This window comes from Peptococcaceae bacterium, assembly GCA_024655825.1.
Classification (GTDB): Bacteria; Bacillota; Peptococcia; order DRI-13; family PHAD01; genus JANLFJ01.
The window spans coordinates 57672-115342 of sequence record JANLFJ010000001.1 but is presented as its reverse complement, the minus strand read 5'-3'; the positions used below and the strand labels follow the sequence as shown (position 1 = coordinate 115342).

Sequence of the window (57671 nt, the reverse complement as noted above, 5' to 3'; positions counted from 1 at the left end):
TCTCACAACCAACCTGGCCCCCGCCGATAACAACAACTTTAGGGCCAATTTTATCAACCTGATGATAGGCATCCGTCGCGGTTATGACTGATTTTTTCGTTATGCCGGGAATGTTGGGAATAATCGGCTCGGCCCCCAGGGCGGCAATAACGACATCCGCCTTTTCGGCGCGGAGGAGTTCAGCAGTGGCCGGAGTATTCAGGAGCAACCGTACGTCCGATTTCTCGACCTGACGTATCAAATAATTCTTGAACTTCTTTAAATCATACTTAAAACTGACATGGTTGGAAAAGTTAAGCTGCCCCCCCAGCACTGCATTTTTCTCATAAAGCGTGACATCATGACCGCGCCCGGCTGCAATCAGTGCCGCCTCCATACCGGCAGGTCCGCCGCCGCAGATCAACACCTTCTTTCTGCCGGCCACAGGGCTATGCAGATATGGGAAATGATGTTCCCGTCCGATGGTTGGGTTGACGGTGCAGGAAAAAAAGTGGTGGTCTTTGTGGTCATCTAAGCAATTGAAACACTTGATGCACGGGACAATATCATCGTCTTTGCCTTGCAGGGCCTTGTTGGGCATTTGCGGGTCGGCGATAATACCACGAACGGTAGCGACAACATCGGCGCCACCAGTGGCCAAAATCTCTTCAGCTACATTGGGGTCATAGATAGCTCCTACTGTTACTACCGGAATTTTAACGCCGGATTTTTTGACTTCTCGGGCCAAGTATGCGTTGGGCGCAGGCGGCATGAACCCCGAGGGATGCATGATTGCGCGGGTGCGCTCCGTGCCGGCGTCACCTGCTGAAACGTGGATTAGATCGATCTTATCTTCAATCATTTTGACAAACTGGATGCATTCTGCGATTTCAAGTCCACCCGGCGTGCGCTCATCTCCGCTGATGCGATACTCGATGAGTAGGCTGCGTCCCACCTTTTCACGAATCCGGTCCAGAACCATGATGGGGAATCGGGCGCGATTTTCCAGGCTGCCGCCATACTTGTCGGTTCTTTTATTATAAAGTGGGGAGATAAATTGCCCCAACTGCATCCCATGTCCGCCGTGGATGAGGATCATATCAAAACCGCAAAGCTTTGCGTTAGCTGCCAACTGAGCAAAGGCATCCGCCAGGCGGTTCATCTCCTCTTCGGGCATCTCCTCTACAACCAGACCGTTGGGATAGGTCTGTGCACTGGGGCCGTAAATTTTTCTCCATTTCATATCGGCCAGGTTAAACCCGCCGTTGGGCATCTGGATCAGCTCAATGGAAGCCTTGGCCCCGAACATGTGGATGGCATCGGTCTGCTGGGTAAAATAGCGCCAGCCGAACGGGTCGAACAAATCATACTTGTTCCAGACCGGACTCACCGAGCATCTGGGGTCGCGCAACTGCGGGTCAACGCGGACGGATCCGGCAGTAACCACTGCCGCACCGCCTTTGGCTTTATTGGCATAGTAGACAATGGCGGCCTCCGTGGGATAGCTTTCACGTCCCTGCAGACAATGATTGGACGGCGCGACGAAAATTCTGTTTTTAAAAACCACATTGCCTATCCGAAGGGGGCTAAACAGATGCGGGTATTTCAGTTGCATGGCGTCATCTCCTTCATAATAATAAAATTCTCTATACTGAATAGTACTGCGGCGAACTCTTATGCTGGTTTCTTAACAACCCCATAACGGCATCCCCACCCTGACATGGTCGTAACATGTGATTCAGTTGCTACGTCCCTGGAAAACACATGTTCGACCACCCGCCGTCTGGTATCCGGTTCTGCTTCAGGGTAATCGAACAATGCTGGTTTAGTCGTGTTGTCTCTCCCGTTCTCTTTTAAGCTGTCTTTCAATTTGTTATCTTGAGAAGATAATAGTATCGATTGTGCTGAAATGTGTCAATTTACGAACAATATGCAAAAAAATATGAGTTATGATCATCATAGTAGATTCATCCTGTTGCCTTATGGTCAATTCTGTATTTGGATTCATGCATATAAACTACCCTACCCTGAAAATAAATTTTCATCCTTCCGATGGGGTCGTAGGCGGCATGATGGTCTAGCAGCCATTACCCTGACATATACTAAAAGGAGCCTGCCGGCTCCCTTTTTATCGTATTATCGTTTCTTTTCTTCTCTCCAGGTATTTCCTGATCTCTTGGGCCTCAAGGCAGTTGAAGACGTCTTTCTTCTCCAGCCAGCCCTTGCGGGCTACGCGCACCCCGTAATAAACGTCGTTCAGTTCCTCGAGGCGGTGGGCGTCCGGGTTGATGGCGACCAGGACGCCCAGTTCCCTGGCCTTCCTGAGATGCCGCCAGTCCAGGTCAAGCCGGGCCGGGCTGGCATTGAGTTCGATGATGACCCCGTTTTCCCTGGCCGTTTCCAGGATGGTCTCCATATTCACTCTGTACCCTTCACGGGCCAGGAGCAGGCGGCCGGTCGGATGGCCGAGCATGGTCACCGCGGGGTGCCGCATGGCCCGGACCAGGCGCCTGGTCATCTCTTCTTCCGGCATCTTGAAATGGGAATGAACGGAGGCCACAACGAAGTCAAAGCTGTCCAGCACCTCGTCGGGGTAGTCCAGGCTGCCGTCCGCCCTGATGTCCGATTCTATCCCCGAGAATACGGCAATCTGCGGATACTTTTCCCGGAGGGCGGCTATCTCCTCCTGCTGTTTCCTGAGCCTGTCCTCTTTCAGGCCCAGGGCGTAATAGGCCGACTGGCTGTGGTCGCTTATCCCGATATATTGAAAGCCGAGTCTTGCCGCTTCGGCCACCATTTCCTCAAGACTATTGACCCCGTCGCTGTAGCTGGTATGGATATGAAAAACACCCTTTATGTCCCCGTCCTCTACCAGCTGCGGCAGTCGCCCCCGGTTTGCGGCTTCGATTTCGCCGTTATCTTCACGCAGTTCGGGCGGGATAAAAGAAAGCCCCAGGACCTGGAAGATTTCGTCCTCGCAGCGGCAGTCAATCTTCTTTTCCCCGGCGAACAGCCCGCGCTCGCTGATGGTATAGCCCTTTCCCCCGGCCAGCCGGCGCAGGGCGGCATTGTGCTCTTTGCTCCCGGTAAAATAGCAAAGCGCGTAAGGGTACTCTTCGCGTCCCACCACGCGCAGTTTTGCTCGGATGCCTGTTTCCAGCCGCACCAAGGAACAGGTCCCGCCGCTTTCCAAAACCTCGCGGACCTGGGGAAGCCCGGCAAAAAACCGGTTAAGCTTTTCCGTATCCTCCCCTGCGGCCACCAAGTCAATGTCTTTGACCACTTCCCTGGCCCGGCGGATACTGCCTGCCAGGCTGGCTTCTTTCGTCCCGGGATGTTTTTTTATCTCTTCCAGCAGGGCCAGTCCCTGGCCCAGGGCTTCCGCGTAATAGTACTGGTCCTGGAACTTCTTCAGGTAGTCGATTGCTGCCATAACCTCGCTTTGTGTCTTCCCTCCAAAACCCCGCAGTTCGACAAGCCGGTTTTCCTTGCAGGCGTATTCCAGTTCGCGCAGGCTGGAAATATCCAGCTCCTCATAGAGCGCCTTTACCTTCTTTGGTCCCAACCCCGGAATCTTCAGCAGTTCCAGCACGCCCTCCGGCAGGCTGGCCTTGAGCCGGCGATAGTACGCCAGGTCCCCCGTTAAAACCAGCTCGCTGATTTTTTCTGACAGCGCCTTGCCGATGCCTTTTATGCCTTCCAGTTTCTTTTCGCTGACCAGCGCCTGGAGGTCTTCCTGCAGAAGCTCTACAGCCCGGGCCCCGTTGTAGTATGCCCTTGATTTGAATGGGTTGTCCTCTTTCAGTTCAAGAAGAAGGCCGATTTCGCGCAAAACTCTGGCCACTTCGTGCTTGTTCATGAAACCACATCGACCACCCAGCTGGCCACCCACGCTTCCTGCCCCGTGCTTAATCTTATTTTGTACCAGTCGCTGTTCGTTTCAACAATGGTCGCCAGCTGGCCCGGCAGCAGTTTGCCGGCAAGCTGGTAGGAAGTGGAGGGGCCGGTCCTCAGGTTCACATAGCTATGTTCGCTCTTAATCCGCACTTTGAAGCCGACCGGATAAGGCTGCGCTGCAGCATCCCCGGCAGAAGTCGAACCCGAATCCCCCCTGGTTATCGTGATGAGCTGGTTTGCCCCGTCCCAGGACACCTTTGCTCCCAGGTTTTCGCTGACAAAACGGACCGGAACAAGCAGCCTGTTGTTGACAATTTTAGCCTCGCAGTTCATGCTGACGAACGTGCCGTTCACTCTGGCCATGCTCGAGCCCGTCCAGAGATTGATTTCCTTGTTTCCTTGTTTTACCGTGACTGAAGCGGTGGCGGAATCGTATTCGGTGACCGCTCCCAGCACTTCGGCCACAAAACGCAGGGGCACCATGGTGTAGTTGTTGATGATCGATGCCGGGGCATCCAGGACGGTAAGGGTCCCGTCCACGTTGGCCAGGCTGCTGCCGATCCGGAGCAGGATCGTGTTCCGGCCGCCCGCACCCGGGGTTGCCGTCGAGGAACCGCTGCCTCCGGAACCTGCTGAGGCTTCTTTGATCGTGAGCCAGTCGGAAAGGATGGTGCGGCTTTGCTTCATTACCCCGATTTCCAGCTTGTGATCGCCGGCACACGGGTTTGTGATTCCAGCCGCCTGCTCAATCACCACCGTGATCTGCTCCTGGCTGGAGACGCTTTGCGCCAGCAGAATGACCAGTTCATTCGTCTTTTTATTGACCAGGGTGCCGGCGGCGGCTACGCCATTCACTTTGATCCTGCCGGCCGGGATGCTGTCGGGAAGCGACTCATCCCCCGGAAAAGTCAGCACCAGGTCGCTGATCAAGCTGCCAAAACCGCTAAGCAGGCCCGGCTTGATGACAATGGTGTATGCGGCTGCCTGGCCGGCCGTGTCCGGGCTGGCCGTCACGCTCAGCCCGGTGAGACTGGAGGCGGGCTGCGCAGAACCTGACGTCACTTCGTAGGAAAACGAGGTGATTTCCCGCGGCTCAGCGGAAGTTGAAACCTTGATCGTGTTGTAACTCGAAGAGGTCGGGTTTTTTATCCCGGCTTCCGGGGCAATGACTATTTCCACGGCACCCCCGCCCGCTATGACAAGGTCCGGCAGGGTGAGGGTCAGTTTTTGCCCGTTTATCTGGGGCTGTTGAGCAGGCGGCCAGCCGTTGATTTTGATCATGGCGCCGTCGATTGAATACGGCATGTCGGTCCCCGGCGGGAAGGTCAGGCTGATGGTGTCTCCACCGGACAGCCTCCCGTTTACCGAGGTCTTGAATTTAATCCTGTACTCCGGAGCTGCCCCTTCCTCACCGGTGCTCAGGCTGACCGTCGGCTTGCTGACCCCGTCTGAGTATTCGTAATCGGTGATCTGGAAAGGGGCGGAACTGGCTTCCACGCTTTGCTGCGAGGTCTTCACCACGACCTGGTAGCTTCCCGCTTCCCTAGGGTTGTTAATTACCATACTGGCGATTCCTACCTCCACCAGTTCGCCCGGCATGATGTTGATTGACTCCGGCACCAGCAGTTCCAGCGTGTTGTCCGCAAAATTCAGCCCCGCTGCGGAACGGCTGTTTATGGAGACGTTTTCTTTCCTGATATCGGAGGAAACGGGAACGGTTTCCGGGAATTTAACCGTAATCACGTCCGTACCCCCGCTCAGCCTCTGCCCTGTTTTAAAACGGATGATATAGGTTACCGGCCTGGCAACCACATTGTCCCGGATATAGACCTCCACATCGGTAACGGCGCTGCTGCCTTCCGCCCTGCCGGTGAAGAGAAGGCAGGAAAGAAAAAGAAAAGCAAAGGCCAGATGGAATATTCTACGCATGACAACCTCCAAAAAAATATGCAAATCCTTCCTCTATTTTATCTGATTGCCGCTGAAGAAGGAAGAACTATGGAGCAAAAAACGCTTGGTCAGCGATTCGTAAATTTCGTAACCGCGGCCGACGTCATCCACGGCATGGGAATCGGAGCCGTAAACCAGGGGGATGCCCATTTTTCCGGCTAGTTCGATAATCCAGGGAGAGGGGTAGATTTCCCTGCAGTGTACCTTGTAGAGGCCCGATACGTTTACGTCCAGGCTGTAGCCGTGAAGGCGCATGTATTCCAGTATATCAAGCACGGCTTTTTTCACTTTTTCGCCAGTGCTTCCTTCCGGGTTGAAAAGCAGCTGGAACTTGTTGCAAAGGGTAAGGTGGCTGATCCTTTTCGGTTTGTAAGGACCAAGATCGCATAACAGCGCTTCTTTAACCGTCCGGTAATACTCCAGCTGGACCTCCTCATAGGTTGAATAACAACTGATAAGCCCGTCCTCAAAATCGGCCGGGCTCTCGTCCACCGCGCGCCAAACGCCGTCTCCTCTTATGAAATGAACGGAAAGCAGGGAGTCTTCCAGATACGGGCCGTACTCTTTCAGCATTTGCCTGGTATAGCCCTGGTTGTCGGGCAGAAAATCTATTTCCGAACCGACCAACAGCCGGATGCTGTCCCTGTATTTTTTCTTAAGCCGCTCAATTTCCCTGATATAACAGCCAAAGTCGCTGCCCCGAAGCTTTAGGGAATCCTTCATTTCCTGGGAGTAGGGAATCGACTCCAAAAAATCATCGGGATAAGGCAGGTGTTCAGTAGTGGAATATATCTCAAACCCTTTTTCGATTGCCTTCAGGATGAAGTCCTCCGTCTCCTCGCCCGACCCGTGCAGGCAAAAACGGGTGTGGGTGTGCCCGTCTCTTTTCATTATCCTGTGTGCTCCTTTAGGTTTTTATTTCAGTTCTTCTACCAGATTGGGCGGCTGCTCTCCCGACAGTCCCTTAACCAGGTTTTCCACGGCCAGCATGCTCATAGCCAGGCGCGCCTTTTCCGTGGCGGCGCCAATGTGCGGAAGCGTGATCGCGTTTTTGGTTTTCAGGAGTGGATTTTCCGGAACAACCGGCTCTTTCCCGTACACGTCAAGCCCTGCCGCGTAGATCCTGCCTTCCTCAAGAACCCGCGCCAGGGCCGCTTCGTCCACCGTACCCCCGCGCGAGGCATTGATAAACACGGCCGACCGTTTCATTAAACAGAGCTCCCGGTAGCCGATAAATCCCCGGGTTTGGGGAGTGAGCGGGGTCATTACCACCACGAAATCAGCTTCTTTTAGAAGGTCGTCCAGTGAAAGGTAAACGGCCCCGAGTTTTTCTTCGAGTTCGGGTCTCCTTTGGCGGTTGTGGTACAGCAGCTTCATGCCGAAACCGTAAACGGCGCGCCTGGCGATGGCTTCGCCGATCCTGCCCAGCCCGATAATGCCCAGCGTGCTGTGATGCACTTCCACCCCGAACAGTTCGCTGCCCATGCCCTTCTTCCAGCCGCCTTCTTTCACCAGCCTGTCCAGTTCCGGAATCCTCCGGGCGGCGGCCAGGATCAAACCGAAAACGAGGTCCGCTACGGTTTCGTTCATTACCCCCGGCGTGTTGGTGCCCATCACGCCCCGGGCTTTCATAGCGGCAAGATCGAAGTTGTTGTAACCCGCCCCGATATTGCTGACAATTTTCAGCCGGGGAGCCCTGTCAAGCAGTTCCTGGTTAATCCAATGACCCATGACCAGCAAGCCTTCCATTCCCGACACTTCCTGCAAGAGACGGTCGCGGGGTATCGCGCCTTCTCCTTCCCACTTTTTGTACGGGCAGTGCCGGGCCAGGTAATCTTCGGCCTCCCGGGGAAGCGGGACGGCGATAAAAGCCCTTGGTTTCATGTCCTAATCTCCTTCCGCCTTATATTTCCCGGCCAGTTATATTCATTATATCCTGTTTGTTAAATTAACTGAAGAAAATCGCTTTATACTTATATACAGAGCATAAGAAAAATATTAAAATTTAAGCTAGCATAAATATCATAAGAGCGAGGTGCTGCCTGTGCATATTAAAGATATTTTTTCCTCAAAGAAACCCGTTATTTCTTTCGAGATTTTCCCCCCGAAAACAGACAGCCCCATTGAGACGATTTACAGCACGCTGGAGGGATTAAAGGGTCTTAAGCCTGACTATATCAGCGTCACTTACGGAGCGGGTGGAAGCACAACCACCAGGACCGTAGAAATAGCCACGCTGATCAAAAAGAAATACGGGGTTGAATCCCTGGCCCACCTGACCTGCATCACCGCTACCAGGCAGCAGATAAATGAAATTCTCCAGCAGCTGAAGGAAAAAGGCATTGACAATATCCTGGCCCTGCGCGGCGACCTGCCGCAGGACCCAAATTTTGTGTTTCCCACACCGCTTCACTACCGCTATGCAAGGGACTTGATCCTTGAACTCAAAGAGAACTGGGATTTCAGCGTCGGCGGGGCCTGCTATCCCGAAGGGCACCCCGACTGCGACAGCATGGAGAAAGACCTCCTGCACTTAAAGGAAAAGGTGGAAGCCGGTCTAGACTTCCTGATCACCCAGCTGTTTTTCGATAACGAAAAGTTTTACAACTTTAAAGACCTAACGGTAAAATACGGAATCGACCGGATTCCCATTGATGCCGGGATCATGCCCGTGCTCAACAAAAAGCAGATCGAACGCATCACTTCCCTCTGCCGGGCGACCATGCCCAAAAAGTTCATCCGCATCATGGACAGGTACGAGCATAACCCCGAGGCTTTAAAGGAAGCGGGAATCGCTTACGCGACGGAACAGATCATCGACCTGCTTTCCTGGGGCGTCGACGGCATCCATATTTATACTATGAACCGGCCGGAAGTGGCCAGAAAAATAGTAGAGAACATTTCCAGCATCCGCGAATACATTACCGGTTAGGTTAATCGGCCAGTAATTCCAGGGCTTTGGCCAGCTGCTGGTCCGATTGAAGAATCAGTCTGTCTAGTTCGCCATTTAACGCCCTTTGAGTGGCAAAATCCAGGACCCCGTAAGAATAAAAACCTTTATCGGCCTGGTATTTTTTTATCGCCTGGAAGGTTTTATTATCCAGCAAGAGATCAGGCGTTTCTATTTCGTACCCCAGCAGTTTTAGAATTTTCTCGGCATTGGCCACATCTATGCTTTCCGTCTCCAGACCCGGTTTTTCCTTTTGACGCAGCCTGCCAATCTCATAAACATCGATCCCTTTTACCGGCGCGTAATCCTGCACGACTACGTCCGGTACAAGCCCTTGCCGGTCAATTCTCCTCCCTTTGGGCGTGTAATACTCGCCGGTGGTCATCTTGACCCACCCGATGATTTCATTTTCCTGAAGGCCAATGTTATATCTTTCGGTAAGCAAAAAGGCATCGGGGGAATCAATACCGTACGTTTTACTGTACTTTTCGTATGCCTGCGGGGTCAGCAGGGGAATGACATTCTGCACCTTTGACTTCCCGTAGGTCCTTGTGCCCAGGAGAATGCCCGCCCTTGTATCCTGGATGGCTCCTGCCAGTATTTCGCTGGCGCTGGCAGTGTTCCCGTTAACCAATACAACCAGTTTATACCTGGGTTCTTCGAGTTCCGAATAGTAGTACACATCTTCTTTATCCTTTTCTTTAAAATCCAGTTTGGTGATAAGTCCTTTGGGAACAAAGTTTTTCGCGACCGCCGCCGCCGCGGAAGCTTCTCCTCCGGGGTTGTCTCTCAAATCGAGGATAATCTTGTTAATGCTTTGTTTATCCATGTCCATAAGTGCTTTTTGCATGTACTCTTCTACGTTTTCGTTAAAATACAGGATTTTAATAAGCCCCGTGTTTTCAATAACCCTGGTTTCAACCGGGTTTATTTTGATTTCAGCCCGCTTTGCTTCAATCTTTATCATCCCCTGGCGCCCCGGTCTGGCTATCTCCAAGACCACCCTTGCGCCTTCCTCACCCTTAATCATCTCTCCGGTCTGGTCCACCGACATTCCTGTGACCCCGATCCCGTCTACAGCGATAATTTTGTCCCCCGGAATCAGGCCAGCCTTGTCCGCCGGCGATTCAGGGAAAACGCTGTACACTACGATTGTGTCCCCGAACTTTTTTAAAACCGCGCCGATGCCCACGTACCGGCCTTTTACCGTGGCCAGAAAATCGTCAGCCTCCGGAGGAGTATAGAAAGCGGTATATTCGTCCAGGCCGTCAAAAATCCCTTCCAGGGCCGACTGGACCAAAGAATCAGTGCTCGTTTCATCCAGGTATTTCTGCTGGATCAGGTTGAGTATTCCTTTCAGGTATTGTTCCGGCAATTCCGTTCCCACGGCAATCGCGCCTGGTACAGGCAGTATAAGCAGTATGAACAGCAAAACAAAAACAGTTAAAAACCGGCTTAGTCTTTCTCTTTTCATTTTGAGCCTTCTCCTAACACGGCCACCTGGCGGAGACCTAAATTTATCAGAATTTATTGTTCAGCTTTTTGCCGGCGGAACCCGCAAGCGGGGAAAATAAAGCCTGCGCAGGCGCTGCTTTAAATACCTTGCGTCGGGCGCAACATGATCCGCTCCCCTGCCGTACTTGAACTCGACGTAATACCCGGTGATTTCCCTGAGTTCCTCCTGGTACCCGGGGAAACGTTTTTTAAGACGGTTTAAATATTCAAAGGGGGTTTCACAGGTTCTCCGGGGACATCTTTTGTGAATTCCCCACCGCAACAAAACCCGGTAAGCCGTGGGCACATCGATTTTCCCGGGAAACCACGGCACGATCATGGCGCGTAATCTTTCCCTTAACGCCAGCATAAGTCGTCGTAAACCACCGCGGAGGGTGGGGTTTCTGGCTGCGGACTCCTCCACGGCCTGGCGTCCAAGAAGCCAGACCACCAAACGGCCCAAAAGGTAAAGGGTCAAAGAGACGGCCGTTGCGGCCAGCACGAAAACAGCCAGCCAGAAAAAGGCCTTGGCCAGAATATCAAACCACGGCGAAACAGCCGTTGTTCCCGGAGAACCTCCCAAGGGAGCGGTGAGTACAAGTTGGGATACGCTGTCTTCCCTCAGTGACCTGGGCCCATACAAAAGCCGCACGAAAAATACAAAGATGCGACCCAGCAAGGAAACAACCGGCCTGCCCAGGTCATAAAAAAACCGGGCAGGTGCGTACAAATAAGGAGAAAGACTGTCTAACAGCAGGGAAAAGGGGATAAGGACAAGGGACACTAAAATAATGCCTGGCCAAGCGGGACGACTTCCCGCTTCTTTTTCGTCTTGTATCAAGGACAGCGCCGCCGCATTAAACAGGAAAGAGGCTAAAAACCAGGCCAGGCTGTCTGGTAAGAGTGCCTGGGCCATCCCACCGAAAACAATGATCAGGAAAATAATGCCTACGCTGAGATCAAAATGTAGATAAACATCAATGTTTTTGCGACGCGTCAAGAAAAACGCGCGAAAACCGAGCCAGAAGAAGAAGGCAAAACCACATAAAGCCGCCGGTTCATTGAAAACGAACAGGGATTTCAGCCCTCCGCCCAAAAGGTCCGCCAGCAGGGTAAAAAGGAGGATATTGCCCACCGCGATGGTGAGATAACGATGCCGGCCCTTGGCCAGGAACAAATTAGCTAGGACCATAACTGCAGCAAGGATAAAAAAAGACCAGGGCGCTATGCCGAGCCCCGACACAAGGCAGCGGTAAAGCGGATACAGGTAACATACTTCGGAAAATACAAGAGCCAGAACGAGTTTTGTTTTCCTTTGGGTCACCGTTAATCCCCCTGATTACATATTATCATAAAGCATTATAGTATACTACGTTGCGCACGTTAGGCGAAACCTGCAACGGGGTTCCGTCCCCGATAACAACAAGTGTTGTCCCCCAAGGGAAATGACGGCCTTCCGTCCTGACCAGGTCGGTTAGAGTTCCCAAGGGCTCAAGTTCGAGCCTGGCTAACGACTCTAACGCCGTCGCAGCCTGGCTGGCGGAACTGCTTATGGGAACAACCACCTGGCAGGGCAGCTCTTTTTGCGCACCATTGGCCAGTAAGCCGTACTGCACTTTGTTGCAGTCCGCCCAGTAAACAAGTGAAGCCGCCAAGGATAATGCCTCCTCAAAACGCTCCGGCTGAGGAAGCGGGCCATAAAACGCCCCAACGTCAACGGCAATGCAAATCCGCACATCCGCCGACGGCTCCAGAACTTTTGCCAGGAGCTCATTTTTATAAGCGCTGGCTTTCCAGTGGATTAAACGGGCCGGCATATCGGGCGAATAGTCACGCAGACCCGCAATCCTGACCGGGTCAGGAAGAAAGGGACGATCATCTTTTTTTTCTCCGATAAAAAAGGCGGGGGTTAACGACAGGTCCTCGAGGCGAAAAACGCGGGGGTAAACAATAAGTACCCTCTTGTCGTTATAATACTTCTCTTTCTTAAAAAGCGACAGTCCGTCCCCTGCCGAAACCGTAAGCGGCGGAAGCCTGAAATAGCCCCGCTTGACACCTTTAAGCACATACCTAACCTGGAATTCAGCATGCCAGCCCAAAAATACTTTTCCCGATAGAGGAGAGTGCATTACCCCGGGCGCGGAAGAGATAACTTCGAATTCCCGGGAAATGGGCTGTTCCCAAAAAACACTGACCGGAATTAATTTCTTATTCTTTATTTCCAGGGTAAGCACGGTTTCTTCGCCCCTAAAAAGCCTTTGTGGCCCTATTTCCCGCCCAACTTCCAGCTTCCGTACACTGATAACACACCAGAACCTTGCACATTCCAGCGTTATGATCAAAAAAAGCAAAAATGCGGCAGGCGGCAGGTTCCTGTTTACTATCAGCAGGACAACCCCCACGTACAGGGCGTATCTAATAAACGGTATGGTAAACACCGAGGTCGCTGCCCGGCCGGGACTGGTGGTTTCCATATTTATTTCCCGCTCTCCTCTACCGGAACCGCCAGCGTTGAGACGACTTCCTCAATCACTTTCCCGGCGTCAATGCCCCGCAGGCGTTCTTCCCGCCGGAGAATCAACCGGTGTCCCAGCACAAACCGGGCCAGGTACTTGACATCATCAGGGATGACATAATCGCGGCCGCGCAGCAAGGCCAGGGCTCGCGCTGCCCGGTGTAAGGCAAGGCTGGCCCTGGGGCTGGCCCCAAGCGCAACGGACGAGTGTTCCCGGGTAGCCCGGACCAGGGCTACAATGTAATGACCGACGGAGTCATGGACAAAAACCTGGCGGCTCTGCTCCTGCCACCGCAGGACATCGTCCCTGGAGGCGGCCATCGGCAGCGAGAAAAGCGGGTTTTCCTTGCCGTGCACCGAGATTATCTCCTGCTCCTCTTTCAGGGAAGGGTAGCCCAGTGATATTTTGAGGAGAAACCGGTCCAGCTGTGCTTCGGGCAGGGGAAACGTTCCTTCCAGTTCCACCGGGTTCTGGGTAGCCAGAAGGAAAAAGGGGCGGGGCAGTTGAAACGTCTGGCTGTCCACGGTAACCTGTTTTTCCTCCATCGATTCAAGAAGGCTGGATTGCGTTCTGGGGACCGCCCGGTTAACCTCATCCACAAGAAGGATATTTGTCAGGACGGGACCCGGCCTGAACTTAAAATCGTTGCTGCGGCGGTCGAAGATGAAGAACCCGGTCACATCCGTCGGGGTAAGGTCCGGGGTGCATTGAAGCCGGCGGAAATCGCAGTCCAGGGAAACGGCAAGAGCTTTAGCCATCAAGGTCTTACCGACACCGGGAACGTCCTCGATCAGGATGTGTCCCTCCGACAGCAGACCTACCAGTATTAAATCGATCGCTTCCTCTTTGCCAATAACCACCTGCTTGAGATTTTTCTTTAAGATTTCCAGAGATTCTATCAATTTTATTTCCCCTCTTTTTGAATGTTCATAATATGTATTACCCTTTAATAAATTTCTGACATAACCGTATCCATGTTCGATATGGCAGATATTAGCAGTATTACTCTCTATACACAGGAGTATATCTGACACTATTCAATTAAGCAAGATGCAACATGAAAAAAGTACAGGCGCCCAAGAAAAAGGCGGCAGGTATCCGTCTTTATACCTGCCGCCCCGGCTGTTGGGCGGCGTTATGATTTGACGGCCTGCGAAACTGCGACCGCAACAGCGACGGTTGCCCCGACCATCGGGTTGTTTCCCATGCCGATAAAGCCCATCATTTCAACGTGGGCGGGAACCGAAGAAGAGCCGGCAAACTGCGCATCGCAATGCATACGGCCCAGAGTGTCTGTCAGGCCGTAAGAGGCCGGCCCGGCGCCGTTATCGTCGGGGTGTACGGTGCGCCCCGTACCGCCGCCGGAAGCCACGGAAAAGTATGTCTTCCCGTGTTCAACGCACCACTTCTTGTAGGTGCCTGCAACGGGATGCTGGTAGCGGGTCATGTTCGTTGAGTTGCCAGTAATAGAAACGTCTACTCCTTCATGTTTCATAATGGCCACTCCTTCATCCACATCATCGGCGCCGTAACAACGCACCGCCGAACGCGGCCCTTGCGAGAAAGCCCGCTTTTCCACGATCGACAGTTCGGCGGTTTGGTAGTTATACTGCGTACGAACGTAAGTAAAACCATTTATACGCGAAATAATATAGGCGGCGTCTTTGCCAAGACCGTTCAGTATAACCTGCAGCGGCTGTTTTCTAACCTTATTGGCCGACTGGACAATGCCGATAGCCCCGTCAGCAGCGGCAAAGGACTCATGTCCGGCCAGAAGGGCAAAGCACCGGGTTTCTTCTTTGAGCAGCATCTTCGCCAGTTTCCCATGCCCCAGGCCCACCTTGCGGTGGTCGGCCACCGACCCCGGAATGCAAAACGCCTGCAGCCCTTCGCCGATTGCTTCGGCTATATCCGCCGCTTCCGTCAAACCTCTTTTCAAGGCGATTGCTCCTCCCAGGATGTAAGCCCAGCAGGCGTCTTCAAAACAAATCGGCTGGATTTTTCTTACAATCCCGTATGCGTCAACCCCGCGGTTTTGCAGAAGATCGCGCGCTTCTTCCAGCGACTGCAGCCCGTTTTCTCGCAAACAAGTCGCTATCCTTTCGCGGCGGCGTTCAATTCCTTCAAAGGTCACCATCGTCTTCCCCTCCTTTTATTCCCGGCGCGGATCGATCAGTTTTACCGCTTCAGCAAACCGGCCATATGTTTCCCTGGCTTTTTTCAAGGCTTCGTCGGCGCTCATGCCGTTGGCGATATAATCCATCATTTTACCGATATGAACGTATTCATAACCAATGACCTCGTTGTTTTCATCAAGCCCCATTCGAGTCACATAACCGCCGGTCACTTCAAGGTAGCGCGGCCCTTTGGCCAGAGTGCCGTATGAAGTGCCTACCTGGCTGCGCAAGCCGGCACCCAGGTCCTCCCAGGCAGCCCCAACCGGCAGGCCGCCGTCCGAAAACGAAGTCTGCGTGCGCCCATAAACAATTTGCAGAAACAACTGCTTCATCGCGCTGTTAACAGCATCGCACACCAGGTCAGTATTCAATGCTTCCAGAATTGTTTTGCCGGGAAGTATTTCCGCCGCCATCGCCGCAGATTGAGTCATACCGGAACAGCCGATGTTTTCAACCAACGCTTCTTCGATGATTCCCGCCTTAACGTTCAGCGTCAATTTGCATGTCCCCATCTGCGGCGCGCAAGTGCCGCAGCCATGGGCAAAACCGGAAACATCTTTGATTTCCCTGACCTGCACCCATCTTCCTTCTTCCGGGATGGGCGCCGCTCCGTGATTGGGCCCTTTAGCCACAACGCACATTTTTTCCAGTTCCCTGGTAAGCATGCTTTCTACGCCCCCTTTGTTGTACCGAGACAAGCGTTTCTTGGCCAAAGCAAGAAACGCCGGCTGTCAGCTATTTTCATTTTACTCCTTACCCAATAATTTGTCTATTAATATATATATTCATAAATAATCAAGCGAACATTTGCTCTATTTCTGCCGTTTAATTGCCCAGCGAAGATAATTTCCCGGAATGTAAAGAGAAATGTTTTCTACTATTTTTACAGGATAACGGAAAGTACCGTTATCATTCACCGCATATTACATGGTCGTCGGGATTACCTTCGTGAATTATTTGACTAGACAGGTTTTATCAAAAAGAAAGACGCGCTGTCGCGCGACCGGTTAACGCAACGTTGGAGCTAAAATCTTCACTTCTTGCAAACTGGCTCAGCGATCCTCTTTACTTATGATACGGCTCTCCCCGCAGAATCTTAAATCCGCGATAAATTTGCTCCAGCAGCAGCACCCGCATCATCTGGTGGGGGAAGGTCAGCGGAGAAAAGGAAAGAACCAGGTCGCCCCTTTCAATAACCTCCTCGGCCAAACCGCATGACCCACCGATGATAAAAACGACCCGGCTTTTCCCCTCCATCGCAAGTCTTCCCAGCATTTCAGCCAGTTGTTCCGAAGAAAGCATCTGCCCCGTAATGGCCAGGGGAATAACGTAAAAAGAGGGAGAAATGTGGTTTAAAATACGTTCCCCCTCTCTGTTTAAGGCCTGCTCCATTTCTTTTGCCGACGGGTTATCAGGCAGCTTTTCTTCCGCAATTTCGATTATTTCCACCCTGGCAAAAGGAGCAAGCCTTTTTAAGTACTCGCCTGCAGCCTCACGCCAGTATTTCTCCTTTAATTTGCCTACAACAACCAGTTTAATCCGCATATCCTTTCACCACATTGTTAGCGCAGGCGCAGATCAACATCGCTTTCCCCCCGCTACTGTCGGCCCCGTTCTCCCAGGACCAGCTCGGCAGAGTATTTTTTCCCGCCCCGGTAAAAGTCGACGGTGACTTTATCGCCAGGTTTAAATTTTTCAAGCGCTTTGCTCATCTCGTCAAAGGAGGTTACTCTTTGCCCATTGATGGAAAGGATAATGTCTCCCGTTTTCAAACCGGCCTGTTGAGCCGGGCCGCTGCGTACCAGTTCCCGGATATAGATGCCCGGTGGCAGGTTGTTTTGCCTGGCCAGTAGTTCATCAATGGCTACGCCCCAAATACCCAGGGCCGGCCTGCTGACATAACCTCTTTCAATAAGTTCGTTGATGATGGGCTTGGCATCGTTGATGGGGATCGCAAACCCCATTCCTTCCACACCCGGGATGACCAGCTTCGCGCTGTTAATACCAATGACCTGCCCGCTGCTGTTTACCAGGGCGCCGCCGCTGTTGCCGGGATTAATGGCGGCATCGGTCTGGATAAGCGTTACCTTGCGCTCTTGAATGTTGATGTGACGCTCTTTCGCGCTGACCACTCCTGCCGTTACGGACCTGGCAAATTCAGCGCCGAGCGGGTTCCCGATAGCAACCACAAGTTCCCCCACCCGGAGCTGGCTGGAATCGCCAAGAACAGCAACGGGAAGGTTTGACGCTTTTATTCTCAAAACAGCAAGGTCAGTATCAGGATCGCTGCCCCGCACTTCCGCTTCAAGCTGCTTATCGTTGGCAAGAGTAACCACCAGTCTTTCCGCGTTTTGAATCACATGATAATTGGTAACTATGTATCCATCCTGGCTGATAATCACCCCTGAACCGCTTCCCTGCTCAATAAGTTCCCGGTTGAACAGGCTGCGGCCCACAGCCTGGTTGGAAATGCCTATCACGGCGGGCCCCACCTGCTCGGCTATCTTCACCACCGGTGAATAGTCAAGATATGCGGGCGAAAGAGGATCCTTTTGGTCTGAACCGGGAAGCGGCGCGGGCGTACTTAAGTTGCCGTAACCATAAATATGCGGCGCCAGGCTCAAAGCCAGCAAACCGCCTATTACGGAACTGACCAGCAGCATCAGTATCGTAGCAAAAACGCTTCTTCTTCGCGGGTAATCCCCAAAACGGTAACTCATTTGTGGCGCCCCCTCCGTAACATTCCGTAACATATATTATGATTTAAAAGCCTTCATTGTATGTTATCATGCTTATCTGGCCGCTTTATGCTCTATCTCGATTATACAAAGACATCATTAAAAAGTCATCCCGTAATAACACGCATTAACATGTTCAATCATAGTCTTGTTTTGCCAGGTAACCTTTCACCGCATTTTCCAATTTGACCCTGTCCAAACCATAGACGCTGTTTAAAGCTTCTTCTATTCTTGCTCCCTTGCCCAGCACGGCCAGCAGTTCCTGCATTTTTACCATGCCGTGCTCATCAAGAAGGAATTTCACTGTTTGAAGCGACTGCCAGTAAGCCAGTTCCTGGTTTTCCTGCCGGTCAAAGTTTTTCTCCAGCCCATCCAGCGGGTAAAGGTTTTCTCTTTCCTCCGGCAAGGGCTCTTTTAGCCTGAAACCGGCGATCTTTTCTTCAACATACTGCGCCAGCCCTTCGGTAAGCCAGCGGCAGTAGTTACCCCCTGTCTGCCTGTCTACCAGGAGGTGGGTGAGTTCATGGGAAAGCGGGACCTGGTGCGCCAGGATATTTTTCATCTCTTCTTCCGATGTTTTTCCGCTTTTCCAGGCACGAGGAGACAGCAGTACGATGCTGCCTGCCCAGTAAACGCCTGCCGCGCTTTTATCACTGCCCCAGCCGAAACTGCCATTCAGCGAATCCCGATCGGGATAAAGAACCAGCAGTATTCTCCCCTCTTCCGAATCGTCAAGCAAAATGCGTTTTGCTGAATTCAAATACTCTTCTGCCTTTTCAGCAGTCAAATGAGCGGCACTTTTATCCGCGGCCGAATATTTTAGAAGGAAATGCTCGCTCTGCAGTTCGTAATAATTCTTTGTCTGGTAATCGAGGTAAAACCAGGCTATTCTTTGAATTAATTTATTGCCATAGGAATGAACCGCAAACGGCTTTGCGCCAAAAAGCATGTTTGCAGTTACAGCGGCAATTACGGCCAGAAGGATTGCTTTGGTCAGCAGCCTGCTGTACATATTGTCTCGGCACATGGCTCTTTTCACTCCTCCAGGTTCCGGTCCTCCTCCATTATAGCGGATCAGTGAACTTTGCTGGCAGGTATATTCTGGCGTTACAGTCAAATAACGGGACAAAAAAAGGATTTGAACCCTTCCGGGAACAAACCCGTCGTTTGAGTATAATCCGCTTGCTGCTTTACGCAAGAATATAATGGAGGACCCGCTTCCCTTTTTGAGTCAAAAGTACCAGCTCAACGAGGTGACCAACAGACCGAAACTTAAAATGACTGCTATCACGGCAACGATAATCCGGGCCGCTCTTACCCTGCGCTTTTTATTGACCACCGTCCCTGCAACCTCCCTTGCAGCTGCAAATTTGAATCATTAATAAGCACAGGCGGACCTGTGCTTATTGTTCCAGATATTTCATGGGGTTCTGGAATTCCCCGTTCAGGCGCACTTCAAAATGCAAATGAGGGCCGGTGCTGTTACCGGTTGTCCCCAGCAGGCCGATAATATCCCCCCTGCTGACCTGCTGACCTACAGCAACATCGATCAGGCTCAGGTGGCCATACAGCGTGGTAAGACCGCGCCCGTGGTCAATCATGACACACTTGCCGTACCTGCCTTTCCAGCCCGCTTCCAGCACAACGCCGTCACCGGCGGCAAATATCGGGTCGCCTATTTCTCCATCTATATCAGTACCGCTGTGTATCTTGCGGCCGCGCTTTTTACCGAAGGGAGAGTTTATTTTTCCCCTGGTCGGCCAGCCAAGTATGCCGTTCCCCCCGTCGCCGCGCGAGGCAATCATCATTTTTGTGCCGCTTAACACTATACGGCTTAAGGGTTCCGACAGGATCGTTTCTTCCAGGGTCTCCCGCGATACTTCCACATCGTTGGCTTTGCTGATGCGGTAAGTCACTTTCCGGGACCCGGGGACCCCTTCCCGCCGGACCTTTTGCTGTCCTCGCCAGAGCGTGTCGTCATCTTCATAAACGGTTTTGTAAGGTATTTTTTCTTCAACGGTGGTCGTTACCGTGGTCAATACGGTAAGAAGAGGTTCGGCTTTAACCAGGTTAAGCTTCTGACCCGGCCTGAGAAAGTCGCTTTTTTGCTCCGGGTTCATTTCCATTAGTTGAGCTACGGTCATATTATTGTCGCGGGCGATAGTCCACAACGATTCGCCTTTTTGTACACTGTGCTGAATAATCCTGTCCAGGCCTTTAACCATGGCTTCCACTGCCGATTCCGCTGTTCTGACGCTTTTTACAGGTCCTGTGCCGGCCCTGAGGCTAACCTCTTCGGCAAAGTCGGTTCTTTCCACCTCTACACCGGTCAGGTCTCCGGGAAGGTAGTACTTTTTAATTTCTTCAAGTGCTTTTTTCGCTTCGTTTTCGGAGCGCAGGTACAGGTCTGGTTTACCGCTTATGCTAAGAACAGCGCACTCCGCCTGCCAGTCGAGCCGGTCTTTCAACAGTTCGCAAAGTTCACTGCCGCTTACAGGTTTATCCTCTTTTTTTACAAGTTCACTGTCAAATGTCAGCGCCTGTTTGAATCCCTTGATAACCGTGCCGTACTGTTTCTCCAGTTCGCTTTCGGCCCTGTCAAGGGCTTTATCGACCTCTTCTTTTCCAGCAGCTACAACAAGGGGCTGGCCATCGACCAGCAGCATGACCGGGCGGTCTTTTTCGAGGCATAAATATGAAATGGAAAACACAACTACCGCGAAAAGCAAAAGGCTTATGCCTAACCACAGGTTTTTGAACTGGAAAAATTGAGGCTTCTTGGACAAATCAATGTTCCCCTTCATGTTCCCCTCCGGCATTCTTTAATCGCACCTGCCGGTTCGGGCACCTCACCTTCCTTCCTGGTTTATTATATGGCGGGGCTGTATAAACTGTCTTTGGCTAGTTAGAATATTACAATTATAGTTTTGCCAATAATATACCGCCTTTAGTCGCCCGTTCCTTTTTGTTCCAATTCCCACTTCTTCACCTGCAAGTAGATGGCGCATTCCAGTCTTTTCTTTTGGATTTCACAAGCTATCCGGTATGGTTCAAAAATGCTGCCGTTATAATTGTAAGCATTGGCATGGCAGCCGCCGCTGCAGAAAAACCGGGCCCAGCATTCCCGGCAAGGCTGCTTGTTGAGAACGTGAGCCGAGCGGAATTCGCTGCACAAGGTCTTGTTTGTTATTCCCGCGTAAACGCTGCCGACAATAAAGTTTTCCTGTCCCATGAATTGATGACAGGGATAAAGGTCGCCAGCCGGCGAGACCGCAAGATACTCGTGACCCGCGCCGCAGCCTGTCAGGCGTTTGGGCAGGCACGGGCCTTTGTCCAGGTCAATATTGAAGTGGAAGAAATTGACGTTATGACCGTCTCGGTATAAATCAAGGCATATTTCGGCCAGTTCCCGGTACTGGTCGAAAAGAAAGGGAACATCTTCTTCCCTGAGGGCATAGTCAGCTCCGGGCGAGGCCACCACCGGTTCCAGCGAAATGCGCCGGAAGCCTTTGTTGACGAGGTGAAGAAAGTCAGCGCAAAAATCCAGGTTATAACGAGTATAGGTTCCCCTGATAAAATACGCTTCTTCTTTTTGGCTGTCCACATATGCCTTTATTGCTTTTATTACCGCTCCGTAACTGTCTGTTTTGCCGGGCAGCGGGCGCATACGGTTGTGGACTTGGGGACGCCCGTCAATACTGAGAATCATGTGGATTCCTTCCCGGTTGAAGAAATCTATTTTTTCTCTGTCCAGCAAGAGAGCATTGGTGGTCAGGCTTTGTTTCAATTCTTTTCCCTGCTCCGCCGCCTTTTTCTTGCCGTACCGGACCAATTCCCTGACCACAGGATAATTTAGCAGGGGTTCGCCGCCAAAGTAATCTATTTCCACATGTTTTCTGGGGCCGGACACTTCAAAAAGAAAGTCCAGGGCGCGCTTTCCCGTTTCCAGGTCCATAAACCGCCTTTCGCCGCCGAAACTCCCGGTCCCGGCAAAGCAGTAGCGGCAGCGCATGTTGCAGTCATGCGCAACGTGCAGGCAGAGGGCTTTGACAATGCCCTCCCCTGGCAAACTATATGATTCCAGCTGCTCGTCCCTGCTGAACAGCATGCCCTCTTCTCTAAGCTGCTCAAAAAGGGAGTATATTGTTTCCAGTTCAGCGCGCCCGTGCTTGTACGACAGCTGGTCAATCGCCTTGCCGGCATTACCCCCGGCTCGTTCCCAGGCCGTTAAAAAATCCCAAGCTGCTGGGCTCAGGCTGTGGATGATGCCGCTGTTTATATCCAGAACCATATATGTATCATTTATCGCAAAAGTGTGCACAAGAGAAAAATCGTACGGCATTTAAGCGGCCCCCAAAGGCGAGTTCTTTCAAAGAAAACAGACCCTGGCCGGGTCCCTATTTTTTGATGTTCATTTCCTTCAGGCAGTTTTGGCTGCTGACCGTGCACGAGGTCTTGCATGCCGACTGGCAGGAAGTGACGCACTCGCCGCAGCCGCCTTTTTCCAGGGTCCGGGCCAGCGCCTGTCTATTGATGGTCTTGATATGGGCTTGGGCAGTCATTCTTTTTCCTCCTCTTTTTTGGACGTAAATATTATATCACGGTGTCCTTTTAATGGTAAAGAAAAAACACGGGTTATTTTATCATCTCTTTCAGGGCGCCGGCAATCCTCTTTATGCCTTCAACGATCATTTCTTCGGAAGAGTTGGAATAATTCAGCCTCAGTGTGTTTTCCCGGCTGCCGTTGGGGAAAAATGAACCGCCCGGCACAAAAGCCACGTTCTTTTCCAGGCATTTAACCAGCAAATCTCTGGCGTTCAAGTAGGAAGGAAGCTCCACCCAAAGGAACAGTCCCCCCTCAGGCGTTGTGTATTTCACCTCACCGGGAAATTCTTTTTTCATCGTGTCGATCATCAGCACGCGTCTTTCTTTATATACCTTCCTGATTTTTTCTATGTGCGCTTCCAGATCAAATGTTTTTAAAAAATGTACTATGGCATACTGGGCTATTGTACTGGTATGCAGATCTGTTCCCTGTTTGAACAAAACATAATTTTGAAGTATTTCGGGCGCCGCACAAATCCAGCCGACCCTAAAGCCGGGAGAAAGAATTTTGGAGAAAGTGCTCTGGTAAACAACCCGGCCCTGTGTATCAAAACTTTTTACCGGGGGGATGTTTTCCCCGGCAAACCTCAATTCACCGTAAGGATTGTCTTCAATGATTATCACCTCGTATGTATTGGCCAGCTCAACCAGTTTTTTCCTTCTCTCCAGGCTCAAAGTCCTGCCCGTCGGGTTCTGAAAATCGGGTACGGTATAGATGAATTTTACGCCGGGGTTTGATTCCAGTGCTTTTTCCAGTTCTTCCATGATCATGCCGTCTTCGTCCATTTCAATCTCCACGTATCTGGGCAAAAAAGTCCTAAAGGCGCTGATGGCGGCAAGGTAGGTGGGGCTTTCACAGATAACGGTATCTCCTTCATCCAAAAAAACCTTGGCAGTAAGGTCAAGCCCCTGCTGTGAACCGGCTATGATGATTATATCATCCGCGGCGGCCTGAATACCCGCTTTGCCCATCCTTGCAGCCACCTGTTCCCTTAAGGGAGTATATCCTTCCGTGGTCGCGTACTGCAGCGCTTCGCTCCCGTGTTCTTTCAATACCGCATCGAAAACGGCTCTCATTTCCTCAACGGGAAACAGTTCTGGCGCAGGAAGACCACCAGCAAAAGAGATCACCTCGGGTCGTTCTGTTACTTTCAATATTTCACGTATCTCCGAAGCTTTAGCGTACTGCACCCGCCTGGCAAATTGCATCATGTATATCGCTCCTTGTATGCAATTATCTCCTATTTTACCAGATTTATTTTTGTAATAATTTAGGCCTAACCGCAACATATTAAAATTCTGAGGAGGCATTTCGTAATGAAATCTTTCAATTCATCCAGTGCTACAAAGGCGAAACCTTTCTGCGGAGAAATATATGGGTTGTGGCAGCATCTCGCCCAGAGATATGATGTATTGGAGTTGACGCAGGTTTTTCATAACTTTACACACGATATTGATTTTAAGGTTATCTTAACCATGGGAATAAACATCCTGGAAAAAGAAATAAACTTCCTCGAAAAAGAAATGGATAATATGGCTATCCCACTGCCTCCAAGACCGCCGAAGTCAATCAACAATCCCACAAACACCGAAATTCTTCGAGATGAACTAATGTTCCGCACCATCTATTCCGGGATACAGAATTTTGTAATCCAGCAAACGAAAAGCATATTAATATTTCAAAATGAAGAGTTGAAAAACAAGTTTATTAAGATGCTGCAATCGGAAATAGATTTTTACAATAAGCTCACCGCCTACGGTAATTTAAAAGGGTGGCTGCACGTCCCTCCTTACTGCGAAAAAAGGGTTCTGATATAAGCTGCTAAAAGCAGTTAACATTTACTCTTATAAAAAAATGGAGCGGGTGATGGGAATCGAACCCACGCCGCCAGCTTGGGAAGCTGGAGTTCTGCCATTGAACCACACCCGCATCTTCGACAATTGTTATTCTGTTATATGTTGTGATTACCAGTCCGGAAATGGTGGGCGATGAGGGAATCGAACCCCCGACCTCATGCATGTGAGGCATGCGCTCTAACCGGCTGAGCTAATCGCCCGTGCCTTTATTATACCACCAGCACCCCTTGTCTGCCAGTTCTCAATTTATCAATAAGATGGCGGAGCTGACGAGATTCGAACTCGCGATCTCCTGCGTGACAGGCAGGCATGTTAGGCCACTACACCACAGCTCCTCATTTGCCATTTCTCATATCTCAACCGGTGAGCGATGACCGAACCGCGAACTGTTGGCATCCTGCCTGTGAAACAGGCGCTCTCCCAGCTGAGCGAATCCAAGTTTGGTGACCCGGACGGGAGTCGAACCCGTGTTACAGCCTTGAAAGGGCCGTGTCTTAACCACTTGACCACCGGGCCACAAAATCATAAACGACTTCCGAATTTCCAATCGCTTGTGTCCAGGAATTTTGTTACCGGCTGTCGCAAATTGGCTCTGGTGAGCCATGATGGACTCGAACCATCGACACCCTGATTAAAAGTCAGGTGCTCTACCTGCTGAGCTAATGGCTCACAAGAATAAAATAGAGGGTTTACGTGCCCTGCAGGTACATATTTTACATGAGACAGGCTTTTCTGTCAACCTGAGGTCCTATCCTATTTTGCCGTCGTTCTCAGTTTTTTTCCGCAAATATTTGCTCCATAACGATGGTCTGCTCACGATTAGGCCCGACAGCGACGAGAGCCAGAGGAACTTTGATGATTTCGCACAACCGTTCCAGGTAAATACGGGCATTTCTGGGAAGTTCCTCATACCGCCTGGCTCCCGAGGTGTCGCTCTGCCAGCCGTCAAATTCCTCGTAAACAGGTTTGCAGCCGGCCAGCACTTTGAGACTTGCCGGAAACTCGTTGACAACCTGTCCCTGGTATTCATAGGCGACGCATAGTTTAATCCTCTCCAGCTCATCAAGGACGTCAAGTTTCGTTACGGCAATCAGGTTAAGCCCGTTAATACGGGCGGCGTAACGCAGAATGACGGTGTCAAGCCAGCCGCAGCGGCGCGGCCTTCCCGTTGTCGTGCCGTACTCATGACCCCGCTTCCTGATTAAATCTCCGTCGGCCCCGAGCATTTCGGTGGGAAAAGGCCCTTCACCCACCCTGGTCGTGTACGCCTTTACCACGCCAACGGTCTTGTTGAGTTCGGAAGGACCTACTCCCGCCCCGATGCAGGCGGCGCCGGCCACAGGATGGGAACTGGTGACATAAGGATAGGTCCCGTGATCCATATCCAGGAGCGTGCCCTGCGCTCCTTCGAACAGGACATTCTTTTTGGCGGAAAGAAACTCGTGAATAATTACGGAAGTGTCGGTAATGTAATTTTTCAGGATTGGAACATAGCTTCGGTATTCACGAAAAATTTGCTCAAAGTCAAAACCCTCGACCTCGTAAACCCGGTTTAGGAGTTTGTTTTTTTCTTCCAGGTTCATTCTTAACCTGGCGGCGAATTCCTCTTCATCCAGGAGGTCAACCAGGCGGATTCCCACCCTGGCCGCTTTGTCCATGTACGCGGGCCCGATCCCGCGCCGCGTTGTCCCTATTTTGTTAGCGCCTTTCCTTTCTTCCTCCAGCTCGTCCAGCCTTATATGATACGGCATAATCAAATGGGCTCTGAGACTGAGCCTGAGATTATCGGTGCTTATTCCCTGGCCGGCAAGATAGTCAAGCTCTTTTACCAGGACCCGCGGGTCGATAACCACCCCGTTGCCGATGATGCAGGTTGTGCCGGGATACAAAATCCCCGAAGGTATCAGGTGAAGCTTGAATTCCCTGTTCTCGACAACAACAGTGTGCCCTGCATTGTTTCCTCCCTGGTAGCGAACAACCATATCCGCTTTCTCCGCAAGGAAATCAGTGATCTTGCCTTTCCCTTCGTCTCCCCACTGGCTGCCAATAACAACTACTGCTGGCATAATGTTTCAACCCCTCTCCTTTGCCGCTGGCCATTTATTTTACAATGTCACGGGCGACCATGATCCCCGTAACCGAAGCCTGCATCAGCCCGCGGGTAATCCCCGCCCCGTCGCCGATTGCATAAAGCCCTTTAATATCCGTCTCCAAGTTAGGATTCACTTTTATTTTCAATGAATAAAATTTCACTTCCACCCCGTAAAGAAGGGTGTTCTTGCCGTACAGCCCCGGAGCAATGTTGTCAAAGGCTTGAATAGTCTCCACGATCGAGGTTAAATAGCGCTGCGGCAGGACAAAGCTCAAATCTCCGGGCACCGCGCTCTTCAAAGTGGGGATGGTCGTCGACTTCTGCAGCCGGCCGTAATCTGTCCTGCGCCCGCGGAGAAGATCGCCCAGACGCTGGACCATCACCCCGCCGCCGGTAAGCATATTAGCGCATTTGGCAATGTATTTTCCGTATTCAATCGGTTGGTTGAACGGTTCCGTGAACCTGGTGGAAACCAGCAGCGCAAAGTTGGTGTTGAACGTCTTGAGTTTTGCGTCCGCGTAGCTGTGTCCGTTCACCACGGCGATTTCACCGTCGTATTTTTCCTCCGAAACTATCCCGCCTGGATTCATACAAAAAGAGCGGACCTTGTTTTCAAAGGTGTCGGAGTAATAGATGAGCTTTGCTTCGTAAAGCTCGCTGGTCAGATGGTCCATGATGGAATTCGGGACTTCAACCCTTACGCCGATGTCCACTTCGTTGTTTTCCGTTTTCAAATTGAGCTTCCTGGCCTGTTCCGCCAGCCACTGGGCTCCTCCCCGGCCGGGAGCGACTATAACGTACGGGGCTTCAATCTCTCTTTCTTCGCCCTTTCCATCTTTAACCTTTATTCCCTTTACCACGCCATTTTCCGCAACAATCTCGCTGACGACAGTCAAGGGAAGGAACTCGGTCCTTGTTTTGCCGGTCAGATGCAGATACATTCTTCGCAGGACATCCGAAGCCAGTTCGGTGCCCAGGTGCCTGACCGGGCATGGTACCAGTTGGATATTATAGCGTGAAGCCTCGTAGATTAAATCATCTATCTTTTTAGAATTCAAACCGTGGACTTCTTTGCGCGCTCCAAAGCTTAAATAGATGCCGTCCGCATAACGAATGTATTCCCGTGATTTTTCTTCGTCCAGGTAGTCGCTGATGCGCCCGCCCACCTGCGGTGACAGGGACAGTTTCCCGTCGCTGAAGGCTCCGGCTCCCGCCCAACCGCTCATTATGGCGCATGGTTCGCAATGAAGGCAGTGTCCCGCCCGGGGTATATGACAGAATCGTTCATCAATATGCTTGCCTTTATCAACTATCAGGATATTAAGGTTTTTGTCCAGGGATGACAATTCCAAAGCCGCAAAAATCCCGGCCGGTCCCGCACCTACAATGGCCACATCATATTTTCCTTTCATAGGCCGGTCTCCTTTTTTGGGGGTGTGACACAAAAATAACCCACATAGCCTCTAACTATCTGAGTCTTATCTTTCCCCTGTTTGTTTGCCGCTATCATTCTACCAGTCAGCATCTCCAAAGTCAAGCGATAAGGCGAATTAGCCCTGCCCGCTGCGGTTCGCTGTTCAGGCCGGAGTGTGGTAGGTGTCCAGGTCAACAAATTTAGTGTATTCCTTTATAAATCCGAGCTCCACTATCCCGGTCGGCCCGTTGCGGTGCTTGGCAATAATGATCTCGGCAATCCCCGGTCTTTCCGTATCCGGGTTGTAATATTCCTCACGGTAGATAAACATGACCAGGTCGGCGTCCTGCTCCAGGGCTCCCGATTCCCGCAGGTGGCTTAAAGCCGGCCGTTTTTCATGGGTCTGCTCAACAGCGCGGGATAACTGGGACAGGGCCAGGACGGGAACATTGAGCTCCCTGGCCAGCGCCTTCAAAGAACGTGAGATTTCGGAAATCTCCTGCTGGCGGTTTTCATTTTTCCTGTTGTTTACCTGCATAAGCTGCAGGTAGTCTATAACTATCAGTTCCAGACCCTTTTCCGCTTTGAGCCTTCTGGCCTTAGCCCTCAGTTCCAGCACGGAAATAGCGGGAGTATCGTCAATATAAATCTGGGCCGTGGAAAGAGGCTGCACCGCCCTGGTAAGGCGGAGCCATTCCTCGTCCTGTAGGCGGCCTGTTCGAAGTTTATGCTGGTCTATCTTTGCTTCGGAGCTTATCATCCGCTGAACGAGCTGCTCCCGCGACATTTCCAGGCTGAAGATCGCCACGGGGAGCTTTCCCTTAAGCGCCGCATTCAAGGCGATATTAAGGCCGAATGAGGTTTTCCCCATGGCCGGCCGCGCCGCCAGTATGATCAGGTCTGACTGTTGCCAGCCCGAGGTTATCCTGTCCAGGTCGGCGTAAAAGGAAGGGACTCCGGTAACGCTGCCTTTCTGGCTGGCAAGCATTTCTATTTTCTCCAGGGTATCGCTCAAAACTTTCTTTAGAGGTACAAGGTCGTCGGAACTGCGCTTGGTGGCAATCTCCAGGATTTTCCTTTCTGCATCGTCCAAAAGCTCAAAGGTGTCTTCCTGGTCCTCAAAACAGCGATTGGCGATATTCGTTGAAAACCGGATTAACTTCCGCAGCACCGCCTTCTCCGCAACAATGGTGGCGTAATGGCGAACATTGGCCGCGGTGGGCACGGCATTGGCGATCGTGGCTATGTAACCCACCCCGCCGACCTTTTCCAGGTTGTTCTGCTGGCGCAGTTCTTCCGTCAAAGTGATCATATCTATTGGTTCGCCTTTTGACTCCAGGGAAAGCAGGCTGCTGTATATTATCTGGTGGGATTCCTTGTAAAAATCCTCGGGAACTAGAATCCCCACAGCAGTATAAACAGCTTCTTTGTCGATCATCATGGACCCCAAAACCGCTTGCTCGGCTTCAAGGTTGTGGGGCGGAATCTTTTCCAACATAACGCTCACTTTCCAACCACCCTTTCCTGATCGTTTTTCACAACAGCCTCTATTTTTTCCGCGTCTCTTTAATTATTCTGCTGCCGAAACACGGACGTCAATGGTGGCCGTAACCTCCGGGTGCAGCCTGACGGCAACCGGATAGGAGCCAAGGGCCTTGATGGGTGTTTTCAATTCGATCTTTCTTTTGTCGACTGTCAGGCCATGTTTTTCCAGGAGCGCCTCACCAATGTCTTTTGCAGTTATGGAACCGAATAACCGACCGGCCTCGCCGGTTTTGACAGGCAGGGTCACAACAAGCTGGTCCAGCCTTTTTTTCAAATCCCTTGCCTTTTCAAGTTCTTCCGCCCGTTTTTTGTCCAGAGCTGCTTTTTGCCTGTCAAGTTCCGCCAGGTTGTGCTTGGTTGCTTCTACCGCCAGTCCTCTGGGCAGCAGGAAATTGCGGGCATATCCTTCCGTTACGTTGATAACATCTCCTTTTTTGCCGGTACCCTTTACATCGCCGGTCAGTATTACTTTCATATCCATACCACCCCTGTCTTGTGATTTCGGAAAAGGGATTTATTTTCCGTCATATTTATCGTGAAACTCTTCTTCAAGGAGATTAAGAAGCTGCTCTTTCACCGCCGTCAAAGAGTCATTCAACTGGGCGGCGGCAACGGTAAGGTGCCCACCCCCGCCCAGTTTTTCCATAATCGTCTGGACATTGATTTCTCCGTTGGAACGGGCGCTCACGGCGACTCCACCGTCAAAAGGCCAGATTACAAACGAGGCGCTTACTCCGGCAATATTCAACATGGCATCTGCCGCCTTGGCTGCCATCAGCTGGGCATCGGGGTATACATCTTCGCTTATCCCCAGGGCGATCCTGCCGTACAGGACCCTGGTGTTCCTCAACACTTCCGCTTTTTTTATCACGGTGGAAAGGTCATCGTTCAAGACATTCTGGACCGCAACAGGATCGGCGCCCTTCCCGCGCAGGTATGAGGCGGCTTCAAATGTCCTCACCCCGGTCTTGAGCATGAAGTTTTTCGTATCAACGGCAATGCCGGCCAAAAGCGCCGTTGCCTCTGCCTTGCCGATCTCCACCTGGTCGCCAAGGTACTGGAGAAGTTCGGTAACCAGCTCCGATGTGGATGAGGCATAGGATTCCAGGTAAACAAGCCTGGCCTCGTCAATGAATTCTTCACCGCGGCGGTGGTGGTCTATCACGGCGACCTGACCGGCCATCTGCAGGAGCCCGCGGTTGGGCAGGAGGGAAGGTTTATGGGTATCCACCACGATTAAAAGAGTTTTGTCGATCATCCTGCGGCCGGCCTCTGATGCACTGACAAACCTGGCCGCAAGCGCGCCTTTAGGCAGGGCAGCCAGCAGCCTGTCCGTCGCCGGATTATGTTCATCCACTACCACCCAGGCCTTTTTCCCCAGGTCGCTGGAGGCCTTGGCCAAGCTTAAGGCAGCGCCGAAACTGTCGTAATCCGCCATTTCATGACCCATTATTACTACCTGGGAGGACTGGTTAATCATATCCTTCAGGGTATCTGCAGTGACTCTTGCCTTGACCTTAGTTCTTTTTTCGATGCTCGTCGATTTGCCCCCGTAAAACTTGATACCCTGGGGTGACCTGACAACAATCTGGTCGCCTCCCCTGTCCAGGGCCAAATCGAGGGAGCTTTGAGCCAGCCGCCCCAGTTCGCTGATGTTTTCTTCATGGAGTCCTATCCCTATGCTGACCGTGAGAGGCAATTCATTGCCAAAGTCGATCTCCCGTATTTTATCGATGATGGCGAAACGGGTTTTTTCCGCCTGTTTAAAGCCCCATTCCGTAAAAAAAAGTATGTACCGCCCTTCTCCGATGCGGCGGAGATAGCCCTCCACGTTTCCTGCCCACTCCGCCAGGACCCGCTCCAGGGCACCCAGCAGGTGCGGCTTATCCTCTTCGGCCATCGTTTTCATTATCTCCGACAGGTTATCAAGCTGGAGGAAAGCCATGGCGGGATGTGTTTCCCGGTATATGCGCAGCGCTCGAAGCTGCTCGGTAATGTCTTCGCACAGCAAAAGGTGTTTCCCTCTTTCGCCCGCCGCTTCCAGCATTTTTATGAAAAATGCCTTTCTCCCTGCATAAGCAATCACGGTTATTTCGTCATAACCCGGTTTTCCAGGAAAAGAGGAAACGGAAAACAGGTCAAAAACAGTTTTCCCGGCAAGCTCTTTTTGACCAAGCAGCACTGACATTCTTTTGTTTGCCCGGATTATTTTCCCTTCGCTGTCCAGGAGTGCTGTGCCTACCGGCAGTTCCCCCAGCTGCTCCGGGTTCAAACCAGGCACGTTGTTCGCGAATTTTTCTTTTTTTCTTTTCCCCACCGTTAAAAACCCCGCTGCTGCAAAACCCGCCGCGGCGAGCAGCAACAGCAGCCATTCGTAGCTCACGGCCGCAACACCTCACCATTAGTTTTCCCCTTGTATACGGCGATAATCAAAGAAGAGGTCGAGAAGTCCAACCACAAACAAGATCTTATAGGTCAGGGAAAAGAAAAAGACGACGACCGAAAGGAAAATAAGGCGGTAAATGAACTCCTGGCCCACGTATTTCTGCATTAAAAAGGCGCATACTGATAAACCGATGATAAACAGGAGCGGGCCATACAACATGATAATATTGTTCCCGATCTGGGTAAGCACGTTGTTATGCCAGTAGTTTCCTGCCATACTGGCGCCAAAGCCCGCAATAAAGCCCCAGACCGTCCACCAGGGTAACCTCCAGTGTATAAACGGCGGAAACCCGGGAATTTCAATCTTAAACCTGTAAAGTATTTTTTGAGCCGCAAAATAATTTAAAAAGGCCGAGGCCACACCCGAAAGAGCAAAAATCGCCGGGAAATAAGCTGTCAAAAACTCGACCGCCGCCAGCAGCGATTCTCTAAGCATCGCTTCCGATAAACCCTTGCCTGGTCCAATTATACCCATGTTCTTGTAAAGCTCGATTGTTGGTTCAACGGCCTCTTTTAATTCGCCGGCAATATTGAGGTTATTTATCCCGGTAAGCAGGTACACGAGATAATAAAGGACAAGAGTTGAGACGATCATTACGGCGGAACCCGCCAGTAAAGTTACCCCAGCCTGCCAGCGCCTGCTAAAAGCATAACCGTATACAAGAGCAAGCCCGCCAAACTGGAGCACGGCAAAAAAAGCCCTCATCGGCCCGGCTATTATCAAGATCATGAAACCTGCAACAGCTATGGAGAGGATACCTGCCGCAGGCCCGTGACGAACTATAACCAGCACGCCGGGTATTGTCCAGACGAAAAAAATTAATAACTGCATAAACGGTATGTACAGCCCCGCAACAGCCAGAAAGGCTGTTATCACGGCCATCAGTGCGCCCTCGGCGATAGCCTTGGTCCGCAGGGAACCGGCCACTTGCTTCACCTCTTTAAATCCAGATAAGCCTTAAACGATGATAGGTCCCCATACCATTCCTCCAGCGGGTGTCCTTCTTTAAGAAGAGCCTCGGTCTTATCGTAAACAGAAAGCTCCATCTGACCGTAATTCAATCCGAGACGTTTAAGAAGAAGAAAGCAGTTTATAACCAGGAGAGCCAGGTTCTCAACCGCAGATTCCCTATTTCCTTTAAGCAGCGCCTTAAACAGCCTGGCCAGAATACTGACCGTCTCTGTTTTCAACCATTCCAATGCCCTGATGCTTTTAGCTATATCCAGCTCAGTCCCTGACATCCAGGAGCCTCCCTTCTGGCAGTATCCGTTCAACCAGTACCCATACTATTTCTACTTTGTTGGTTAAACTCCTCCCTCAGGGGGCTGGTATTTTCTATCACCAACCACAAAAGGGGAGCCGTCGGCTCCCCCCGGTTTTGCCTGGCCCTGGGCCTTTTTCAGGTGCGTTATTCTGCCGTAAACGGCAGCAGGGCCATGTTTCTTGCGCGTTTAATGGCAAGGGTCAACTGGCGCTGGTGCTTGGCACAGTTGCCGGAAATCCGGCGCGGCAGTATTTTGCCTCTTTCCGTGATAAACTTGCGCAGGCGCCCCACTTCTTTATAATCAATGTTTTCCACTTTATCCACGCAGAAACTGCACACCTTTTTACGCGGACGACGGCCACGTTCTTGTTTCACCCTGGCTTTCCTCCTTAGATATAATTGGCGGCAAACGCTTTAAAAGGGAATATCGTCTTCGGAAAACTCAACTTCGCTTCCCAATGAGGCTGCGCCCTGACTGCTTCCGGAGTCGCGCCGGTCAAGAAAACGGACGTTTTCGGCAATCACCTCTGTCATCCAGCGGCGCTGGCCTTCTTTGTCATCGTAAGACCTTACTTGGATGCGCCCGTCAACGGCCACCAGGCTCCCTTTTCCGATGAAATTGGCGCAGTTTTCGGCCTGCTTTTGCCATACAACTATCGGTATAAAATCAGTTTCCCGTTCCCCCTGCTGGTTGGCCCTGGACCTGTTCACAGCCAGCGTAAAGGAGGCCACTGCCACCCCGTTTGGGGTATAGCGCAGCTCCGGGTCTTTCGTCAACCGGCCAATCAGGACAACACGGTTCAACATATGCTTCACCACCTTAAATATTAAACAACCGCTATTTGGTTTCTTTCAAAACAATCATAAAACGCAGAATCTCGTCAGTGATCTTCATTACGCGGTCAAGTTCGCGGGCGGTTTCAGCCTCACCTTTGAAGTTGACCAAGATGTAGATTCCTTCCCGGTAGTCATTAATTTCATAAGCCAGGCGTCTTTTTCCCCATTTTTCCGAGGAGCCCACTTCCCCGCCGTTGGCAGCTATAAGGTTATTAAATTTTTCCACAACCTCCGCTGTTTTCTCTTCCTCCAGGTCTGGCTTAATGACATACATCAGTTCGTAATTCCGCATCTTTAACTTCACCTCCTCCCTACGGACTAAGCGGCCCCATCCCGAAGATGGAGCAGGGACGTTACAGGTGAGAATTATACCATATTTAGCATTTAGCGTCAACGCGCCGCGCTGCGCTGCCCCGCCGGCAGCTGCAAGCTAAACCTGGTCCGGCGGCGTCCCCGCTCCCCTCTTGATGATTTTTTTAACCGCTTTTTCAAAGGCGGGTCTATCCAGCCAGACCTGCCTAGCGCATTTCAAGCACTTGATGCGGAAATCCATCCCCGTTCTCATAACTTCCCACTCATCTCCCCCACAGGGATGCTTCTTTTTCATTTTTACAATATCGCCAAGATAAAACTGGGCCATAATCTCACCAATCCCTTGATCCTCCAGCAAGCAGCCTTATTTGACCTTCCCAAACTTACCGGCCTTCTCTTTCTTCGCTTCCCGTGTTTTCAAGCTTCTGCAGGCATATCTGCGCTCTCTGCCGGACCCACTCGTCCTCGTCCTCCAGAAAAGGCGCAATATAATCCCTGGCTTCCTTGACTCCCAGTTCTCCCAGCACATCCAGCCCTTTTGCCTTGACTGCCCACGGCATTCCGGGCAGGCAACCAGCCACTTCAGGCCATAAATCATCGAACTGGAACAGGGCTACTGCATCAAGAGCCCTGCTGGTTATTTGAGGATTGCCGCTCTTTAAGGCCTGGATGACCACAGGTTTGCACTTTGGGTTTTCCGCCTGCACCAGCAGTTCCAGGAAATGAGCTTTAACCGCGGGCAGGGCCAGGGGATAAACCTCCAGGATTGTCTCCTGGGCCAAAGACCCCATGGCAAGAAGGACTTCGCCGGCCCGAGCAGGCAGCACGGCCGCGTGGAGCATGGCTTTTATAAGGTACGGCACAACCAGGCGCGGGGGCTGTTTTTTCAGGGCGCCGGCAGCACACAACTGTACTTCGTCATCCGTGTTCTTCAGCAATCCAACCAGTATTTCCACAGTTTCCCGGGAAGGAAGATAACCCAGGCACTCTATGGCGTCATACCTGTCTTTTTTTTCTTTGCTGTCTCTGATCTTTTTCTTTAAAAATAAAATGTCTTTAGCCAAAAGCAGGCGCACCAGGTCTCTGGTCTTATTCTTTTCCCTTTCGGGGAGCAGGGCCTTGACCAGTTCCCAGCGCTGTTCCGGGCTTAGCTCTGATAATTTTTTATTATCCGGTGCTGCAGCGCCAGCGCTTTTCAGAAGCTCTATTTTCAGTTTGTTAAAGTCCGGTTTTTTGCGTCTTAGTCTGAACAATACCCGGCTTCCCCCCTTTAACCGGCAAAAGCGGCAAACCATCCCTAAATCGCCTGATTACAGCCGGATTTATAACGGGAGCAAGCTGATAAACTTGCTAAAAAGTATATTGTAAAGAGAGTAAAAATAGGGAACAAGTTTGGCCTCTTCAATCGTTTTGACGGAAGACGAAAAGAGCGTCGGTTTTGCTATGCCGGCCAGGTCCAGAAACGGCATAACCAGGCCGATAAAAATCGTCAGCGTTAAAATCGCCAGGGCGGCACCTGCCGCCATCCCTCCCAGGCGGTCAAATTTGCCGAGAAATGTGTTCCTGATGGCCGCGCTGTACAGGTGAGCGAACGCCTGAAGAAGCAGGCTAACCGCAGCCCAGATTATAAGGAAGGACAGGGCGCTCACCAGGGCCGTTGCCAGGAACTGGTTAACAATATCGCCCATCGAAGTCTGTAAAGGCAAGGCCAGGCTTGTTTGCAGTTTTTCGACAAAGGAAAGCAGCTTGAATTTTAAAGATGCGTCAAGATTAACGCTGTCCAGGTACCTGCTTATGTCAGGAAGTGGAAGCTGGCCAAGCCTGAATTGACTGACCGGCTGGGGCAGCACCAGGTGTTCTTGAAAAAAGGCGCTCATTTTCCCCTGGAGCTCGAAGCGGGTATTAAGAAACCTTGCCAGCTGCGGATAGAAATTGCAGGCGGCAACCAGTCCCAGGATGCTGCTGAAAAATCCGACCAGGCTCCCGACAAAACCTTTTCTATACCCCCCAATCGCTCCCAGCAAAACAATAACTATTATTACCAGGTCAACAATATTCAATCAATCCACCCCCTGCTTACTATGATCTATTCGCTGCAAAAAAAAAATCCCCTCTTTTGGAGGGAGAGGTTGTTTTCAAACAGGCTCAGACTGATTTAAAAGTTCTTTTACCCGTTCTTTCGCGCCGCTTGTGCCCACAATGCTCAGAATATCATTCTCTTTCAAGACAATATCAGCAGGAGGCGAAAATATTTCTTCCCCATTCCTGATAATGGCTATAACTGTCGCTCCGGTCCTGTTGCGCATGTCGGTATCAGCTATGCTCCGGCCGATTACCCATGATTTGTCAGGAAGATGAATTTCTTCGATCTGCTGCAGAATAGCAGATTTTTGGAGAGCAAACTCCAGAAGCCTGGCCAGTTCCTTTTCCAGTTCGCTATCCAGCTGGCGCCGTTTCTCCAGGTAATCATTAATGCGGTTGCGCAAATCGATAATTTCCTGGCGCTCGTTGAACTCTGTCAGGTATTCCTTGGCCAGGCTGGAAGACTTGATGATGATCCCGCTGCCGGTTATCGCCTCCACGACACCGATGTTTTGCAGAAGGGCAATGCTTCTCCTGATAGTCTCCGGGGATACGTTGTATGTACCGGCCAAAAGCGACCGGCCTGATAGTTTTTGCCCGACCCGGAATTCTCCACGGGCAATTTTCTGGGCAATATCCAGGGCAATCTGCTCATAGCGAGAATGTCCCGTGTCCATACGCTGCATGTTTTTACCCCCTAAACGTATTCGACACCATTTTATCAAAAAAGATTCTTTCCCGCAAAGCAAATCACTGTCCAATAATTGCCCGACAATTATGCTTCATTTTCTTTCCACCTGAGCCTCCCGTCCTTTATAGCTGGCTGTTATTATAACAGGCTTCAGGCTTCCGGGAAACATGACCATCCCTTCAGATACCACTGCCACATTCCTGTTGCTGGTATTCCAAACAGCTTCTTTCGTCACGTCCTTAACCGTCCCGTCATTAAAGCGAGCCAGCGCTTTCAACTGCTGCGCTCCTGACTTCAATTCGCCTTCCAACTCCAGCTTTTCCACCTGCGGCTGCAGCTCCGCAGGGCTGACCTCGATGTTCAGCTCGTCCCTGAACCCGTACCCCTGCACGGAAATAACGGCTTTACCAGTTCTCCCCGTATATTTGAGCCTGCCTTTTTCAACAGCAGCAACCAGCGGCTGGCTTGTTCGCCAGACCACGGAAGAGGTGACATCTTTGAGCTTGCCGTCGCCGGTCAGCGCCAGCGCTGTCAATTGAACGGGCCGGTAGTCAAATGCCAGGCCGTGCTGTTTTAAACGGAGCTGGTAAATCCGCTGCGAGTTGCCGGTAAGTTTTTGATTGTAGCCGGTAACCTGGTCAGACAGGCCCTGGTAATATGCGCTAATCCTGATAGGCCCTGGAAGGGGTGAGAAATAGATTTTCCCCTCGTAAATACTTGCCGTATCGGGAGTCCCGGAAATCCAAAACGCCCGTTCGGTAACATCCCGCAGGCTTCCATCGCTGTACACGCAGAAGGCTTTTACTTCTTGCGGCTCTCCTCCGCCTACGGGATTGACATCGATAAAGAACCTCAGGGGAACCGCCTTACCTGCTGCCGGTACCTCCACAGAAAGAGAGTCTTCCACGTAGGTATCTTCGTTGGATTTCCCTTTCACGCTGACAGTAGCCTTGCCGCTTTCGCCGGTAAAAGTCAGCGCTCCATCGGCACTGATGGCGGCCACTTTTTTATTGTCGACGGACCAGGTCAGACCGCTCGACTGGCTGTACTCCGATCCGTCATTGTACCTGGCGGTTGCGGAAAGCAAGAGAGGTTTGCCTGCCCAGCTGTCGGTATAATTGAGACTTTGATTTATGGACAGCCCGGTTAAAAAGCGTCCCACCGAAACAACTTTTTCATAATGGTAGCCGCCATATGAGACCCTGATCGTTGTAAACCCGGGCTTGCCAGTAAAAGTGAGCACTCCGTCGCTGCTGACCGAAGCGACTTCCTTATTGCTGGATGACCAATCGGCAGCGCTGTTTTCCAGTTCTTCTTCCGTGTCATCAGCCATGACAGCTACCAGGGTCAGCTTCTGGGGAGCGGACGAATACTTGAGGTCCTCTTTGATTTTTATCCCCTTTCGCCAGGTCGTGGAGCCCCCGTCCCCGGTTGCCGTTGTATTAACCGAATCGGTAAGCGAACCGACCGCCGCCGTTATGGACACGTACCCTTCTTCTCCGGTAAAAGTGACCACCCCCTGGCTGTTAACCCAGGCTACCCAAGGGTTGGAAGTCGACCAGATGACATTGTCGTCAGGGCCGAGGTAACGACTCCCCCCGTCGCTCAGGACCGCTTTGAGCATCAAGCGGTAAGGGTTAGCGCTCTCCACCAGGGTCGTTTCTATGTCTATGCTCACCGGCCACGGTTTTACCGTAAGCGTCTTGATACCGGTAACACCGTCTTTGTATACGGATATGGTCAGGGACCCTCCTTTCCCCTTGAAATGAAGGGTATTGCCGTAAAACTCAGCTATTTCGTGGTTTGAACTGAACCAGGCCAGTCCTGTAGTTAACAGGGCGGTACTCCCATCGGAATAGGTTCCGGTGGCAGTGAGACGGACATCGTCGGGACCGGGCACGATATTTTCATTTATAGTCAACGTTACCAGGACTGGCGCGCCAAGAAGAGGCGCAGGCGGCAACACAAGGCATAACACGAGTATCAAAACCAGCCAGCGCTTGATCACTAATCAACACCTATCTTTCACCAGGTTTATGTCTATATTATAACAAAAAAAGCAGTCTTTGCCGCTTTTTATAACCAAAACAGCCAGCCACTCATTTTCCCCTTTGATTTTTCCCGTTAAAGTCCGTTCAGGCAATAGTCTTTTGTCTCAGCCGCTTCATAATCCTGCTGGCGGCAAGGTTAATCAGAAAAACCGTAATGATCAAAACAGAGGCGGTGCCAAAACAAACATCCATAGCTCCTACTTCCATCGCCACCTTGTAAAGATGCATAGACATGGTGCTGGCTGGATCTGTTAATCTGGTGGGAATAAACAGACTGCCTCCCAGGGTCAAAAGAAGGGCGGCTGTTTCACCCACAATCCGGCCGATACCCAGGATGATGCCCGTAAAAATTCCCGGCAGGGCCGCAGGAATAATTATCCTGGTAACCGTCTGCCATTTGGTGGCTCCCAGCGCGCAGCTTCCTTCGCGGTAAGCATTAGGAACAGCCCTGATCGCTTCCTCCGCAGTCCTGATAAGGGTGGGTAGGATCATGCAGGCTCCGGTAAGAGCGCCGGAGGCCAAAGACCACCCCCCTGTGATTGGTTTTAAGATAATCACAAAGAGCGCAAACCCGAAAAGACCAAAGACGATGGAAGGAATACCGGCCAGGGCGTCGATAGCGAACCTCATCACTGCTGCAGTCCGGCCTTTCCTCACATATTCGGTCAGGTAGACCGCAGCCGAGATGCCAATGGGTACGGAAAAGGTCATCGTGACAAGCGTGAAAATCATCGTGCTGACAATAGGTGAAAATATCCCGCCTTTGGCCCCCATATCCTCCGGTTCAGCAGTGAGAAATTCCCAGCTTATTTTATGCAGGCCGTTTAGAAAGATGTAGCCCAGGATCAAGACTAGGGAGAGTATGGTTAGCGCGGCAGCGGTCCAAAGCACAAGCAGCGCCGCTTTTTCGGCCTTCCGTGGTGACAGCATTTATCCGGCCTCCTTTTTGATGAAAACCAGGGCCACGGTGTTGATCATCATTATAAACACAAACAGGGCCATGCCTGCCGCAAAAAGGGCCTGGGTGTGTTCACCCGACGAATAAGCCATCTCAATGGCTATGTTCCCCGTCAATGTCCGGACCGAGGAAAATATGGAACTGGCGACAACTGGAGCATTGCCGGCAACCATAATTATGGCCATTGTTTCCCCAACCGCCCTTCCCATGCCCAGAACCACGCCGGCCAGGATGCCCGGCCTTGCGGCCGGAAGCAGCACGCGGTAAATAGTTTGCCAGTGAGTGGCACCAAGGGCCAACGAGCCTTCCTTGTATTCGCGCGGAACGCATCTGATGGCGTCTGCGGAAACGTTGATGATGGTCGGGAGAATCATAACGGCGAGGATGATCGACCCGGCCAGTATCCCGTAACCTGTTGAGAGAACAGGGTTTCCAGCGCAGCCAGGTATGTTTTGGGACAGTGTCCTTATCAAGGGCACAACGGTGGTCATCCCGAATAAACCATATACCACGGAAGGGATTCCTGCCAAAAGGTCGATAGCCGGCCTGATAACTGCAGCCGCAGCCCGTTGGGGAGCAAGCTCGGCCAAAAAAACAGCCGTTAAAACCGCCAGCGGCGCGCCTAAAACCAGGGCTCCCGCGGTAACACAGAGACTTCCTGTCACCATGGGCCAAAGGCCGTAAACCTTCCCTGTCGGGTACCATTTAACCCCGAAGAGAACACTGCCCAGGCCGTACTTAACGAAGACCGGCGTGCCCTCTCTAAAAATAAAGACGGCAATTAAGATTATTACCGCCGCAGCTGCAAGCGCGCTGCAAAAAAGAATTGTCTCATAGACTCTTTCCCGTTGTTTTCGAGCAAGCATGTCGTTTATCTCCAATCAACTCAACCGGATTTGCAAGCGGGCGGCAAGGAAGAGCTTTACCATTTGTGCATGTAAATTTACCGGCTATTTAACCGGTATGAAATTTTTTCTTACAATATCCTGCCCTTCGGGGCTGAGGACAAAATCAAGATAAGCCTTTACCAGGCCGGCCGGCTCTTTTTGCGTCAGGTAGATAAAAGGGCGGGAAATCTTGTAGACACCGTTTTTGACGCTGGCCGGGGTCGCTTCGGCTCCGTCGACTTTAAGGGCCTTTACTTCGTTATTCAATGAGCCAAGAGAGATGTAGCCTATGGCCGCCTTGTCGGCAGCGACCGCCGTCCTCACAGCCCCTGTGGAATTTTGGATGACCGCTTTGTCGGTGACTTTGGCATCTTTGCCCAGCACAAGTTCATCAAACGCCCCTCTTGTGCCGGAACCTTCCTCCCTGCTGATCACATGGATGGGGCCTTTCTCTCCGCCTAATAACGACCAGTCGGTCACTTCGCCCGTAAATATTTTCTTGATCTCGTCTTTTTTAAGCTCTGAAATCTTGTTATTCTTGTGGACGATTACCGCGACCCCGTCCAGGGCGATGGTGAATTCCTTAACCGTTCTTTCCTCGGGTTTGAGTTCGCGAGAAGAAGCGCCTATATCCGCCGTTCCTTCAACAGCTGCCTTGATCCCGGCTCCGGAACCGCCGCCTGCCACATTGATTCTTACCCGGGGATTCTTGGCCATAAATGCTTTGGCCAGTTCTTCAGAAAGAGGCTGTACTGAAGTGGAGCCCGCGATCTGGATAGTGCCCGACAGCTCCGCAGGTTGAGCGGTTTCGTCTTTTGGGGGTTTTTCGCTTCCTCCGCAGCCGGCAGCCGTTATGATTATCGCCAGAATCCCCGCAACTGCCGCAATTTTCATCAGCTGTGATTTTAACATCCGGTTTTCCTCCTTAAAATTGAAATATTTCCTTTTAATCGTTACTATAATTTGCGCCTGTTAAAGGACAACTGCGCGCATGTTAAGGAACGGTTAATATTATGTTGATAATTGATGAAACCCATAAAAAAAAGCGCCCGGACCTGCCCGTCCGGTATGCGCTTTTTTATTGGTCAGCATTATTTTCTCATGTTTACCGCAAACCGCGCTTTCAGCAGTGGGGCGAATAATGGGCAGGGTCAACCAGTTCACGGTACCTCGCCACAACCTTCTTAAAGTCTTCCCATGTCGGCTGTTTAAGCTGGACGTTGCGCAGCAGGGCTGCGGGATGATAGGTGGGCATCACCCAGGTATCCTCCCATCTTAGCCAGCTGCCGCGGGCTTGTGTTATTTTGGCCTGCGGGTCTATCAGCCCCTGAAGAGCTGTAGCGCCCAGCAAAATGATTATTGAAGGCCGGATGATCCTGACCTGTTCGTTGAGATGAGGCCGGCAGCTAATTCTTTCTTCCGGTGTGGGGATACGGTTCTGCGGCGGGCGGCACTTGACTATGTTGGCGATAAAGGTATGGGTGAATCTTTCAAAGCCGCAGGCTTGAAGGATCCTGTCAAGAAGCTGACCAGCCTTTCCGACAAAAGGCCGTCCCAGCCTGTCCTCCTCTTCGCCTGGCCCTTCACCGATCACCATGATCCTGGCTTCCGGGTTGCCTTCTCCGAAAACGACTTGGCGGCAGCCATCTCGAAGCCGGCAAGAGCGGCATTCCAGTACCTGTCGTTTCAATTCTTCCATGGCGGCGGTCTTGTTCAATTTACCATCCTCCCGGGTACCTGTGTTTCAATCGTTTCTTAATAATTCTATAATAATTCTATCCTTATTGACATCCAGTGACTTTGCACTGTATAATTCATCTGACATGACACCTGAATATACAAGTATGGAGATGATTAAAATGCGCGTAAAAGAAATCGTGTGGGGAGGTATTCTAACATCCCTGGCTCTTATAATCCCGCTGGCCTTCGGAGGCGTGCTGGGAATCACCATTCCCCCGTTCAGCGCCACGCTGGCTTCCCATGTGCCGGTCATGCTTTCTATGCTGATCAGCCCTCTCGTGGCTTTTATGGTCGCCGCGGGCTCAGCCCTGGGATTCCTTATTAAACTAGGTCCCGTAATTGGGGCGCGTGCTGCCATGCACATCATTTTTGCAGTGTTTGGAGCATACATGCTCAAGAGAGGATCATCTTTTCAAACAGCGCTGCTGGCTACCCTTCCCATTCACGCTGCATCGGAAGCGCTTATTGTCCTTCCTTTCGGATTTACGCTGCAAAAGGCAGGAGTGGTCGTCGGTATCGGGACAGCCCTTCATCACGGTGCTGACAGTCTCATCGCGCTGGCAGTGTATACCTTAATAGGTTTGGCGATACCCCGGACCTATCGCCATCTCTAAAGGTTTAGAGATCAGTCAAGGAGGCAGTAGGCGAGTCCCAGTGAACCCGGCCCCACATGGAGCCCCACTACCGGCCCGATCGGTGATATGGCCGCTTTCAAACCAAACTTTTCTTCAATATGCCGTGCTATTTTACGCGCTTCTTCAACGCAGTTTATATGGTGAACGGTCAATTCGGCGATGCCATATTTGTGAAAATGTTCTTCGAAAATAGACAGTATCCTGCCGATGGCTTTTTCAGTCGTCCTGACCTTCTCAAAGACGGTCACTTTGCCGTCTGTAACCGTGAGGATTGGTTTAATCTGCAGCAGTGTCCCCAAAAGGGCGGCCGCCTCTCCCACGCGGCCTCCTTTTTTCAAGTACTCCAGCGTTTTGGGAACAAAGTAGAGCCTTGTCTTTTCCATCACCCTCAATACTGAAGACTTGACCTCAGCGATTGTGCAGCCTTCCCGGGCCTTTTTGGCCGCATTCAAAACGGCGTAACCGAGCTGCATGGCGGATGAATTGGAATCAATAAGCTCAATCCGGCTGTCGGGGTGCTCTTCCAGGATCATGCTTCGAGCGGTCAGGGCAGAAAAAAATGTGCCGCTTAGCTTTGAAGAGATAAAAATGCCGATGATATCGTTTCCCGCATTGATAATTTTCTTAAAAGCCTGGTAGAAATCATTTGGCGAGGGCTGTGAAGATGTCGGAAACTGTGGGCTCCTGTCCAGGATTTCATAGAACTTTTCATTTGATATATCCATTTCGACAAAGGTTTCATCCGGAAAATTGATGCTCAAGGAAACCTGGGTAATATCCAGCCTGCGGGTAACTTCATTTTCAAGATAAGCCGTGCTGTCGGTTACAACCCTTACGCCCACGGGCGACCACCCCTCTTAATGTCCTGTCAGCATCTTGAACCCTGGCTAAATATTTGTCACTTCAATAATACATCATTTCGAATAATATTGACAGGCAATATATATTTCTATAAAATAAACCACAAATAAATAATCTCCGAGCCAGTCCGCCTAAAGATTGTTTGTCTAAGGCTGCTGGCCTGCAGGGTTTTACTGGAAACGGTAAAGCCTCCCAGTGCGGAAAGGAGGTCGATGAGCAGTCCAGAGAACTGCCCTGAATGTCTTCTTCCGGAAGGCATTTTTATTTTACTGAAAATGCCTTCTGCCAGCCTCCTTCCTTGTGGAAGGAATTTTTATTTTATTACATTTTAATTAAAAGGAGGAAAATATTTCATGAAAAGGTTTATACCCTGGTTTATGGCTCTCGTACTTATGTTTGCAGCAGCTTCCTGCGCGGGAAAACAAAAAATATCCAATCAAGAAAACGCGTCGCAGGAAAATACCGTTGTTGTCCTGTCCACCACCACCAGCACCAAGGATTCCGGTCTTCTCGACAAGCTGCTGCCGGTTTTTGAACAAAAAACCGGCTACAAGGTCAAGGTCATTTCCCAGGGAACGGGTCAAGCCCTGAAAACGGGGGAACTGGGAGACTGCGATGTTGTCCTTGTTCATTCCAGGGCTGCGGAGGACAAATTCGTGGCGGATGGTTTCGGTGTTAACCGCAGGGATGTTATGTATAATGACTTCGTCATCGTTGGGCCGGAAAACGATCCGGCCGGTATTAAAGGCAAAAGCGCTGTTGAGTCCTTTAAGACTCTGGCCCAGGCGCAAAAATACGAATTTCTGTCCCGCGGTGACGATTCCGGAACCCATAAAAAAGAAAAAGAGCTGTGGGAAAAAGCTTCCATCAAGCCGGAAGGAAAGTGGTACCTCCCCGTTGGTAAAGGTATGGGAGACACTCTTATAATGGCAAGTGAAAAGGGCGGATACACCCTGGCCGACCGGGGAACATATGCCAGCATGATGGACAGGCTTAAACTGTCGGTCCTGGTACAGGGAGACCAACTGCTGCTTAACCCGTATGGAGTCATTGCCGTCAACCCTCAAAAACATCCCCAGATCAATTACAAGGGAGCAATGGCTTTTATCGAATTCATAACCTCGAAAGAAGGTAAAGACATTATTAACAGTTATGTCGTCAACGGCCAGCAGCTTTTTTACGCTCAATAACCCCATGTTTTGCTGCGATTCCGGCATAATTCTCCCAGCGCAATTCCCGCCGCATGTTATTCTCAACAAATTTGCCGCAGTGGTATAATGGATTTAATCTATCCGGAGGAGGCAGCACAATGAGTATTCTTTTTCAACCTGTTAGAATCGGCCAGCTTGTTGTTAAAAACCGGTTCGTCCGCTCGGCGACCCACGACTACCTGGGCAGCAGCGATGGCACCATTACGGAAAATGAACTGCAGCTTTACGAAACGCTCGCCAAAAACGAACTGGGCCTGATCATTACAGCCCATTCTTACGTGCAAAGTCCGCTTGGCCGGGGCGGGAAGCTGCAAAATGCCATTTACGACGACAGGTTCATCGAAGGGTATAAAAAACTGGCGGAAATCGTGCACAAGCACGGTTCAAGATTAATAGTACAGATCAGCCATGCGGGCGGGCTTACTGTTCCCAAGCTGACCGGAGAGCAGACCCCCGTTGCCGCTTCGCCGGTTCTTACCATCGAAGGCGGTGTTATTCCCCGGGAAATTACTGAAAAGGAAATCAGGGAAGTAATCGATGCTTTCGTTGAGGCTGCAGTGCGCATTAAAACCGCAGGCTGTGACGGCGTTCAGATTCACTGTGCCCACGGTTACCTGCTTTCGGGATTCCTTTCTCCCTATTTTAACCGTCGTACGGACAAGTGGGGTGGAAACGTTGAAAACAGGACGCGCATAGTCAGGGAAATCATTGCCGGGATCAGGTCGGCGGCCGGCAGAGAATTCCCTGTCCTGGTCAAAATCAACTCCACAGACAGTTCCGGCGACGACTATATTGAGGATGTCCTTTACATGGCAAGACTCTTCGAAAGCCTGGGAGCGACGGCTGTGGAACTCAGCGGTCACAACTGGACCGGTGCAGGCGGAGAAAACTATTATCTTCAGCAGGCGGCCGCAGTTAAAAAGAATACCGGTATCCCGGTAATCCTTGTAGGAGGCCTGCGCACATTTGAAACAATGGAATCTCTGGTGGAAAACAATACGCTTGACCTAGTCTCCATGTGCCGGCCGTTCATCTGTGAACCTGACCTGGTTGTGCGTTTTCGAAACGGGCAAAAAAAGTCTTCATGTGGTTCCTGCAACGGCTGTTTCAACTCCAGAACCGCCAAGTGCATAAGGTGTTAGAAGCTGTCGGGCCAGCTTACAGGCGCTTTCTCATTTCGGTGATTATCTCCAGCGGCGATATATGGTGCGGGCAAACGCTGGAACACCTTCCGCACGAGATGCAGAGGTCAATCCCCTGCTCTTTGAGTATCACTTTTCTATTCAACTCATCTCTCGGGTCAAAGAAATGCCTGGCCTCCATAATCAGCGCTGCCGGCCCGATAAAGGCGTGGGGTGTTTGCTTGTAAACCGGGCAAATTGCCAGGCAGCAGAAGCACTCGACACAGCGGCTGGCAATTTTGAACCTGTGAAAGGCTTCCATATCGATGAGTTCGGGTTCCTGCCGGGGACCGCGGGTCCGGTCTAAAAAAGGGCGCATTTTATCCAATCTTCTTTCGTATGCTGAGCGGTCAATTATCAAGTCCTTAACCACCGGAAGATTGGCCAGCGGTTCGACCACGATTTCTTCTAACGCCGGTTCCCGGCATGATAACGTCGATTTGCCGTTCACCATCACGCCGCAGAGCCCGCAGTGGCTGTTACGGCAGCAGTACGTGAATCCCAGTCCGGGATCCCATTTTTCTTTAACCTGCATGAGAACGTCCAGTACCGTCATACCCCTGATAAAAGTATAATCATACGTAATATATGAGGGTTCCTTGTCAGTTTCGGGATTAAAGCGAAATATTTTTGCCCTGCCGCTGCTCAATCAAATCCCCCCGGTTTTAAAATGCGCGTATCAACCCGGCGATAATCCAGTTGGACCGTTTTTCCGATCTTTTTGACCGTAATATGCTTTAGCCAGTTCTTGTTGTCCGTGTCCGGATAATCATTGCGGTAATGAGCACCCCGGCTCTCCTTGCGGTCCAGGGCGGCATGAATGATGCACCTGGCGGTTTCCAGGATGCTTTCATTCTCAAGAACCTGGACTACTTCCTGGCTGCCGGCAGCTTTTTTCTCGCTGACCGCTGCCTCGATTTCTTGAAGCTGCTGGATTTTTTCAAGCGCATATTCTAAAGACTCTTTTGTTCTGAATACTCCTACGTTTTCCCACATCAGGTCCTTTATTTTCTGGCGAAAGGCCAGGGGCCGCAATCCCTGGCCGCTTGCTTTCAAAACCCGCTTTATCTTTTCTTCTTCCCAGCGCGCTTCACAAGGATCTATGCGCTTCCTGCCTGTACCGGCGGCTATTTCCGCCGCTCTTTTTCCGGCACGTTTTCCCGAAACCAGGATTTCGGCCAGCGCATTCTGGCTCAGGCGGTTTCCTCCGTGGATGCCCGCACAGACTTCACCTGCCCCGAGCAGACCGGTCATTTCTGTTTCCCAGTTTTCGTTGATCACCATCCCCCCCATAAAGAAATGGCAGGTGGGAGCTACTTCCAGTAAGTCTTTTTCCGGGTCAATGCCGATTTGGCGATAGGTGTCATACAGGGCAGGCGTCATTTTAGCTATGTACCCCGGCGGCTGGTAGGTCATATCGCAGTATACTCCTCCCAACGGCGTTCCCCTGCCTTCCCGGACCTCCATGAACATGGCCCTGGAGACACGATCCCTTGTTGACAACTCCAGCCGCTGCGGGTCATACTTCTCCATAAATCGCTCCTTTTTGGCGTTCAGGAGTCTGGAATAATACAACAGACCGCCTAAAACCCCGCGCAAAGAAGGGGGAAAGAGAAACCCGATGGGAAAGAACTGGACAAACTCCATGTCCATTAAAGGAACACCGGCCTCGAGGGCCAGGCGGTATCCATCGCCGGTCACGTCGGTAGGGTTGTCCGTGTTGGCATAAACATTGCCGGCCCCGCCCGTAGCCAGTATGACAGCCCCGCTCTCAAAAATCACCGGTTCCAGAGTGTTTATATCGACACCTGCGGCACCGCCGGCACAACAGCCGTCGTGGATAATCCGCGTGATCATAATTTCTTCATACAGCCCAACATCGCGTTTTTTCAGCTCTCCAAAAAGGGAGCGCAGTATTTCCCGGCCTGTTCTGTCTTCAAGGAAAACAGTACGGTGGTAGGTATGTCCTCCGTCAATGCGCAGGGCATATTTTTTTCCCGTTTCGTCTCTTTGCCAGATAGCGCCGATTCTTTCCAACTCCAGGATTGCTTCGGGGGCTTCTTCGACCAGAATGCTGACCAGGTTTTGATCATTCAGGTAGGCGCCGCCCCTGACCGTATCTTCCAGGTGAAGCCGTTTACTGTCACCGGGAACCGCCCATTCATCTCCGACCCCGGAAATGGCCCCTGGAGCCATAATGGTGCACCCTGATCTTTGTATTCGACCTTTGCTTACCACGGCAACCCTTACCTTATGCTTCGCGGCTTCATAGGCGGCCATGGCGCCTGCTCCGCCCCCGCCGATCACCAGCACATCACAGTTTATTCTTCGCATTGACACCAACCCTTTTTACATGCCCGCCGTCAGCTTTTGCCCACGGGTCCTGTATATTCTTTCAGCCAGCCGATAAATTCAACGAGCCGTTTGACCATGTATTCATGGTACATTTTGCCTTTTTGAGGAGAAGCCTTGCTCGAATCGGAAAATGACCCGTCAGGAGCAAATTGTTTTTGTTCCGCGCTGTTCCAGAAAACCTCAATGGTATCTCCGTTTTTACCCAGCAGGTCTTTGGCCACAAAGGGCGACAGTATGGGCTCCAGGTTAACCTGTTCCCTGGTCAGTTTTTCATGTTTAATCAAATGAGGGTACTTGTGCCACACCTGGGAAATTTCCAGTTCGCCGGCATGGTGTTCCACCGCGTCTTTTATATGGGCAATGCCTTTGGCGAGATGCATCGGATCCGCCAGGGCCACCAGCACATCGGGCTGCTCATACTGGCGAAGGGCCCGGCAGGCAATGGTAATAGCCGCAATGTTTGTACCTTTATGCCCGTTGATGATGAGAAATTTTTTAAAGCCGTTTTTAGCCAGGCTTTTTACTACGTCTTTAATCACTGCGGCCAGGGTCTCCGGTTTCAAGGATATTGTGCCCGGAAAGTCTAAATGGTGAGGCGAATCGCCAAACCACAGCGGCGGGATAACAAGCACGCCCGTCTCTTTGGCGGCATCCTCCGCCAGGGCTATTGCCGCATAACTGTCGACTCCCAGCGGTCCGGCCGGCCCGTGCTGCTCCGTGCTGCCAACAGGAAAAATTATTATGTCATTCGTCTTCAGGTACTCAGCCACGTCTTCCCAGGTCAGCTCGTTTAACCAAACCGATTTTCTCATAATATAAATACCCCCTGTCTTTTATTATAAAATTAGAATATAATCAGTATATCAATAAAATTAAATATGCAAAAATTGTACCATACTTGTCATTGATCACAAGTGGCGTTTTTTAAAGGTTTTTTTATCTTCAGCAGTCATTTGGACACATGTAATTTGTTGCAAGCGACATAAAAAGCAGCACGTTGAAACAAAATCGGCCGGGCACAATACTGCCGGCCGCTGATTCGGCTAAAACAACTTTTGGCCGATTGTCCTAAATTATTTCTTCACGGGTGTCAATGAGTTGAAAAGGAGGCAAAACATTATGGAAAACTACCGGGCGAGCGAACTCCTGAAAGGAGCTGTCGACATCCACGTCCACACATCCCCGAGCCTTTTTCCACGTTCGGTGGACGACTTCGAGCTGGCAGAGCATGCCAGGAAAGCGGGAATGAAGGGATTCATCATTAAAGCGCACGAGGGCAGCACGGTAGAAAGGGCAATAACCCTGAGCAAACAAACCGGGCTTGCTGTAGGAGGATGCCTTGTCCTCAACCAGTTTGTCGGGGGATTTAACCCTTACGCAGTGGAACTGGCACTTAAAATGGGCGCCAAGATAATCTGGATGCCAACAATATCAGCCCGAAACCACCTTCAATTTCACAGCGGCGGCAACTGGAAAGCACAAAAATCAAGTTATGAAATCAAGGTTCCCGATAAAGGATACTCCGTCCTGGATGACGACGGCAAAATACTGAATGAAGTAAAAGAGATCCTGGCCCTCATTGCGGAGAACGGAGGAGCGCTGGGAACAGGACACCTGTCTGTCCAGGAAGTCATTTCGCTTGTGGACGAAGCTTGTAAAATGGGCATAAAGAAACTGCTGGTGGCCCACCCTGAACTTGACCTGACAAAAACACCGCTCAGCGTGCAGCAGGACCTTGCTAAAAAAGGCGCCTATCTTGAAAAATCCATGCTTCCCCTCATGCCCGCCTGGAAGAACAGCACTCCCGAGGAAACGGCCGGTTCGATCAGGGCAGTTGGAGCGGAACGCTGCATTATTCAGACTGACTTTGGCCAGGCTAGCCATCCCTCGCCGGTGGAGGGATTTCGCATGTTTATTGAAGAACTGCTCAAATGCGGTATTACTGAAGAGGAAATCAGGATAATGGCTCACCGCAATCCCTGTGTTTTTCTTGAATAGCGTGCTGCATCCGTAAACAATCCAGACATTTTTTCAGGTTCGTCCGGTAGGACGAACCTGAGCATGTAAAGCCTGTCACGGGAGAGTAAGCCACCGCAGCTGCAGGAAGGGGAAGGTCTTGGTCGCGTTTATTTCTTTTTAATGATTACGGCCGCAATAAAAAGCAGGCCAAAATAGCCCAAGAGAGGGTAAACAAACGCTACTACCCTGCTCAACGGCCACCCAATGAACGCAAAGGTGGGTAAAAAAATGAACAAAGCCAGCACGGGCCGGGGCCAGGACAGCCTGCCGGCCAGCCTCTTCATGAGACCAAACCCGTTGCTCAGGGCTGAAGTGAAGATTGCAGTCCACAGGATGAGAGAGTAGCTCCATCCGGCTGCTGGATGAATACTGGCGGCAAGAGTGAGCATAGGTATTTCTGCCCTGTAGACGTATTCTCCCTGAACAAAAAAAGCGCAGCAAATAACAGCCGCCAGCAAACCTAAAATCATGCCCGCCAGGATAGTTCCTTTGCTCCCTTCTTTTCCAACCTTCCTCCCTAAGGAAGAAAGGATCACCGCCCCTAATACAAGATTATACGACACATAAAGAATAGAGGCAAAAAGCCAGTGGCCGCCTGCTAATCCCCCCCTGAAGCTCTCCTGGGCTGAAGCCTGCCCAGGGTAAAAAATACTTGCGGCCGCTATTCCGGTGGACATAATAATGATACCGGGAACCAGCAGGGTATTCAGCCAAAGTATTCCTTCCACATCCATTAGCAAAGAGACATAGAGAAAAAGAACCGTACCAGCAAACCCCACCCATTCCGGCAAGGCCAACAATTCTGCACAAAGGCTGCTGCTGGCCACCAGCATAACCGATAAACCGCACACCAGGAAAATGTCGATAATTCCATTAAAGATTTTTCCCAACCTATTTCCGAAGAGGTAAATGGTATATTGCTCATAATTTTCCATGCTTTTTTCCCCCGCAGCATGTAAAATGCGCTCGCCCAGGACAGCAAAAAGGACTCCGGCAACAACAGTCCCCAGCAGTCCTTTTAAACCAAATGAGGCAAAAAAAACACGTATTTCTTGCCCAGAGGCAAAACCCGCGCCAATGACCGTCCCAACATAAGTAAAAGCTACCTGCCAGCTTAGAAATCTTTTATAGTCGGGCATCAAATCATTCTCCGCGGGTTAAAGGAATTATAGTAATATTTATTCTTAAACTTATAATTTATTAATTCACCCGCTGTTTTGTGGGAATATCACCTTCAAGTTTTACATGGATAGTTCACCTATTATTAACGCATACTACGGCTAATAAACTTGGAGGCATATATGGAATGTTCCCTTCGTTGCTGGATTATTTTACTAAGGCAGCAAAAACCGAGGACAATAAAATACGTGTACATATGGATGATGTTTTTGCTGTAACAAAGCTTTCCGAACACCTTGCCGCGCTTTTAAACAATTTGGGCAAAAACCGCCGTCCTCTTGTTATATGCATAGGCACTGACCGATCAACAGGCGACAGCCTGGGACCGCTGACTGGATGGCGCTTGTCATCGCTTCTTCATGGTAAAAACATCGAAATCCTTGGAACCATAGATAATCCGGTCCACGCTCAGAACCTCGAATCGTATCTCTTGCGTATCAGAGATAAAGAAAATGGACTTACGGTAATCGCGGTAGATGCCTGCCTTGGCCAACTGGCCAATGTCGGTACCATCCTGCTGGAGGGTAAGCCGCTCAAGCCGGGGGCAGGCGTAAGCAAGCTGCTGCCGGAGGTGGGGGACATCAGCATTTATGGTATTGTCAATGTCGGAGGCTTTATGGAAATACAGGTGCTGCAAAACACCAGGCTTAGTATCGTAATGAAAATGTCATGCTTGATTGCTAACAGCATCTTTCTTGCTCTTCGCCAAACCGGTCATCTCAATTAGAAATGCACCCCTCGAAAAGCAAGCTAAAGACGCCGTTAACAATGCTTACCTAAGGTGGCTTTTTTGTTACTCCCGTTCCGTAATGAAAAAAGCCGCAGTGCGGCTCTATTAATCTCTCTCTTCTTGCATTCCCGCGGTGGTCTCATCCTTGCTTTCCATCAGGCAGTTGCCTTTAAAAATAGCTCCTTCTTCAATAATCAAATTTTTAACCCTTATGTCGCCGTATAACCTGGCAGACGGGGCAAGATCCACCAACCCTGAAGCCTGGATGTTACCTTTAAGGTGTCCCGCAATAAGAACATTGCGCGCTTCAACACTCGTTTCGACCTTACCGGTCTCCCCTATAACCAGGTCTCCTTGCACCTGGATATCTCCCTTAAACTCCCCATCTATTCGAATCGTTCCTTTAGCAATAAGAGTCCCCTGAAGATTTGTCTCTTTTCCAATTAGTGTATCGATTTTCTGATAATTGGCCGGTTCAGGTGCTCCTTTTTTTCCAAACATCTACTTCACTCCTGTTATTCCTTTTTCCCAATCACTGTCATAGGATTAATCCATTTTCCCTCCTTCGCCACTCCAAAATGAAGATGCGGCCCCGTACTGCGTCCTGTATTGCCGAGGCGCGCTATGATTTGCCCGCGCTTAACCCTTTCTCCCGTACTAACAAGTAAGGATGAATTATGGCAATACTGGCTCACATAGCCAAATCCGTGGGAAATTACTACCACCCTTCCCCACCCGCTTTTATATCCCGCAAAGGTAACCACTCCGTCTCCGGATGCCCGGATGGGGGCACCGTATGACTGAGCAATATCTATGCCTTCATGAAATTCCTGCCCCCGTGAGAAGGGGTTCCTGCGCCAGCCAAACCCGGAAGTAATGCGCCCCTGGATAGGCCAGGCATTGGGCAGTGCATTCAAGTAGGCTAACCGCTTGTCGACGTCGGAATTGAGTCTATTCATCGCTTCAGCCTGCTGCGTTAACATCTGGTCCATTAAGGCCAGCTGTTCTCCGAGGTCCTCGAGGGTATCGATTTCGTTTTCAGGCACAGGCAGTTCCAGAACCTCACCGCTTTCGACAAGGCCTGTGCTTTCCTGCGGTGCGACTATGTCCGCCTGTACAAGAAGGGGCTGGGAACCGGCTGAAGCAATAGCACTAATCCCCATTGTCATCAGCTGGTACCTTGTTTCAGACCGTGAACTAAGGATACTACGGTCATTCTGTTCATTATTTGCAGGCTTGATAAGACCCACTTTCGCCCGGACCTCCTGATCAAGCTGGACCAGGTATTCCAATTTGCTGCGCATCGATCCGGCCAGGCCTTTCAGCTCATTGATTTCTTTGGCCTGCGCCATATTTATTTCCTTGAGTTCTTTATTCTCTACGGTCACATACCTGAGATAAAAAAATCCTGCAACAAAATAACCCACAACCAGAATGCAGGAAACGCTAAGAATCATAAACGACTTAAACAGCCACATCGGTATGCAGTAATTCTTAACACTGGCCCCGTGACTGTGCGGTATAACCATCATCGTCAGGTGGCTGATCTTTTTCTTTTCTTTTTTTCTCGCTGTTCCCTTCTCTTCCCCCGACATGCTACAACCTGCCTTTTGAAAAGAAGTCGTCCCAAGCAGAGTGAAACTACCAGAGATAATATTCTACATAATCTTTATAAATCCTTCCCCATTAAGTCATTTTTTACTCAAAATCGGCGAATTGTTTTCGTCATTTTCCTGGGAGAGGGCCAAAGCGATGACCTTTTCCTCCTCCTGTGAAAAATGGTAGGTCGACTTGCCTCCCTTAACAGGCTTAGCGTAAGTTCGCGCGTCATCACGCCCGTATATGCTGCTGATAACAACCCCGTCTCCATCATGATTCAACAAAGCCAGGGCAAAGCTGAGGTCCCCGCCCATATCGTGAAAAGCGTTAAAACGCAAGAGGCTTACATTATGTATGCTTCGCCTGTTAAGCCTTTCCACCTCTTTTAGCTGCGTTTCTATGCCGGCCAATTTTTTTTGTAAATTCTCCAATATGTTTGCGTTTTCCAGCACAATCTGTTCGATGTTTTTTCCATCCATCCCGCGCATAAGCGCCCTGTACTGACGGGCCAGCTTATTAAGGCGAAATATCACCGCGAGAAACAAAGCAAGACCTGCAGCAAACAAAACAATTAAAACAATCGCTATAAGGGCATAGTTTTCATAAATCAGATCGTTTATTACCTGCAGCATAAATAAAGCCACTCTCCTTTTCCTTTAAGAGCATGAACAGCCTGTATCACTGCCCCCCGCCAACCAATAAGGTTAAAACTGCAGCCACGAGGATTGCAGGTAAAAGATTGGCGGTTTTAAACTTTGTTAACCCCAGAATATTTGCGGATATAGCCAGGATTAACAGTCCTCCCGTCGAAGTCATTTCCGCAATCACCGCTTCAGTCATAAAGACTTTTACCGACCCGGCCAGCAGGGTCAAACCTCCCTGGTAAAACAACACTGAAAGGCCGGAAAAGATAACACCGACCCCCATCGTTGAAGCGAAAATAATTGAACTGATCCCATCCAATAATGATTTGGCAAACAGTATTTTGTGCTGGCCGGTTAAACCGCTTTCCAGGGCTCCCATTATACTCATAGCGCCCACGCAGTAAACAAGACTGCATGTTACGAATCCCTTCACAAAATCGCCGTCACTTGAATTAAGCGTTTTCTGAAGCCTTTCCCCGAGTTTTTCCAAGGCCCTTTCAATACCAAGCGCTTCTCCCACCACAGCGCCTGCAGCCAGACTAATAATAACAATCAATTCATTCCTGGTCTGGAGGGCCATTTTTATCCCAATCAAGGCCACAGCTATGCCCAAGGCCTGCATAACGGTGTCTTTATATTTTTGCGGAATACCCGTACGCAGTATAATGCCCACTAACGCTCCAAAAGCTATTGCCCCGGCGTTTACTACAGTTCCCAGCATCGTCTTTTAGCTCCTCTCCTTCGCTTCATGTCCATTATTATACCTTCTTATTCTCAATGTTTCCAGAGGACTATAAGGAAACAAATAGAAAAACAGCGGCTTCCGGTGTTACCCGGCATCCGCTGTTGTTGGTTCCTTGCACCGTTTATTTCTTGCAGCTTTCCAGGGCGGCCAGGGCCGCGTATTTTGGCCTGGCATGATAGTGAGTGTGTAGCAGATGATGTGATTTTTCACCTAATGGTTTCACAAGGTATTCTTCATAAAGCGCTTTGATTGCAGGATTCTCGTGTGATTTCCTGAGCGGCATCCCCTTGTCTTCCTCATAGATGGCTTTTGCCCTTAGAGCGCGAAAATCTTCCGCCATTTTCATCCGTTCAGGTCCACTGACAAGCGGTTGGCCGCCGCCCGCCAGGCAGCCGCCTGGACAAGCCATGATCTCGATAAAGTGATATTCCGCTTCTTTGGCTTTTACTCTTTCCAGCACCTTCTTGGCATTGCCCAAACCATGAGCGACAGCCACCTTGACTGTTCCCAGAGGCGGCAAGTCTACGGCAGCTTCTTTGATGCCTTCCAGTCCTCTCACGGCGATAAAGTCAAGGTTTTTCAATGTTTTTCCGGTAACGATTTCATAAACCGTCCTCAGCGCCGCTTCCATAACACCGCCTGTTGCTCCAAAAATCAGGCCGGCGCCGGTAGAAATGCCCATCGGCTCGTCGTATTTTTCCTCAGGCAGGCCACTAAAATCAATACCGGCTTCCTTTATCATGCTGGCCAGTTCGCGGGTGGTCAGCACCGCATCAACATCCGAAAAACCGCTGTCCTTCATTTCCGGGCGCTGTCTTTCAAATTTCTTGGCTGTGCAGGGCATGATGGAAACCGAATATATCCTGGCGGGATCCACCCCGATTTTTTCAGCAAAGTAGGTCTTGGCAAGCGCCCCAAACATTTGCTGAGGTGATTTCGCCGTAGAAAGATTATCTAGGAATTCCGGGTAATGGTGTTCACAGTATTTTACCCAGCCCGGGCTGCAGGAAGTCAAAAGCGGCAGTTTTCCTCCATTTTTCAGGCGTTCCAGCAGTTCGCTTCCCTCTTCGAGAATTGTCAGGTCGGCAGTGAAGTCAGTGTCAAACACCCTGTCAAAACCCAGTCTTCTTAAAGCAGCCACCATTTTACCGGTAACGGACGTGCCAATTGGGAATCCAAACTCCTCTCCCAGAGCGACCCTAACCGCAGGCGCCGTCTGAACAACAACGATTTTTTCGGGGTCATTGATGGCCTCCCACACTCTCTTGGTGTGGTCTTTCTCCCTTAATGCGCCTACAGGACAAACGTTGACGCACTGGCCGCAAAGCACGCAGTTAACGTCGTTCAGTTCCCGGTGGAACGGAGGCGCCACAATGCTTTCAAAGCCTCTTTCCGTTACGCCGAGTACACCCACTCCCTGCACCTGGTTGCAGACGCTTACACAGCGCCGGCAGAGAATACACTTGTCGGGGATCCTTTCAATGGCTGGCGCAGAAGAATCCACCGGAAACTCAGTATTTTCCCCTTCAAAACGAATGTCTTTTATCCCCAGTTTTTTGGCCAGGGCCTGGAGTTCGCAGTTTGTGTTTCGGCTGCAGGTAAGGCACTCCATCGGGTGGTTGGAAAGTATCAGTTCCACCACCGCTTTGCGAGCCTCCCGGACAACCGGCGTATTGGTTTTTACTTTCATTCCCTCTGCTACCGGGTATACACAAGAGGGCTGCAATCCCCTGGTTTTTTCAATTTCCACCAGGCAGACCCGGCAGGCCCCGATCTTATTGATTTCCTTCAAATAGCACAGTGTCGGTATATCAATCCCGGCCTTTCGTGCGGCTTCCAGTACCGTGGAACCGGCAGGCACCCGCACTTCCTGGCCGTCGATCGTCAAAGTTACCATTTCCATGCAAAGTCACACTCCTCGACTTTATTTTTGGCCTTTACTTCTTCACAACGGCCCCAAATTTGCATTTTTCCAGGCAGATGCCGCATTTGATGCATTTTTCAGCGTCAATCACATATGGTTCCTTCAC

At 50.9% G+C, this 57671-nt stretch carries 55 protein-coding genes, 5 tRNA genes and 1 riboswitch (2 of these 61 cut by a window edge); of the genes, 7 read left to right on the top strand and 53 right to left on the bottom strand.

The features are described 5' to 3' along the window. The 5 genes from NUV48_00605 to NUV48_00585 form a co-directional block, all read right to left on the bottom strand. A protein-coding gene (locus NUV48_00605; GenBank protein ID MCR4440635.1) for an FAD-dependent oxidoreductase crosses the window boundary here: on the bottom strand, positions 1 to 1594 show its 5' portion. 371 nt of this gene lie to the left of the window's left edge; 1594 of the gene's 1965 nt are visible here — the first part of the coding sequence; its start codon is at positions 1592 to 1594; the stop codon falls past the left edge of the window. Positions 1595 to 2107: 513 nt separating this feature from the next. Continuing rightward, the gene (polX, locus tag NUV48_00600; protein MCR4440634.1) at positions 2108 to 3838 is read right to left on the bottom strand and encodes a DNA polymerase/3'-5' exonuclease PolX; all 1731 of its coding nucleotides are present in this window, start codon (positions 3836 to 3838) and stop codon (positions 2108 to 2110) included. Then, positions 3835 to 5805, bottom strand: a complete 1971-nt coding sequence (locus NUV48_00595) for a stalk domain-containing protein (protein MCR4440633.1) — start codon at positions 5803 to 5805, stop codon at positions 3835 to 3837. The genes polX and NUV48_00595 overlap by 4 nt, the downstream gene beginning before the upstream one ends. A gap of 33 nt (positions 5806 to 5838) precedes the next feature. Then, positions 5839 to 6717, bottom strand: coding sequence for a histidinol-phosphatase HisJ (gene hisJ, locus NUV48_00590; GenBank protein ID MCR4440632.1), 879 nt, complete (start codon positions 6715 to 6717; stop codon positions 5839 to 5841). 24 nt (positions 6718 to 6741) lie between these two features. Further along, positions 6742 to 7710 (bottom strand): D-glycerate dehydrogenase, encoded by a 969-nt coding sequence (locus tag NUV48_00585; protein MCR4440631.1) that lies wholly within the window; start codon positions 7708 to 7710, stop codon positions 6742 to 6744. Between the two features lie 160 nt (positions 7711 to 7870). Between NUV48_00585 and metF the strand changes: the two genes are divergently transcribed. Beyond that, positions 7871 to 8758 (top strand): methylenetetrahydrofolate reductase [NAD(P)H], encoded by an 888-nt coding sequence (gene metF, locus NUV48_00580; GenBank protein ID MCR4440630.1) that lies wholly within the window; start codon positions 7871 to 7873, stop codon positions 8756 to 8758. 1 nt (position 8759) lies between these two features. On the opposite strand, the gene NUV48_00575 is transcribed toward metF, so the two are convergent. The 13 genes from NUV48_00575 to NUV48_00515 all read right to left on the bottom strand — a co-directional run bounded on the left by NUV48_00575 (position 8760) and on the right by NUV48_00515 (position 23515). Beyond that, entirely contained in the window at positions 8760 to 10250 is a 1491-nt protein-coding gene (locus NUV48_00575) for a S41 family peptidase (GenBank protein MCR4440629.1), read from the bottom strand. A 60-nt stretch (positions 10251 to 10310) separates the two neighbouring features. Beyond that, entirely contained in the window at positions 10311 to 11594 is a 1284-nt protein-coding gene (locus tag NUV48_00570; protein ID MCR4440628.1) for a DUF4129 domain-containing protein, read from the bottom strand. A gap of 25 nt (positions 11595 to 11619) precedes the next feature. Then, positions 11620 to 12744 carry a DUF58 domain-containing protein gene (locus tag NUV48_00565; GenBank protein MCR4440627.1) on the bottom strand — a complete coding sequence of 375 codons (1125 nt, stop codon included), beginning with the start codon at positions 12742 to 12744 and terminating at the stop codon, positions 11620 to 11622. 2 nt (positions 12745 to 12746) lie between these two features. Continuing rightward, the gene (locus NUV48_00560) at positions 12747 to 13688 is read right to left on the bottom strand and encodes a MoxR family ATPase (protein MCR4440626.1); all 942 of its coding nucleotides are present in this window, start codon (positions 13686 to 13688) and stop codon (positions 12747 to 12749) included. A gap of 233 nt (positions 13689 to 13921) precedes the next feature. Next, positions 13922 to 14923 carry a GGGtGRT protein gene (locus tag NUV48_00555; GenBank protein MCR4440625.1) on the bottom strand — a complete coding sequence of 334 codons (1002 nt, stop codon included), beginning with the start codon at positions 14921 to 14923 and terminating at the stop codon, positions 13922 to 13924. A 15-nt stretch (positions 14924 to 14938) separates the two neighbouring features. Next, complete coding sequence (locus NUV48_00550) at positions 14939 to 15628, bottom strand: hypothetical protein (protein ID MCR4440624.1); 690 nt, start codon at positions 15626 to 15628, stop codon at positions 14939 to 14941. A 400-nt stretch (positions 15629 to 16028) separates the two neighbouring features. After that, the gene (gene rlmH / locus NUV48_00545; GenBank protein ID MCR4440623.1) at positions 16029 to 16508 is read right to left on the bottom strand and encodes a 23S rRNA (pseudouridine(1915)-N(3))-methyltransferase RlmH; all 480 of its coding nucleotides are present in this window, start codon (positions 16506 to 16508) and stop codon (positions 16029 to 16031) included. Positions 16509 to 16561: 53 nt separating this feature from the next. Beyond that, on the bottom strand, positions 16562 to 17683 hold the full coding sequence (locus NUV48_00540) for a trypsin-like peptidase domain-containing protein (protein MCR4440622.1): 1122 nt from the start codon (positions 17681 to 17683) through the stop codon (positions 16562 to 16564). 154 nt (positions 17684 to 17837) lie between these two features. Further along, positions 17838 to 18728, bottom strand: coding sequence for a peptidase MA family metallohydrolase (locus NUV48_00535; protein ID MCR4440621.1), 891 nt, complete (start codon positions 18726 to 18728; stop codon positions 17838 to 17840). 376 nt (positions 18729 to 19104) lie between these two features. Next, on the bottom strand, positions 19105 to 20505 hold the full coding sequence (locus tag NUV48_00530; protein ID MCR4440620.1) for a M23 family metallopeptidase: 1401 nt from the start codon (positions 20503 to 20505) through the stop codon (positions 19105 to 19107). Between the two features lie 143 nt (positions 20506 to 20648). After that, positions 20649 to 22043 (bottom strand): thioether cross-link-forming SCIFF peptide maturase, encoded by a 1395-nt coding sequence (gene scfB / locus NUV48_00525; protein MCR4440619.1) that lies wholly within the window; start codon positions 22041 to 22043, stop codon positions 20649 to 20651. A 55-nt stretch (positions 22044 to 22098) separates the two neighbouring features. After that, positions 22099 to 22263 carry a six-cysteine ranthipeptide SCIFF gene (scfA, locus tag NUV48_00520; protein ID MCR4440618.1) on the bottom strand — a complete coding sequence of 55 codons (165 nt, stop codon included), beginning with the start codon at positions 22261 to 22263 and terminating at the stop codon, positions 22099 to 22101. A 73-nt stretch (positions 22264 to 22336) separates the two neighbouring features. Next, positions 22337 to 23515: a PLP-dependent aminotransferase family protein gene (locus NUV48_00515; protein ID MCR4440617.1), complete on the bottom strand. Its 1179-nt coding sequence runs from the start codon at positions 23513 to 23515 to the stop codon at positions 22337 to 22339. A 108-nt stretch (positions 23516 to 23623) separates the two neighbouring features. Here NUV48_00515 and NUV48_00510 point away from each other — a divergent pair, with 108 nt between their 5' ends. Next, entirely contained in the window at positions 23624 to 24124 is a 501-nt protein-coding gene (locus NUV48_00510) for a DUF3231 family protein (protein ID MCR4440616.1), read from the top strand. 38 nt (positions 24125 to 24162) lie between these two features. On the opposite strand, the gene NUV48_00505 is transcribed toward NUV48_00510, so the two are convergent. From NUV48_00505 to NUV48_00390, 24 genes are all read right to left on the bottom strand, one after another. Beyond that, positions 24163 to 24236 (bottom strand) — tRNA-Gly (locus NUV48_00505). A 50-nt stretch (positions 24237 to 24286) separates the two neighbouring features. Beyond that, a tRNA-Val gene (locus NUV48_00500) sits at positions 24287 to 24363 on the bottom strand. A 58-nt stretch (positions 24364 to 24421) separates the two neighbouring features. Beyond that, positions 24422 to 24498 (bottom strand) — tRNA-Asp (locus NUV48_00495). 106 nt (positions 24499 to 24604) lie between these two features. Beyond that, positions 24605 to 24679 (bottom strand) — tRNA-Glu (locus NUV48_00490). Between the two features lie 77 nt (positions 24680 to 24756). Beyond that, a tRNA-Lys gene (locus NUV48_00485) sits at positions 24757 to 24832 on the bottom strand. A gap of 101 nt (positions 24833 to 24933) precedes the next feature. Next, positions 24934 to 26229 (bottom strand): adenylosuccinate synthase, encoded by a 1296-nt coding sequence (locus NUV48_00480; GenBank protein MCR4440615.1) that lies wholly within the window; start codon positions 26227 to 26229, stop codon positions 24934 to 24936. Positions 26230 to 26263: 34 nt separating this feature from the next. Then, the gene (locus NUV48_00475) at positions 26264 to 27667 is read right to left on the bottom strand and encodes an FAD-dependent oxidoreductase (GenBank protein MCR4440614.1); all 1404 of its coding nucleotides are present in this window, start codon (positions 27665 to 27667) and stop codon (positions 26264 to 26266) included. A gap of 165 nt (positions 27668 to 27832) precedes the next feature. Next, the gene (dnaB, locus tag NUV48_00470) at positions 27833 to 29167 is read right to left on the bottom strand and encodes a replicative DNA helicase (protein MCR4440613.1); all 1335 of its coding nucleotides are present in this window, start codon (positions 29165 to 29167) and stop codon (positions 27833 to 27835) included. A gap of 72 nt (positions 29168 to 29239) precedes the next feature. Further along, positions 29240 to 29689: a 50S ribosomal protein L9 gene (gene rplI / locus NUV48_00465; protein ID MCR4440612.1), complete on the bottom strand. Its 450-nt coding sequence runs from the start codon at positions 29687 to 29689 to the stop codon at positions 29240 to 29242. 39 nt (positions 29690 to 29728) lie between these two features. After that, entirely contained in the window at positions 29729 to 31597 is a 1869-nt protein-coding gene (locus NUV48_00460; GenBank protein MCR4440611.1) for a DHH family phosphoesterase, read from the bottom strand. An 18-nt stretch (positions 31598 to 31615) separates the two neighbouring features. After that, positions 31616 to 32587, bottom strand: coding sequence for a YybS family protein (locus NUV48_00455; GenBank protein ID MCR4440610.1), 972 nt, complete (start codon positions 32585 to 32587; stop codon positions 31616 to 31618). A 5-nt stretch (positions 32588 to 32592) separates the two neighbouring features. Further along, on the bottom strand, positions 32593 to 32901 hold the full coding sequence (locus tag NUV48_00450) for a MazG-like family protein (protein MCR4440609.1): 309 nt from the start codon (positions 32899 to 32901) through the stop codon (positions 32593 to 32595). A gap of 167 nt (positions 32902 to 33068) precedes the next feature. Further along, a complete protein-coding gene (rpsR, locus tag NUV48_00445) occupies positions 33069 to 33299 on the bottom strand; it encodes a 30S ribosomal protein S18 (protein MCR4440608.1) in 231 nt (76 codons plus the stop codon). Between the two features lie 39 nt (positions 33300 to 33338). Then, on the bottom strand, positions 33339 to 33731 hold the full coding sequence (gene ssb / locus NUV48_00440) for a single-stranded DNA-binding protein (GenBank protein ID MCR4440607.1): 393 nt from the start codon (positions 33729 to 33731) through the stop codon (positions 33339 to 33341). 31 nt (positions 33732 to 33762) lie between these two features. Continuing rightward, positions 33763 to 34053: a 30S ribosomal protein S6 gene (rpsF, locus tag NUV48_00435; protein ID MCR4440606.1), complete on the bottom strand. Its 291-nt coding sequence runs from the start codon at positions 34051 to 34053 to the stop codon at positions 33763 to 33765. 138 nt (positions 34054 to 34191) lie between these two features. Then, positions 34192 to 34404: a DUF951 domain-containing protein gene (locus tag NUV48_00430; GenBank protein ID MCR4440605.1), complete on the bottom strand. Its 213-nt coding sequence runs from the start codon at positions 34402 to 34404 to the stop codon at positions 34192 to 34194. A gap of 52 nt (positions 34405 to 34456) precedes the next feature. Beyond that, on the bottom strand, positions 34457 to 35326 hold the full coding sequence (locus NUV48_00425) for a HEAT repeat domain-containing protein (GenBank protein ID MCR4440604.1): 870 nt from the start codon (positions 35324 to 35326) through the stop codon (positions 34457 to 34459). 69 nt (positions 35327 to 35395) lie between these two features. Continuing rightward, positions 35396 to 36133, bottom strand: coding sequence for a CvpA family protein (locus tag NUV48_00420; GenBank protein ID MCR4440603.1), 738 nt, complete (start codon positions 36131 to 36133; stop codon positions 35396 to 35398). Positions 36134 to 36208: 75 nt separating this feature from the next. After that, positions 36209 to 36841, bottom strand: a complete 633-nt coding sequence (locus NUV48_00415) for a GntR family transcriptional regulator (protein ID MCR4440602.1) — start codon at positions 36839 to 36841, stop codon at positions 36209 to 36211. A gap of 96 nt (positions 36842 to 36937) precedes the next feature. After that, positions 36938 to 38854 carry a hypothetical protein gene (locus NUV48_00410; GenBank protein ID MCR4440601.1) on the bottom strand — a complete coding sequence of 639 codons (1917 nt, stop codon included), beginning with the start codon at positions 38852 to 38854 and terminating at the stop codon, positions 36938 to 36940. A 127-nt stretch (positions 38855 to 38981) separates the two neighbouring features. Then, positions 38982 to 39827, bottom strand: coding sequence for a phosphate ABC transporter permease PstA (pstA, locus tag NUV48_00405; protein MCR4440600.1), 846 nt, complete (start codon positions 39825 to 39827; stop codon positions 38982 to 38984). After that, positions 39828 to 40721: a phosphate ABC transporter permease subunit PstC gene (gene pstC, locus NUV48_00400; protein MCR4440599.1), complete on the bottom strand. Its 894-nt coding sequence runs from the start codon at positions 40719 to 40721 to the stop codon at positions 39828 to 39830. It abuts the gene before it with no gap. A gap of 84 nt (positions 40722 to 40805) precedes the next feature. Beyond that, entirely contained in the window at positions 40806 to 41654 is an 849-nt protein-coding gene (locus tag NUV48_00395) for a phosphate ABC transporter substrate-binding protein (GenBank protein MCR4440598.1), read from the bottom strand. Between the two features lie 211 nt (positions 41655 to 41865). Then, complete coding sequence (locus NUV48_00390; GenBank protein MCR4440597.1) at positions 41866 to 42459, bottom strand: uracil-DNA glycosylase; 594 nt, start codon at positions 42457 to 42459, stop codon at positions 41866 to 41868. Between the two features lie 142 nt (positions 42460 to 42601). Between NUV48_00390 and NUV48_00385 the strand changes: the two genes are divergently transcribed. Beyond that, on the top strand, positions 42602 to 43096 hold the full coding sequence (locus NUV48_00385; protein ID MCR4440596.1) for an ECF transporter S component: 495 nt from the start codon (positions 42602 to 42604) through the stop codon (positions 43094 to 43096). An 11-nt stretch (positions 43097 to 43107) separates the two neighbouring features. Here NUV48_00385 and NUV48_00380 read toward each other — a convergent pair whose 3' ends face one another. After that, a complete protein-coding gene (locus NUV48_00380; GenBank protein MCR4440595.1) occupies positions 43108 to 43959 on the bottom strand; it encodes a DegV family protein in 852 nt (283 codons plus the stop codon). A 122-nt stretch (positions 43960 to 44081) separates the two neighbouring features. Beyond that, a riboswitch (molybdenum cofactor riboswitch) is annotated at positions 44082 to 44202 on the top strand. Between the two features lie 129 nt (positions 44203 to 44331). Between NUV48_00380 and NUV48_00375 the strand changes: the two genes are divergently transcribed. Further along, positions 44332 to 45168: a substrate-binding domain-containing protein gene (locus NUV48_00375; GenBank protein MCR4440594.1), complete on the top strand. Its 837-nt coding sequence runs from the start codon at positions 44332 to 44334 to the stop codon at positions 45166 to 45168. A 119-nt stretch (positions 45169 to 45287) separates the two neighbouring features. Continuing rightward, a complete protein-coding gene (locus tag NUV48_00370) occupies positions 45288 to 46331 on the top strand; it encodes an NADH:flavin oxidoreductase (protein ID MCR4440593.1) in 1044 nt (347 codons plus the stop codon). A 16-nt stretch (positions 46332 to 46347) separates the two neighbouring features. Here NUV48_00370 and NUV48_00365 read toward each other — a convergent pair whose 3' ends face one another. Genes NUV48_00365 through NUV48_00355 form a run of 3 tightly spaced genes read right to left on the bottom strand, consistent with a single transcriptional unit; the run spans position 46348 to position 49537 of the window. Then, the gene (locus NUV48_00365; GenBank protein MCR4440592.1) at positions 46348 to 47019 is read right to left on the bottom strand and encodes a 2Fe-2S iron-sulfur cluster-binding protein; all 672 of its coding nucleotides are present in this window, start codon (positions 47017 to 47019) and stop codon (positions 46348 to 46350) included. Then, a complete protein-coding gene (locus NUV48_00360) occupies positions 47016 to 48704 on the bottom strand; it encodes an FAD-dependent oxidoreductase (protein MCR4440591.1) in 1689 nt (562 codons plus the stop codon). Before NUV48_00360 ends, NUV48_00365 begins: the two co-directional genes overlap by 4 nt. Positions 48705 to 48733: 29 nt before the next feature. Beyond that, a complete protein-coding gene (locus NUV48_00355; protein ID MCR4440590.1) occupies positions 48734 to 49537 on the bottom strand; it encodes a creatininase family protein in 804 nt (267 codons plus the stop codon). A 307-nt stretch (positions 49538 to 49844) separates the two neighbouring features. Here NUV48_00355 and NUV48_00350 point away from each other — a divergent pair, with 307 nt between their 5' ends. Then, positions 49845 to 50723: a DUF6282 family protein gene (locus NUV48_00350; GenBank protein ID MCR4440589.1), complete on the top strand. Its 879-nt coding sequence runs from the start codon at positions 49845 to 49847 to the stop codon at positions 50721 to 50723. A 128-nt stretch (positions 50724 to 50851) separates the two neighbouring features. On the opposite strand, the gene NUV48_00345 is transcribed toward NUV48_00350, so the two are convergent. Continuing rightward, complete coding sequence (locus NUV48_00345; protein MCR4440588.1) at positions 50852 to 51883, bottom strand: hypothetical protein; 1032 nt, start codon at positions 51881 to 51883, stop codon at positions 50852 to 50854. Positions 51884 to 52050: 167 nt separating this feature from the next. On the opposite strand from NUV48_00345, the gene yyaC reads away from it, so the two are divergent. Continuing rightward, positions 52051 to 52650, top strand: coding sequence for a spore protease YyaC (gene yyaC, locus NUV48_00340; protein MCR4440587.1), 600 nt, complete (start codon positions 52051 to 52053; stop codon positions 52648 to 52650). A gap of 108 nt (positions 52651 to 52758) precedes the next feature. On the opposite strand, the gene NUV48_00335 is transcribed toward yyaC, so the two are convergent. From NUV48_00335 to nuoF, 6 genes are all read right to left on the bottom strand, one after another. Continuing rightward, entirely contained in the window at positions 52759 to 53154 is a 396-nt protein-coding gene (locus NUV48_00335; protein MCR4440586.1) for a polymer-forming cytoskeletal protein, read from the bottom strand. A 14-nt stretch (positions 53155 to 53168) separates the two neighbouring features. Next, positions 53169 to 54248, bottom strand: coding sequence for a M23 family metallopeptidase (locus NUV48_00330; protein ID MCR4440585.1), 1080 nt, complete (start codon positions 54246 to 54248; stop codon positions 53169 to 53171). 96 nt (positions 54249 to 54344) lie between these two features. Further along, positions 54345 to 54884 carry a DUF4446 family protein gene (locus NUV48_00325; GenBank protein ID MCR4440584.1) on the bottom strand — a complete coding sequence of 180 codons (540 nt, stop codon included), beginning with the start codon at positions 54882 to 54884 and terminating at the stop codon, positions 54345 to 54347. A 46-nt stretch (positions 54885 to 54930) separates the two neighbouring features. Continuing rightward, entirely contained in the window at positions 54931 to 55617 is a 687-nt protein-coding gene (locus tag NUV48_00320; protein ID MCR4440583.1) for a DUF554 domain-containing protein, read from the bottom strand. A gap of 145 nt (positions 55618 to 55762) precedes the next feature. Then, complete coding sequence (locus NUV48_00315) at positions 55763 to 57544, bottom strand: NADH-dependent [FeFe] hydrogenase, group A6 (GenBank protein ID MCR4440582.1); 1782 nt, start codon at positions 57542 to 57544, stop codon at positions 55763 to 55765. A 34-nt stretch (positions 57545 to 57578) separates the two neighbouring features. Beyond that, on the bottom strand, positions 57579 to 57671 hold the 3' end of the coding sequence (gene nuoF, locus NUV48_00310; GenBank protein ID MCR4440581.1) for an NADH-quinone oxidoreductase subunit NuoF. The gene runs 1701 nt beyond the window's last position; the window shows 93 of its 1794 coding nt (coding positions 1702-1794); its start codon lies off the right edge, out of view — the gene reads right to left on this strand; its stop codon occupies positions 57579 to 57581.

What these genes read in the sequence shown, in the direction of transcription:
- NUV48_00565 (MCR4440627.1), bottom strand. Translation starts at nt 12,744, where the DNA reads ATGGAAACCACCAGTCCCGGCCGGGCAGCGACCTCGGTGTTTACCATA.
- NUV48_00345 (MCR4440588.1), bottom strand. Translation starts at nt 51,883, where the DNA reads ATGCCCGACTATAAAAGATTTCTAAGCTGGCAGGTAGCTTTTACTTAT.
- NUV48_00395 (MCR4440598.1), bottom strand. Translation starts at nt 41,654, where the DNA reads ATGTTAAAATCACAGCTGATGAAAATTGCGGCAGTTGCGGGGATTCTG.
- NUV48_00450 (MCR4440609.1), bottom strand. Translation starts at nt 32,901, where the DNA reads ATGTCAGGGACTGAGCTGGATATAGCTAAAAGCATCAGGGCATTGGAA.
- NUV48_00535 (MCR4440621.1), bottom strand. Translation starts at nt 18,728, where the DNA reads ATGTGCCGAGACAATATGTACAGCAGGCTGCTGACCAAAGCAATCCTT.
- pstA (MCR4440600.1), bottom strand. Translation starts at nt 39,827, where the DNA reads ATGCTGTCACCACGGAAGGCCGAAAAAGCGGCGCTGCTTGTGCTTTGG.
- NUV48_00540 (MCR4440622.1), bottom strand. Translation starts at nt 17,683, where the DNA reads ATGAGTTACCGTTTTGGGGATTACCCGCGAAGAAGAAGCGTTTTTGCT.
- NUV48_00475 (MCR4440614.1), bottom strand. Translation starts at nt 27,667, where the DNA reads ATGAAAGGAAAATATGATGTGGCCATTGTAGGTGCGGGACCGGCCGGG.
- NUV48_00315 (MCR4440582.1), bottom strand. Translation starts at nt 57,544, where the DNA reads ATGGAAATGGTAACTTTGACGATCGACGGCCAGGAAGTGCGGGTGCCT.
- NUV48_00555 (MCR4440625.1), bottom strand. Translation starts at nt 14,923, where the DNA reads ATGGTGACCTTTGAAGGAATTGAACGCCGCCGCGAAAGGATAGCGACT.
- rplI (MCR4440612.1), bottom strand. Translation starts at nt 29,689, where the DNA reads ATGAAAGTAATACTGACCGGCGATGTAAAGGGTACCGGCAAAAAAGGA.
- NUV48_00330 (MCR4440585.1), bottom strand. Translation starts at nt 54,248, where the DNA reads ATGTCGGGGGAAGAGAAGGGAACAGCGAGAAAAAAAGAAAAGAAAAAG.
- NUV48_00550 (MCR4440624.1), bottom strand. Translation starts at nt 15,628, where the DNA reads ATGCTTACCAGGGAACTGGAAAAAATGTGCGTTGTGGCTAAAGGGCCC.
- NUV48_00595 (MCR4440633.1), bottom strand. Translation starts at nt 5,805, where the DNA reads ATGCGTAGAATATTCCATCTGGCCTTTGCTTTTCTTTTTCTTTCCTGC.
- dnaB (MCR4440613.1), bottom strand. Translation starts at nt 29,167, where the DNA reads ATGTTGGAAAAGATTCCGCCCCACAACCTTGAAGCCGAGCAAGCGGTT.
- NUV48_00350 (MCR4440589.1), top strand. Translation starts at nt 49,845, where the DNA reads ATGGAAAACTACCGGGCGAGCGAACTCCTGAAAGGAGCTGTCGACATC.
- NUV48_00325 (MCR4440584.1), bottom strand. Translation starts at nt 54,884, where the DNA reads ATGCTGCAGGTAATAAACGATCTGATTTATGAAAACTATGCCCTTATA.
- NUV48_00375 (MCR4440594.1), top strand. Translation starts at nt 44,332, where the DNA reads ATGAAAAGGTTTATACCCTGGTTTATGGCTCTCGTACTTATGTTTGCA.
- NUV48_00335 (MCR4440586.1), bottom strand. Translation starts at nt 53,154, where the DNA reads ATGTTTGGAAAAAAAGGAGCACCTGAACCGGCCAATTATCAGAAAATC.
- NUV48_00415 (MCR4440602.1), bottom strand. Translation starts at nt 36,841, where the DNA reads ATGCAGCGTATGGACACGGGACATTCTCGCTATGAGCAGATTGCCCTG.
- NUV48_00510 (MCR4440616.1), top strand. Translation starts at nt 23,624, where the DNA reads ATGAAATCTTTCAATTCATCCAGTGCTACAAAGGCGAAACCTTTCTGC.
- rlmH (MCR4440623.1), bottom strand. Translation starts at nt 16,508, where the DNA reads ATGCGGATTAAACTGGTTGTTGTAGGCAAATTAAAGGAGAAATACTGG.
- NUV48_00370 (MCR4440593.1), top strand. Translation starts at nt 45,288, where the DNA reads ATGAGTATTCTTTTTCAACCTGTTAGAATCGGCCAGCTTGTTGTTAAA.
- NUV48_00480 (MCR4440615.1), bottom strand. Translation starts at nt 26,229, where the DNA reads ATGCCAGCAGTAGTTGTTATTGGCAGCCAGTGGGGAGACGAAGGGAAA.
- hisJ (MCR4440632.1), bottom strand. Translation starts at nt 6,717, where the DNA reads ATGAAAAGAGACGGGCACACCCACACCCGTTTTTGCCTGCACGGGTCG.
- NUV48_00385 (MCR4440596.1), top strand. Translation starts at nt 42,602, where the DNA reads ATGCGCGTAAAAGAAATCGTGTGGGGAGGTATTCTAACATCCCTGGCT.
- NUV48_00585 (MCR4440631.1), bottom strand. Translation starts at nt 7,710, where the DNA reads ATGAAACCAAGGGCTTTTATCGCCGTCCCGCTTCCCCGGGAGGCCGAA.
- NUV48_00515 (MCR4440617.1), bottom strand. Translation starts at nt 23,515, where the DNA reads ATGCAATTTGCCAGGCGGGTGCAGTACGCTAAAGCTTCGGAGATACGT.
- NUV48_00360 (MCR4440591.1), bottom strand. Translation starts at nt 48,704, where the DNA reads ATGCGAAGAATAAACTGTGATGTGCTGGTGATCGGCGGGGGCGGAGCA.
- ssb (MCR4440607.1), bottom strand. Translation starts at nt 33,731, where the DNA reads ATGTTGAACCGTGTTGTCCTGATTGGCCGGTTGACGAAAGACCCGGAG.
- NUV48_00355 (MCR4440590.1), bottom strand. Translation starts at nt 49,537, where the DNA reads ATGAGAAAATCGGTTTGGTTAAACGAGCTGACCTGGGAAGACGTGGCT.
- NUV48_00320 (MCR4440583.1), bottom strand. Translation starts at nt 55,617, where the DNA reads ATGCTGGGAACTGTAGTAAACGCCGGGGCAATAGCTTTTGGAGCGTTA.
- yyaC (MCR4440587.1), top strand. Translation starts at nt 52,051, where the DNA reads ATGTTCCCTTCGTTGCTGGATTATTTTACTAAGGCAGCAAAAACCGAG.
- rpsF (MCR4440606.1), bottom strand. Translation starts at nt 34,053, where the DNA reads ATGCGGAATTACGAACTGATGTATGTCATTAAGCCAGACCTGGAGGAA.
- polX (MCR4440634.1), bottom strand. Translation starts at nt 3,838, where the DNA reads ATGAACAAGCACGAAGTGGCCAGAGTTTTGCGCGAAATCGGCCTTCTT.
- NUV48_00530 (MCR4440620.1), bottom strand. Translation starts at nt 20,505, where the DNA reads ATGAAGGGGAACATTGATTTGTCCAAGAAGCCTCAATTTTTCCAGTTC.
- pstC (MCR4440599.1), bottom strand. Translation starts at nt 40,721, where the DNA reads ATGCTTGCTCGAAAACAACGGGAAAGAGTCTATGAGACAATTCTTTTT.
- NUV48_00575 (MCR4440629.1), bottom strand. Translation starts at nt 10,250, where the DNA reads ATGAAAAGAGAAAGACTAAGCCGGTTTTTAACTGTTTTTGTTTTGCTG.
- scfA (MCR4440618.1), bottom strand. Translation starts at nt 22,263, where the DNA reads ATGACTGCCCAAGCCCATATCAAGACCATCAATAGACAGGCGCTGGCC.
- scfB (MCR4440619.1), bottom strand. Translation starts at nt 22,043, where the DNA reads ATGCCGTACGATTTTTCTCTTGTGCACACTTTTGCGATAAATGATACA.